This is a genomic window from Fulvivirga sp. M361 (assembly GCF_007097395.1).
Taxonomy (GTDB): Bacteria; Bacteroidota; Bacteroidia; order Cytophagales; family Cyclobacteriaceae; genus Fulvivirga.
In genome coordinates this window covers 115,343-161,788 of record NZ_VKDC01000012.1, presented here as the reverse complement: position 1 = coordinate 161,788, position 46,446 = coordinate 115,343, and the positions used below count along the sequence as shown (strand labels likewise).

The 46,446-nt window shown below is 39.0% G+C and carries 46 protein-coding genes (1 of these 46 running past the window's edge); 20 read left to right on the top strand and 26 right to left on the bottom strand.

Annotated features, from left to right (window positions below):
* Positions 1 to 170 (bottom strand): nucleotidyltransferase domain-containing protein (locus tag FNH22_RS32930; protein WP_143399308.1); only part of this gene is annotated, 170 nt, incomplete at its 3' end.
* Between the two features lie 242 nt (positions 171 to 412).
* Here FNH22_RS32930 and FNH22_RS15430 point away from each other — a divergent pair.
* From FNH22_RS15430 to FNH22_RS15405, 6 genes are all read left to right on the top strand, one after another.
* On the top strand, positions 413 to 604 hold the full coding sequence (locus FNH22_RS15430; RefSeq protein ID WP_143399307.1) for a hypothetical protein: 192 nt from the start codon (positions 413 to 415) through the stop codon (positions 602 to 604).
* A 113-nt stretch (positions 605 to 717) separates the two neighbouring features.
* A complete protein-coding gene (locus FNH22_RS15425) occupies positions 718 to 861 on the top strand; it encodes a hypothetical protein (RefSeq protein ID WP_185154245.1) in 144 nt (47 codons plus the stop codon).
* Positions 862 to 1,878 carry a hypothetical protein gene (locus FNH22_RS15420; RefSeq protein WP_143399305.1) on the top strand — a complete coding sequence of 339 codons (1,017 nt, stop codon included), beginning with the start codon at positions 862 to 864 and terminating at the stop codon, positions 1,876 to 1,878.
* 815 nt (positions 1,879 to 2,693) lie between these two features.
* On the top strand, positions 2,694 to 3,632 hold the full coding sequence (locus tag FNH22_RS15415; RefSeq protein WP_143399304.1) for a GNAT family N-acetyltransferase: 939 nt from the start codon (positions 2,694 to 2,696) through the stop codon (positions 3,630 to 3,632).
* 25 nt (positions 3,633 to 3,657) lie between these two features.
* A complete protein-coding gene (locus FNH22_RS15410) occupies positions 3,658 to 5,109 on the top strand; it encodes a hypothetical protein (RefSeq protein WP_143399303.1) in 1,452 nt (483 codons plus the stop codon).
* A gap of 30 nt (positions 5,110 to 5,139) precedes the next feature.
* Positions 5,140 to 5,433 carry a hypothetical protein gene (locus FNH22_RS15405; protein ID WP_143399302.1) on the top strand — a complete coding sequence of 98 codons (294 nt, stop codon included), beginning with the start codon at positions 5,140 to 5,142 and terminating at the stop codon, positions 5,431 to 5,433.
* A gap of 213 nt (positions 5,434 to 5,646) precedes the next feature.
* Here FNH22_RS15405 and FNH22_RS15400 read toward each other — a convergent pair whose 3' ends face one another.
* From FNH22_RS15400 to FNH22_RS15390, 3 genes are all read right to left on the bottom strand, one after another.
* Complete coding sequence (locus tag FNH22_RS15400) at positions 5,647 to 6,228, bottom strand: 3'-5' exonuclease (RefSeq protein ID WP_185154244.1); 582 nt, start codon at positions 6,226 to 6,228, stop codon at positions 5,647 to 5,649.
* Position 6,229: 1 nt separating this feature from the next.
* The gene (gene nhaC / locus FNH22_RS15395) at positions 6,230 to 7,675 is read right to left on the bottom strand and encodes a Na+/H+ antiporter NhaC (RefSeq protein WP_143399314.1); all 1,446 of its coding nucleotides are present in this window, start codon (positions 7,673 to 7,675) and stop codon (positions 6,230 to 6,232) included.
* A gap of 112 nt (positions 7,676 to 7,787) precedes the next feature.
* Positions 7,788 to 8,927 carry an FAD-binding oxidoreductase gene (locus tag FNH22_RS15390; RefSeq protein ID WP_143399300.1) on the bottom strand — a complete coding sequence of 380 codons (1,140 nt, stop codon included), beginning with the start codon at positions 8,925 to 8,927 and terminating at the stop codon, positions 7,788 to 7,790.
* An 85-nt stretch (positions 8,928 to 9,012) separates the two neighbouring features.
* Here FNH22_RS15390 and FNH22_RS15385 point away from each other — a divergent pair, with 85 nt between their 5' ends.
* Both FNH22_RS15385 and FNH22_RS15380 read left to right on the top strand, forming a co-directional pair.
* Positions 9,013 to 9,522, top strand: a complete 510-nt coding sequence (locus FNH22_RS15385; RefSeq protein WP_143399299.1) for a DUF4442 domain-containing protein — start codon at positions 9,013 to 9,015, stop codon at positions 9,520 to 9,522.
* An 18-nt stretch (positions 9,523 to 9,540) separates the two neighbouring features.
* Positions 9,541 to 9,930, top strand: a complete 390-nt coding sequence (locus FNH22_RS15380) for an FdtA/QdtA family cupin domain-containing protein (RefSeq protein ID WP_143399298.1) — start codon at positions 9,541 to 9,543, stop codon at positions 9,928 to 9,930.
* A 34-nt stretch (positions 9,931 to 9,964) separates the two neighbouring features.
* Here FNH22_RS15380 and FNH22_RS15375 read toward each other — a convergent pair whose 3' ends face one another.
* Positions 9,965 to 11,440, bottom strand: a complete 1,476-nt coding sequence (locus FNH22_RS15375; RefSeq protein ID WP_143399297.1) for an oligosaccharide flippase family protein — start codon at positions 11,438 to 11,440, stop codon at positions 9,965 to 9,967.
* 218 nt (positions 11,441 to 11,658) lie between these two features.
* The gene (locus FNH22_RS15370) at positions 11,659 to 12,609 is read right to left on the bottom strand and encodes a hypothetical protein (RefSeq protein WP_143399296.1); all 951 of its coding nucleotides are present in this window, start codon (positions 12,607 to 12,609) and stop codon (positions 11,659 to 11,661) included.
* Positions 12,610 to 12,620: 11 nt separating this feature from the next.
* On the opposite strand from FNH22_RS15370, the gene FNH22_RS15365 reads away from it, so the two are divergent.
* Both FNH22_RS15365 and FNH22_RS15360 read left to right on the top strand, forming a co-directional pair.
* A complete protein-coding gene (locus FNH22_RS15365) occupies positions 12,621 to 13,499 on the top strand; it encodes a glycosyltransferase family A protein (protein WP_143399295.1) in 879 nt (292 codons plus the stop codon).
* Positions 13,483 to 14,298, top strand: coding sequence for an FkbM family methyltransferase (locus tag FNH22_RS15360; RefSeq protein ID WP_143399294.1), 816 nt, complete (start codon positions 13,483 to 13,485; stop codon positions 14,296 to 14,298). The genes FNH22_RS15365 and FNH22_RS15360 overlap by 17 nt, the downstream gene beginning before the upstream one ends.
* Here FNH22_RS15360 and rsgA read toward each other — a convergent pair whose 3' ends face one another.
* From rsgA to FNH22_RS15340, 4 genes are all read right to left on the bottom strand, one after another.
* Positions 14,299 to 15,222, bottom strand: coding sequence for a ribosome small subunit-dependent GTPase A (gene rsgA, locus FNH22_RS15355; RefSeq protein ID WP_143399293.1), 924 nt, complete (start codon positions 15,220 to 15,222; stop codon positions 14,299 to 14,301). It lies immediately after the preceding gene.
* On the bottom strand, positions 15,219 to 16,457 hold the full coding sequence (locus FNH22_RS15350) for a 3-deoxy-D-manno-octulosonic acid transferase (RefSeq protein ID WP_143399292.1): 1,239 nt from the start codon (positions 16,455 to 16,457) through the stop codon (positions 15,219 to 15,221). Before FNH22_RS15350 ends, rsgA begins: the two co-directional genes overlap by 4 nt.
* A gap of 63 nt (positions 16,458 to 16,520) precedes the next feature.
* Complete coding sequence (locus FNH22_RS15345; RefSeq protein ID WP_143399291.1) at positions 16,521 to 17,150, bottom strand: peroxiredoxin; 630 nt, start codon at positions 17,148 to 17,150, stop codon at positions 16,521 to 16,523.
* A gap of 30 nt (positions 17,151 to 17,180) precedes the next feature.
* Positions 17,181 to 17,624, bottom strand: coding sequence for a Fur family transcriptional regulator (locus tag FNH22_RS15340; RefSeq protein ID WP_255518064.1), 444 nt, complete (start codon positions 17,622 to 17,624; stop codon positions 17,181 to 17,183).
* Positions 17,625 to 17,823: 199 nt separating this feature from the next.
* Here FNH22_RS15340 and FNH22_RS15335 point away from each other — a divergent pair, with 199 nt between their 5' ends.
* Both FNH22_RS15335 and FNH22_RS15330 read left to right on the top strand, forming a co-directional pair.
* Positions 17,824 to 18,855: a DUF6588 family protein gene (locus FNH22_RS15335; protein ID WP_143399289.1), complete on the top strand. Its 1,032-nt coding sequence runs from the start codon at positions 17,824 to 17,826 to the stop codon at positions 18,853 to 18,855.
* A gap of 227 nt (positions 18,856 to 19,082) precedes the next feature.
* Positions 19,083 to 19,553 (top strand): low molecular weight protein-tyrosine-phosphatase, encoded by a 471-nt coding sequence (locus FNH22_RS15330; RefSeq protein ID WP_143399288.1) that lies wholly within the window; start codon positions 19,083 to 19,085, stop codon positions 19,551 to 19,553.
* An 8-nt stretch (positions 19,554 to 19,561) separates the two neighbouring features.
* On the opposite strand, the gene FNH22_RS15325 is transcribed toward FNH22_RS15330, so the two are convergent.
* The gene (locus FNH22_RS15325) at positions 19,562 to 20,809 is read right to left on the bottom strand and encodes an aspartate kinase (protein WP_143399287.1); all 1,248 of its coding nucleotides are present in this window, start codon (positions 20,807 to 20,809) and stop codon (positions 19,562 to 19,564) included.
* 80 nt (positions 20,810 to 20,889) lie between these two features.
* Between FNH22_RS15325 and fbp the strand changes: the two genes are divergently transcribed.
* Positions 20,890 to 21,879: a class 1 fructose-bisphosphatase gene (fbp, locus tag FNH22_RS15320; RefSeq protein WP_143399286.1), complete on the top strand. Its 990-nt coding sequence runs from the start codon at positions 20,890 to 20,892 to the stop codon at positions 21,877 to 21,879.
* A gap of 2 nt (positions 21,880 to 21,881) precedes the next feature.
* Here the strand turns inward: fbp and FNH22_RS15315 are convergent, their stop codons facing one another.
* From FNH22_RS15315 to yihA, 3 genes are read right to left on the bottom strand one after another with little or no spacing between them, the layout of a single operon-like run.
* A complete protein-coding gene (locus tag FNH22_RS15315) occupies positions 21,882 to 22,133 on the bottom strand; it encodes a hypothetical protein (RefSeq protein WP_143399285.1) in 252 nt (83 codons plus the stop codon).
* Positions 22,134 to 22,182: 49 nt separating this feature from the next.
* Positions 22,183 to 22,629, bottom strand: a complete 447-nt coding sequence (locus tag FNH22_RS15310; RefSeq protein ID WP_143399284.1) for a DUF5606 domain-containing protein — start codon at positions 22,627 to 22,629, stop codon at positions 22,183 to 22,185.
* Between the two features lie 49 nt (positions 22,630 to 22,678).
* Positions 22,679 to 23,266: a ribosome biogenesis GTP-binding protein YihA/YsxC gene (yihA, locus tag FNH22_RS15305; protein ID WP_143399283.1), complete on the bottom strand. Its 588-nt coding sequence runs from the start codon at positions 23,264 to 23,266 to the stop codon at positions 22,679 to 22,681.
* Between the two features lie 201 nt (positions 23,267 to 23,467).
* Here yihA and FNH22_RS15300 point away from each other — a divergent pair, with 201 nt between their 5' ends.
* Positions 23,468 to 25,540 (top strand): OmpA family protein, encoded by a 2,073-nt coding sequence (locus FNH22_RS15300; protein WP_143399282.1) that lies wholly within the window; start codon positions 23,468 to 23,470, stop codon positions 25,538 to 25,540.
* A 486-nt stretch (positions 25,541 to 26,026) separates the two neighbouring features.
* On the opposite strand, the gene FNH22_RS15295 is transcribed toward FNH22_RS15300, so the two are convergent.
* Entirely contained in the window at positions 26,027 to 27,253 is a 1,227-nt protein-coding gene (locus FNH22_RS15295) for an IS110 family transposase (protein WP_143399281.1), read from the bottom strand.
* Positions 27,254 to 27,560: 307 nt separating this feature from the next.
* Between FNH22_RS15295 and FNH22_RS15290 the strand changes: the two genes are divergently transcribed.
* From FNH22_RS15290 to FNH22_RS15265, 6 genes are all read left to right on the top strand, one after another.
* Positions 27,561 to 29,090 carry a GAF domain-containing protein gene (locus FNH22_RS15290; protein WP_143399280.1) on the top strand — a complete coding sequence of 510 codons (1,530 nt, stop codon included), beginning with the start codon at positions 27,561 to 27,563 and terminating at the stop codon, positions 29,088 to 29,090.
* Between the two features lie 60 nt (positions 29,091 to 29,150).
* A complete protein-coding gene (locus FNH22_RS15285) occupies positions 29,151 to 29,534 on the top strand; it encodes a hypothetical protein (RefSeq protein WP_143399279.1) in 384 nt (127 codons plus the stop codon).
* A gap of 98 nt (positions 29,535 to 29,632) precedes the next feature.
* Positions 29,633 to 30,211, top strand: a complete 579-nt coding sequence (locus FNH22_RS15280; protein WP_143399278.1) for a carboxymuconolactone decarboxylase family protein — start codon at positions 29,633 to 29,635, stop codon at positions 30,209 to 30,211.
* A gap of 295 nt (positions 30,212 to 30,506) precedes the next feature.
* A complete protein-coding gene (gene ubiE, locus FNH22_RS15275) occupies positions 30,507 to 31,229 on the top strand; it encodes a bifunctional demethylmenaquinone methyltransferase/2-methoxy-6-polyprenyl-1,4-benzoquinol methylase UbiE (RefSeq protein ID WP_143399277.1) in 723 nt (240 codons plus the stop codon).
* Complete coding sequence (locus tag FNH22_RS15270) at positions 31,178 to 31,921, top strand: porin family protein (RefSeq protein WP_143399276.1); 744 nt, start codon at positions 31,178 to 31,180, stop codon at positions 31,919 to 31,921. Before ubiE ends, FNH22_RS15270 begins: the two co-directional genes overlap by 52 nt.
* Positions 31,921 to 32,676 (top strand): SDR family NAD(P)-dependent oxidoreductase, encoded by a 756-nt coding sequence (locus tag FNH22_RS15265; RefSeq protein WP_143399275.1) that lies wholly within the window; start codon positions 31,921 to 31,923, stop codon positions 32,674 to 32,676. Before FNH22_RS15270 ends, FNH22_RS15265 begins: the two co-directional genes overlap by 1 nt.
* Here FNH22_RS15265 and FNH22_RS15260 read toward each other — a convergent pair.
* The 11 genes from FNH22_RS15260 to FNH22_RS15210 all read right to left on the bottom strand — a co-directional run.
* Positions 32,668 to 33,315 carry an alpha/beta hydrolase gene (locus FNH22_RS15260; RefSeq protein ID WP_143399274.1) on the bottom strand — a complete coding sequence of 216 codons (648 nt, stop codon included), beginning with the start codon at positions 33,313 to 33,315 and terminating at the stop codon, positions 32,668 to 32,670. The two genes, FNH22_RS15265 and FNH22_RS15260, sit on opposite strands and share 9 nt — an antisense overlap.
* 66 nt (positions 33,316 to 33,381) lie before the next feature.
* A complete protein-coding gene (locus FNH22_RS15255; RefSeq protein ID WP_143399273.1) occupies positions 33,382 to 33,813 on the bottom strand; it encodes a hypothetical protein in 432 nt (143 codons plus the stop codon).
* A 19-nt stretch (positions 33,814 to 33,832) separates the two neighbouring features.
* Positions 33,833 to 34,732, bottom strand: coding sequence for a hypothetical protein (locus tag FNH22_RS15250; protein ID WP_143399272.1), 900 nt, complete (start codon positions 34,730 to 34,732; stop codon positions 33,833 to 33,835).
* A gap of 91 nt (positions 34,733 to 34,823) precedes the next feature.
* On the bottom strand, positions 34,824 to 37,919 hold the full coding sequence (locus FNH22_RS15245) for an ATP-binding cassette domain-containing protein (RefSeq protein WP_143399271.1): 3,096 nt from the start codon (positions 37,917 to 37,919) through the stop codon (positions 34,824 to 34,826).
* A 60-nt stretch (positions 37,920 to 37,979) separates the two neighbouring features.
* Positions 37,980 to 38,342, bottom strand: coding sequence for a DUF1987 domain-containing protein (locus tag FNH22_RS15240; RefSeq protein WP_143399270.1), 363 nt, complete (start codon positions 38,340 to 38,342; stop codon positions 37,980 to 37,982).
* Between the two features lie 37 nt (positions 38,343 to 38,379).
* On the bottom strand, positions 38,380 to 38,910 hold the full coding sequence (locus FNH22_RS15235) for a SiaB family protein kinase (protein ID WP_143399269.1): 531 nt from the start codon (positions 38,908 to 38,910) through the stop codon (positions 38,380 to 38,382).
* Positions 38,911 to 39,007: 97 nt separating this feature from the next.
* Positions 39,008 to 42,541: a PAS domain S-box protein gene (locus tag FNH22_RS15230; RefSeq protein ID WP_143399268.1), complete on the bottom strand. Its 3,534-nt coding sequence runs from the start codon at positions 42,539 to 42,541 to the stop codon at positions 39,008 to 39,010.
* Between the two features lie 15 nt (positions 42,542 to 42,556).
* The gene (locus tag FNH22_RS15225; protein WP_143399267.1) at positions 42,557 to 43,396 is read right to left on the bottom strand and encodes a GAF domain-containing protein; all 840 of its coding nucleotides are present in this window, start codon (positions 43,394 to 43,396) and stop codon (positions 42,557 to 42,559) included.
* Complete coding sequence (locus tag FNH22_RS15220; protein ID WP_143399266.1) at positions 43,393 to 43,989, bottom strand: chemotaxis protein CheB; 597 nt, start codon at positions 43,987 to 43,989, stop codon at positions 43,393 to 43,395. The genes FNH22_RS15225 and FNH22_RS15220 overlap by 4 nt, the downstream gene beginning before the upstream one ends.
* A gap of 21 nt (positions 43,990 to 44,010) precedes the next feature.
* The gene (locus FNH22_RS15215; protein WP_143399265.1) at positions 44,011 to 44,829 is read right to left on the bottom strand and encodes a protein-glutamate O-methyltransferase CheR; all 819 of its coding nucleotides are present in this window, start codon (positions 44,827 to 44,829) and stop codon (positions 44,011 to 44,013) included.
* 65 nt (positions 44,830 to 44,894) lie between these two features.
* Positions 44,895 to 46,446: the 3' portion of a GAF domain-containing protein gene (locus FNH22_RS15210; RefSeq protein WP_143399264.1), read on the bottom strand. Its footprint extends 728 nt past the window's final position; 1,552 of the gene's 2,280 nt are visible here — the last part of the coding sequence; its start codon lies beyond the right edge, outside the window — the gene reads right to left on this strand; its stop codon occupies positions 44,895 to 44,897.

Below are 46,446 nucleotides of genomic sequence, written 5' to 3'. Positions count from 1 at the left end.
TATTCGTAGAGGATGCCTTTTTCCACGTAGGTGTCTTCCACATACTCGCCCCGGGCATAGCTGCCGAACAGGATCACCATTTCTACTTTTTTCATGCTGCTGAGCAGCTTGGTGATGTTCTGTAGTTCTTCCTGTTTGGTAAAGGGTAGTTGGTGTAATGCTTCGTTCACGGGAGTAAGATAAAAGTGTCCTTTCCTGGCACTAAATATAGGTCAATATTTCGTGGATTTAAAAACCCTTAAGGATGAAGGAAGTAGGTGCCGGGCGCGCCCTGGAACACATTTAGTGGAAAATAATTTGTTCCAATTTTCCTTTTAAGATCAAAATATTTTTCAGGACGCCACAAACTTTTTTCAGGACGCCACACGGAATGACAAAAAGCCTCCGAGGAAGGGTAATAAACCTCCCCGGAATGACAAAAAAACTCCCCGGAAGGGGTATAAGGTCCCCCGGAATGACAAAAAACCTCCCCGGAAGGGGTATAAGGTCCCCCGGAATGACAAAAAACCTCCCCGGAAGGGGTATAGAGCTCCCCGGAAAAAATTTTATTTCACCGGAAAGGGACATAAATCCCGCGGACGGAATATTATTTGGCGCGGATTGATATAAATATTGTTCTGTGGCGTCCTGAAATGTGATCAATATATAAGACGAGATAACCATCGGAAAAGTATTGAATTAATGCTTAAACTTGACCTTTATAAACCTGACATCCATTTGATAAAGTTAGTCTTACTTTGGTTTGTAGTGGTAGCCTGCGTTTTCTTAAGAGTTATATCACAACCGGATCGTTATACCAGCCCCGATTCCTATGCCTATTTGCATAAAGCCGAGAAGATAAGTGATCACCAGGAAGGGTAAGTGCCCTTTGGCCCTCCCGGACCAAATCAGCATAAAGTGGCTTCTGCCAACTGGCCGATAGGGTATTCATTCCTGATCCATATAACCTCCAGGACGACCGGACTATCATCGCTTTGGGCTTCGAAACTGGTCAACGTGATATTCCTGACGCTGATATTCCTGCTGCTCTACCTTTGGTATAACGATAATGCCTGGTTTGTGGCGCTGACGTTTGTTTCTTATAGTTCTTTTGAAATTTTTTCACATACCTGGTCCGAAGGGCCATTTTTGTTTTTTGTGATATTACTTGCCTACCTTATTTATAAGCAATATGATCTGCCTGATTCCTCTCGAAATTGGGTTTATTTATGTAGCTGCCTTCTGGCTCTTTTTCTACTCAGGTATGCAGGGTTAGTATTTCTCCTGTTGATCGGTGGGCTGGCGATATATTGTTTCTGGAAAAAGGATCTAAAAGGGGTGAAGCAATATTTGATGGCCTTGTCTGTAGCCACGATTTTGATAGGCACGTATCTTATCTATAATTATAATGTTTCAGGCGCTATTTTCGGCGCTCATAATGTGCGAATGTCCGCCTTAGGTCAGGTGGATTTCTTTATGACTTATCTTAATGCCATTGGCTTCGCCCGCATCTATGTGGAAAGTAAGGACATAGTATATTATGGGATTACGGCATTTCAATTTGTTTTGATCGTATTGTTTTTTGTTCTTTTATATCATGAGGGGCGACGGAGTCTATCCCATAAGTCCAGACTTCTGTTGAATATGGCATTTTTTTACTTATTGACCATTTCAACGTTAAAATTGCTTATCCATGCGATCGACTTTGATTATCGGATGATGGCGCCGTTCTCAATCCTTTTGTTCTTAGGTGTTTTGACTGTTATTCAGAAGAACGAGAGTACGTCACGGATCAATTGGGTATTAAAGAGTGGTTTTATAGTATTCGCTGTTTTTTCTATCATCATTAATCTGCCCAACCGGTATATTTTAAGTGTTTTACAAAACCTGATTTACTGAGTGTCCGTTGTGAAATAGGATTTGTATCTTATCTTGATCGAAGCGGGGTTGTAGCCCAAACTAAGTTGAGTATGAGAAAGTAGGATAATGATCCTAATTAAACCTCTGTTTACCCCACAAATAAAAGTCTATGACCCTTTTCGGAATGTACTTTAATATCCTCGGCTTTAGAAGTTTCTTTTTAGAGTATATTTTTTGACTCCATGGATTCCAGGCTCTATTACATTCTTCTTCATTCACTATCTTTTCTAAATGTGAGAAGTCTTTTGTCCTACCATGAAAGATCTTCACCTTGGCATCAGGAATAGAAACAAAAAGAGGCACCCGGAAATTGTAAATAGATTTTAAAACATATAAGCGGGCAGGGGTAGACATAAGCGCTCTATCAATCGCTCATGTATCCAAAAGATAAAAACAGTTGCTATGCCTTTGGTAAGTGACGGCTATTAGAAAGGCTTCCCCATTTTATCTTATGAGGCAAATGCTTTTTAGTCATGACATTCCTCAATCTAGTTTTATGAACACAGTAGTACCACCCTCTAAAACTGTATAGGATGTCCATCCGGTTTGGATATATAGCATTGTCTTCATGCTTTGGGTTTACACTTGTATGATATCAATTGAGTTAAAAATTATGCATTGAGGGTTGAGTGTACGCTCAACCGGAGCAAGGGCGGGGTAGAAATCACGACCAGGTTGAAGTGATCTAAAAAGGTCAAAGACAATAAATCCACTGATATCAAACATACCAGCCACCCAATAATAGTTTGCATAAAATAAGAGACTATCTTTAAAAACACAGAATAGCCTAGATTATGAGAATTGTCAGGTATGCTGATGAGCATAAAAGTATGTGGGATGGCTTTGTAAGGAAGGCAAAAAACGCACATTTCTTTTTTTATCGGGATTACATGGAGTATCATTCGGAGAGATTCAAGGATTTTTCGCTGTTGTTTTTTAATGAAAAAAATAGATTAATAGCTCTGCTGCCTGCTAATGAAGAAGGTGGTATACTTTATTCACACCAAGGATTGACGTTTGGTGGTTTTGTTGTAGATGACAGAATTACTACACAACTGATTTTGAGTACATTTGATGTCCTCAAACTTTATTTAAAAGCAAATGATATTCAGAAGCTCGTTTATAAATGCATGCCCTACATCTATCACATTAAACCTGCCGAAGAAGATCGGTATGCTTTATTTATGAATAACGCGGAACTCATTCGACGGGATGTAACTTCAACGATAGATCTGGTTGAAAGAGTCCGATATTCAAAAGGTAGGAAATGGATGGTCAATAAAGCCAAAAGAGATACTATTGAAGTGACCGAATCTTCCGATTACACCGGTTTCTGGCGGTTATTGACAGATGTGTTGGCGTCAAATGATATTGCCAAACCTGTACATAGTTTAGAAGAAATAGAAAGGTTAGCGTACCTTTTTCCTAATAACATAAAGCTTTACCTGGCAAAGAAAAAAGAAGATATTCTCGCCGGCGCTGTAATTTATCAAAATAGAAATGTTGTGCATACGCAGTATTTAGCAAATAGCAAACCCGGAAGAGAAATCGGTGCACTGGACTTATTACTGGATCATTTAATAGAGAAGGTATTTGATGACCAGGGCTATTTTAACTTTGGTATATCGAATGAAAATGAAGGCAGGTATTTAAATACAGGACTAATTGCGTATAAAGAAGGATTTGGTGCCGGTGCCATTGTTCAGGATTTTTATGAATTAGAGATCAAATGACTTTTCATAATACTTCAGAAAAGTAATGACAAAAATATCTCACGTCCCCGATGCAAAGGGATCAGCATTGGTAGCATTGAAGTCGACTTTTAATAATCTGTTATTTCAACGTAGTATATTACTGCTGATAATGTTTGCAGTAGGTGTTTTTAGCTTGCTTTGTATCCATGACGGACATGTCTGGGGAGGTGATTTTGCCCTTTACGTATCCCAGGCTAAAGCTATTTTGAATGGAACTGCTCATGAGCTTTATAAAGAAAACCTATTTACCACACTACATTCGGTGGGTGTTATTGGCCCTTATCTTTATCCTTATGGTTTTCCTGTTCTAATATCAGTTCTTTACTATTTTGTCGGGATGGACTTTGTGTTGCTGAAATGCTATTGCACGTTATTTTTCATCTTATCAGTGCCATTGTTTTATAAATTAATAGGTCAAAGTACAGAGAATAAGCTTTTGGCGTTGCTGGTCATATTTGGAGTGGCCTTTCATCCGGTTTATTTACAATTTTCCGATAGTATTTTTTCCGAGTTCCCTTACTTGTTTTTCAGCTTACTTAGCCTTATATCCATAACAAGAGATAATCATTTTCGAGGTCAGGTACTTACTGGAGTATTTATTTTTTTCTCATTTTGGATTAGAGATGTTGGTATTTTCTTGCTTCCCGCTTTATTAACGCATCAACTTCAACACCAGGCCAGAGGTTGGAAGTCCTTTACGCTGCGTCAGTGGTTATTTCTGTTATGCCCTTACATTATTTTTGTCGTATTGCTGGCAATGAATTATCTGCTATTGCCCCAGGGGGGAAGCAATAATATTGATATGCTCTCCACATTAACATGGCAGAGCATATTTAACAATTTTGATTATTACCTAAGCATGGGGCTATATTACATTAATCTGCACAGGAGCTGGGGGACACTATTTCCGGTTTCTTTGCTTACCCTTATGGGCTTATATGTAGTGGCGCGAGGACAAGCTTCGTTGATTACTTACTTCAGTCTTATTTGCCTGGTTCTTATGTGCTGGCCCTTTTTTCCTGGATATCGTTATTTATTACCGATCATTCCATTTTATCTATATTTTTTAGGTAAAGGTTTCGTAACGGTTTTCAAGTTGAGTCGTATCGAAAAATGGTCATATGTAGTATTGTGTATGATGATGATAGCTCACACCTATATCGGTATCAATCAAACCGTTGGTTACTTTGATAAAAACAGCAATGAAGTTTATACTGCTGAATTAAGAAATGCCTATGCATTTATAAAAGCAAATTTGAATGATAGCGATGTTGTGGCCTTCAGGGATCCCAGGGTATTAAGATTATTCACTGGTAGAACCACTATCAAAACGGACCTTGATCATTTTGAGCATTCTAAGGCAGATTACTGGTTAGCGCCAAAAACTGCTGTTGGTGATATAAGTTATCCGGTAGTGTACGAAACTCAAAACTTTGTTTTATTGGCGAAGAATTGATTTCTAGCTGAAGGTTTATCAAAGTTTGTTATGTTCTGTATTCAATTGTCGGCATTATATACCATCTGTCGTGCTAATGAGAGGCTGATCGAAGTAGGCTTCGTTAAATTCTTCCGGCGTCCTACATTTACAGACATAAAGCCAACTATAGACAACGAATTATCCCCTGGAGCCAGGTCTTCAGGGGATTTTTTGCTTCTGATGATCCTGGATCGCATGATCTCCAATTTTAAGGAACTATCGCTCTTCACAAAAAAGCTTACACTACCTATGACAGGGATCGTCATTACTAAACCCAGCGTAGGGCTGCGCGCGGAGAGGTGAAGTAATCTCCTGATCGCTGAACGTGGACCAGCTCATTTTTCTTCACACGATAAGGAGACAGCCGCACCTTTCCCGACCCAAAGGCCTATTGAAAGGTACGCCGAGACGATAAATAGTGGCTTGTAATAATAATTATCCTGAACTCACATTACGATATTGCCGCTGTAGTGACTTCTTCTAACTTTAATTCCTTCTTTTCAGTAAGTAATGCAGTCAAGAGATATACCCCTGATCTACCAGTTTTTTATACATTTCATAACACACCCATGCATCTGTGGCGGCGTATTGCAGTTGCTTGGGGGTTAATTCAGCGTTCTCCCAGTTAGAAGTTTGTGCGGCTTTGGAGATCCTGAAATCGAGGAGTATAGCGGTCAATTTTCTTAAGCCGTTACTTTCAATGCCGATATCTTTTACAATTTGGTTTAACTCAAGGAATCCTTGTGGCTTGTAGTGCCGTAGTCGTTGCAGATCCTTGATATCATCACGTAGCGCAACGCCCACTTTCAAGACGTCTGATGCCAGGAAATCTTTCAACTGGTCGGTAATTCCGGTGTAGTTTAACCGGATAAGAAAAACTTCATCGGCACCGGCCAGTTGTAATAAAGAAACTTTGTTTGATTCCCCTTTTCTGAAGGAAGGCTTTGTTTCCGTGTCAAAACCTACAAATGTTTCTTTTTTAAGTTTCCTGAAAACAGGGGCTAAATCTGAAGTATTATCCACCACGGTGATTTTTCCCTCATAACCTTTGAGATCCAGTTCATTGATCTCTTCATTTGAAATAGTTTCTGCGAACACCTCAGTTTTTAGTATCTAGCCGTCTTATCTTGATATTAAGATAAGCAAAAAGGATGGTCATAAACGGGCTGATAATATTGAAAAAACAATAAGGGAGGTAAGCAAAAGTAGCTACGCCTAATACGGAGGATTGATAGGCGCCACAAGTATTCCAGGGGATAAGAACGGAAGTAACCGTTCCTGAATCTTCCAGTGTTCTACTCAGGTTTTCAGGTGCCAGCCCACGTTCTTTGAATGTATTGGAAAACATTCTTCCGGGGACTACAATGGCAATGTATTGATCAGAAGCAGTAACATTAAACGTGAAACAGGTAGTTGCCGTGGCAGCCACCAAAGATCCGGTAGAGTTGGCAAACTTTATAATCTCCCGAGCAATTCTTCGCAGCATGCCGGTGCCTTCCATTACACCGCCAAAAATCATAGCGGTAAGTATCAGCCAAACCGTGTTTAACATGCCATACATCCCTCCTGAGCTTAATAATTCATCTACTATCCCATTTCCGGTGGCAATGCTAACGTCCGCAAACATCGCCTGCATTACCGCTGCATAGGACGATCTTAAAGGGTCATTAGTGATGCCTGAAATGGTTGAGATGAGCTGGGGCTGGAAAATCAGGGCAAATATGCCACCTAGCAGTGTGCCGATCAATAAGGCCGGTAAAGCAGGCATTTTTTTTATGATCAGAAATATGACGATTGCCGGGACCAGGAATAAGGCAAGGTTAATGTTAAATTTATCGGTAATGGCATGCTGCACGGCATTCACATTGCCCAGGTCAGCATTGGGTTCAAGCGTAAAGCCCCAAATCAGAAATATGATCAGTGATATAATTATTGATGGCCCTGTAGTGAACGACATGTACCGTATATGGGTAAACAGGTCTGTGCCTGCCATAGCCGGGGCAAGATTGGTAGTGTCTGAAAGTGGAGACATTTTATCTCCAAAATAAGCGCCTGAAATAATGGACCCGGCTACTACTCCATCATTTATTCCCATAGCCTTGCCAATGCCAATAAGCGCTATTCCTACGGTAGCCGCGGTTGACCAGCTACTACCTGTAGCAACAGAGACAATGGCGCTGACGATGCATGCGGCAAACAGGAAAATGGTGGGGTTTAATATTTCAAGACCATAATAGATCATGGCAGGGACAATCCCGCTTATCAACCAGGTGCCGGAGAGTGAGCCTATCATTAAAAGAATGAGAATGGCAGCCATGGCCGAACTGATACTTTTAACAATGGCTTTTTCTATTTCAGGCCAGGTAAATCCCAGGCGAAGTGACAATACCCCAGCGAAACCGGCCGTTAGTAATAGTGCAATCTGGTTAGGTCCGTAGGAAGAATCTCCCCCATAGATGATTACATTAACCGCAAGAAGTGAGATGAGAAAAAATACTGGCAATAAAGATAGTACTAAGGAAGGTTCTTTTCTTTCTGACATCACGCGCTTGTAGCCCATGAAGATATAAAAAGATTTTTAAAATAGAGGATTTAAAGAAGTGATTTCAATATAACCGGAGACAAAGTCCTACATGCCTGGCTTCATAGCACAATGCCTAAGGAGTACACGGACACATCATACTTGCTAATTCTTCTCCGATATTGGACCCAATGGCCACACCCATGCCTCCTAACCTGACTCCTGTAAAAATACTGTCTGTATGCTGTTTTAGAATAGGCTGCTTATCCCTCCCAAAAGCCATGATCCCGGTCCAGGTATGGTCGACCTCGTACTTAACTTCTGGCAAGATCACATTATCCAATTGTTGCTTAAGTGCATCGAGGACCTTTTCATTTATATCAAAGTCTGTGGTCTGCTCTTCTTTCAGAAACAGGTTTCGGGCACCACCAAAAATGACCCGGTCTTTAAAATTCCTAAAATAATAATACCCTTGGTCCATATGAAAGGTGCCCTTAAGCCGTAAACCGGTAATGGGTCTGGTTACCAGCACTACACCTCTTCCGGGATTAAGGTTTATGGCAGGTAGAAGTTCTTTCGTAAAAGCATTTGTACAAAGGCCTACTTTATTGGCATATAGTGTGGTACGTGTTTTATAGATAGATTGCACAGTAACCTCTGCGCCGTAAGATGATTGCTCCAGTGATACCACTTCAGTTCCTGTCAGAATATTTATTCCATTTTTTTGCGCTAATGAGATCAGCGCCTGCATCATCTTTCCCGTGTCGATCTGGCCTTCATACGGGTTGAAGACTAATGCTTTTACTGTTGTCGTATTGAAGTTGAAATCCTTTATCCGATCATTGTCAATTTCAAATACAGGACCCTGAAATAAAGGTGATAGCCAGTTATTGACCTCATTCAGTTTATCCAGTGCTGCCAGGTCCGACGCGCTTAGCAACTCATACCCGCCATAATTCCGATAATCTATAGCATCATCACCAAGCCTGCCTCTTAGCTTTTTAAGCCCATGCAGACGGGACCGGACTAGCTCCAATGCCTTATTTTCTCCAATGGTTTGTATATCTGACAACAGTTCGGTAAGGCTTCCAAAACATGCAAATCCAGCGTTTTTGGTACTTGCCCCGGTCGGAAATACCCCTCTTTCAAGGACAACGATGCTGGCAGAAGGATCTCTTTCACGCAGGGATAATGCCGTGGATAAGCCTACAATACCACCACCCACGATGAGGTAGTCATAATGAACAAAAGACTCTTTTTCCCAAAAACTTAACATAGTCAGGTGAAGTAACGTTTTTTGGCAATGTCAAACCAGTGTGGGAGATAAAATTACTATCTTTCGCATGACATAAGTGAGCAGTATGAATACGACAGAAATTACCAGGAAAGCGCAACATTCCAAGTTCTACCTCTGGTTACTAAATCAGGGACTTTTCAAAATGATCCCTTTCAACAAGCCACATGGGTTTAAGATAGCAGAGATATCAGATACCCGAATAAAAACTTTTTTACCTTATCGCAGAAGTAATTTTAATCATATTAAAGGGATACATGCTTGTGCTCTGGCTACGGTTTCTGAGTTCACTACCGGGTTTTTGTTAGTATCACGATTAGACCCAAAAAAATATAGAATTATCATGCAGACCTTGCAAATGGACTACCATTACCAGGGGAAAATGGATGCTTATGGGGTTTTTGAAATAGATGATCACTGGTTGGACGAACAGGTCTACCAACCGTTGACGAATTCGGAAAGTACCGTGGTAAAATGTGAAGTTAAAATTTATGATAAACAGGAAAACCATCTTTCTACTGGAAACGTTCATTGGCAGGTTAAGCCGTGGGATAAAGTGAAGACAAAAATCAGCTAGTTTATAATTTTAATATTTATGCATCCATTTATTCTGGACCTTGATACTGTTCAAAGCAAGGGAGGAAAGTTGAATTACCTGCAACACCCCAGGCTGCCGTTCGAGGTGAAAAGGATGTACTGGATATACGACTTTCAGGAAGCGACCTGGCGGGGAGGACATAGTCACACCAGGACGGAACGGGTATTAATATGTATGCATGGCGTGATTGAGGTCAAATTAGAGAACAGAGAGGGGAAGAATTTTAATTTCCATTTGGACAGCCCGGCAAGAGCGCTTTACTTTCCCAAAAATCATTGGATAGACATTAAGTGTGGTAAGGGTGCTGTTTTGTTAACACTTGCGTCTACTTCTTTCGAAGACGATGACCAGGAAAATAATTACAAAACTTTTCTGACGAGTGCATGAAACATATATCTGTTTTGTACAATTCCTGGCTGCTTCAACGACGGATTCCCAAACAGTATGACCACGCTTTTTGAATAAAGGTATTGATTTCAGGAGATATTTTTCCGAAATAGGCAATGCCTAAAAAAAACATCACTGTAAAAATACTTTTTATTATGCTATCCAGAAATAATGAATGAAATGCAGGAATAAAACTATGGAGAATGTAAGAAGCTAATATAAGGATGAACAATTTGAGATAATTCCGCGAAAAGGGGGACAGCCTGAACTTAATGTAGACAAATAAGAGTTTTACAACACTAAATGCCAAAAATGATAAGAAAGTGGCAAGAGCCGCACCTGTAATGCCCAGCCGGGGTATGAAGTAATAGTTTGTAAGCATGGTCATGATCAATAACAGCAAGGAAAAATAGGTATCCCATCTATAATATTTGCTATTAACTATTATTAGCCCATTGGCTCCAAGACCTATGTAAATGACTTTAGCTAGTCCAAGGAAAAGAAAAGCATTTTCACTTTGCCTATAGTCAGTAGGTAGGAATGTTAACAACCACGGATAATTGATACTAATAAGAACAAATAGCAACGACCCTGCAAAAAACTGATTGAGTGCACTTTTCTTATATAATTCTCTTGCCGGTTCGATATTGCTTTTATCAAAGGCTTTGGCAATAAGGACAGTAATGATACGAGATATACCTTCCGAGGGTATCACCAAAATGGTTCCCAGGCTAAAAGCTACAGAATAGATCGCGACGGAGTCTAATTCCATGAACTTACCAAGCATCAATATATCAAGCCTTTCAATTAGAATAAGTGATAGTTTACTCAAAACAGTTAGCAGTCCGAATGAACTGAAACTCATTGTAGTAGTTAAATAACCAAAGTTAGCTTTACTTAATCTTGGCATTTGACCTATGTAGATGATATAACCAAGTGCAAGAAAGGTAATGATCAGCTGAGCGCAGATGTAAACCTGAATAAACGTGTCGAAAGTAATATAGCCATAGGAATAAGCTACAATAGCTATTAGATGGAACAGTTTTAAAAGAATGAACTTGAGAAAAGCCGTAAATGTATTCTTAAACAGGGTGGACAAGAAAGCATCCAGCAGATGGTAGAAAATAATGGAAAAGATAAATAGGAGCAGCCAATAGAAATAGTCACCCAATAAATTCGATTTGGAATTATAAAATGTTATAATTTGGTTTTTGAATGTTAAAAGAATTAAGCTGGTGATTAGCAGTCCGATAGTCGAGAAAACAGCGCCTATCAGTAGTGTGGTACTATTATCCCTGATTTGAGCGTGAAATCTTATGATTACATTGTCCCCCCCAAACTGGGCAATATGTGCAAGTACGAACGCAAAAGCGAATAATAACCTTACTAATCCTAATTCCTCTGTGGTTAGAAATCTCGGGAAAAGGAAAATTGCATTGATCAGGCTAATGAAAACCCCTGCGTATTGAAGGGTAGTGTACTTTAGACTGCCTTTGGTGATTACTCCCAAATCGTTGTCAATTTTATAATTTTATTACCCCGAAACTTTTGTGCGGCCCTCATCTGCAGGATTTTAAAATTTACTGTTTTCATTTGCAAAATGCACTTCTCCGTAATTACCAATGTTTGTTTTGTTATTACAAAGCTTAAATTATCAATTTATAATCGTAAGAATCAGATAATTTTTTTGCAAAACTTCATTCAGCATGTATGATTGGCAGATAAACTTTACCTTCCCAAAGAAAGTTGCATTCTTCTGAATTTCAGAAAGGTTGAAGCTAATGCAGATTCGTAAATTAGTTTATAGTAATACTCCCTCTTCGCTCCAAAACCCACATAAAAATCGGCGATCCCCTTAACAGATGAGCCTTCAAAGTCAAGTATAATAGGTGATGATGAATAATTATTAATGACCGAGTCAAGAAGCAGCGTATTAGCATTTTTATGCTTTCCTTCTTTGTTATTAGCAGCAAAAAGGTATGTTAAACGATTTTTGTACTTTATAAAAAACGCGGCACTTAATGGGTTGTTTTTTTCGTTGGTGACCATAGCTACAAAACCCGTTTTTTGTTGCACGCTCTCAGAAATTAGTTGATTAATTTGTGACAAGGTCCGGCTGCCTATTCCGCCGGAAATATTGGCTGCTACATTTTCCTTTAATAACTTCAGCAATATGTCAGGTCGACCAGTGAATTCAACGTGTAATTCAAAAGATTTGGCCTTTTTTAACCTGGCTTTTCTATCTCTTCGATAAGCCGCAAAGAGGTCTGAGTAACTGCTATTAAGGTCTAAAAAATAATTAGGAAGTTTTTCCAGGTGCATTTGTTTATCTTTCAGTACCATTTTCAAATCCAGAGGGTAGTGAAATACGCTGTATTTTTTTTTAACATATACCAGGAATGCATATATATAATCCGCTATTTCCAGGTTGTAAGCAAATATGCCTAAGCGTTGTGCCAATATAGGGGTGCGATGTAGGTTGAAAGCCCCTCGTCTGGTATGGAGTAATGGAATAGCTAGCTTATACTTTTTGTCCTGCTCAAAAATAAGGGCCTCCCAATCAGGATGAATAATACTTAAATACCAATAGGTACAGAAGATGTTACCAAATGCTGATTCATTTATACACTGATCCCATTTCTCAGAATCAATTTGATTATGTTTATGGTGTTTAATCACAAGTAGTATTTATGTTCGGTCAGCCATTGGTTTCAGTCATCTGTTTGTGTTTCAACCATGCACGTTTTGTAGAAGAGGCGATCACATCTGTTTTGCAACAAACATATCAAAATATTGAGTTAATAGTAGTGGATGATTGTAGTATGGATAACAGCCCGGAAATCATAAAGGAGAAATTAAAAGAGTTTCCTGAAATACAATTCATAAAACTTAAGTCTAATATGGGCAACTGTGCAGCATTCAATCTGGCTTACAGACGTTCAAAAGGAAAGTATATTGTAGATCTGGCGGCTGATGATGTACTTATGCCTGAGAGAGTGGAGTTTGGTGTGCAAAGCCTGGAAAAAAGTGACGGGGAATATGGAGTCAATTTTACCAACGCGGAAATTATTTCCGAATGTGGCAAGGTCATCCGTAATCATTATGTGGTTAATGAGGACGGTGGTGCCATTGAGGAGGTCTGTGATGGAGATGTTTTTAAGGAAGTTCTTCAACGCTACTATATTTGTCCGCCAACGATGATGTTTAAGCGAGAGGTGTTGGACAAATTGAACGGATATGATCCACACCTTACATTTGAAGATTTTGATTTTTGGGTGAGATCTTCCCGATATTTTAAATACTGTTATACAGATCTTATCCTGGTAAAAAAGAGAAAAACCACAAATTCAAAGTCAGGTAAACAATATCGCTTGGGTAGTAAGGATATACATTCAATTTTTTTGGTGTTGCAAAAGGCAAAAGGGCTCATACGTACACACGAGGAACGTGAGGTGCTGGTAAAAAGGGTTATCTATGAATGGAAGAAAGCCGCTCAGTTTTTAGCCATAAGGACCATTGGTCGTTACTTTCGCCTGCTTTTCAGAATTTATCGTGAAAAACTGGTTTAACAAAGTTTTATATCAACAGGCTTCAACCAGAGCGTTTTTTACACTCTGGGGAGTCATTCTCAATGAAATAAAAGTGTCGGTCAGGCAGTTTTACACTTGGAAAAATCCATTCACTGTATTACAGGTAGTGAAATACATTTTTCAGTCTTTGTTAAGGATGGTATTAGGCAGGAGCGTCAAGTTGTCTTATGGGTTTTCGGGTGAAGACAGGTTAATTGAATCCCTGTTAAAACCTAAAATTACAGATAGAGGGTATTATGTAGAAGTAGGCTGTAATCACCCGACACTTTTTTCCAATACTTTTTTATTTTACCGAAGAGGCTGGTCAGGTATTTGTATTGATGGGAATAAAAAGCTGATCAAGAAATATAAATTTTCAAGACCAAAGGATACGGCAATATGTGCTATTGTGTCAGATTCGACGAAACCCTTAGAATATCTCAGTTTGACTAACGATGTATTATCTACAGTTGAAAGGACAGGGGTTGAACAGTTTTTGGAGCAAGGCCAAAAAATAACGTCAAGAGAAGTAGTCAAACCAAGGTCTTTGACTTCAATTCTGGATGTCCACGAGGTTCCTAAACATTTTAACTTCTTGTCCATTGATGCAGAGGGGCATGACATGAATGTTCTTCGATCACTTGACCTGAACCGATATCAACCGAAGTTGATACTACTTGAATTAGAAAACTTTGATGCAAAGGCTTTAGTCGATAACGAAGTCTACCAGGTGTTGAAAGACTTCGGATATATTTTTGCAGGGATAATATTGAAGAATGTATATTTTATAAAGGACTAACTATCTCCGATTATCCTCTCCGTATAGCATGCTGACATAGCTATGGTATCTGCTTTCTTCAATTTCACCCTTTTCTAATGCCTTTTTGATGGCACAGCCCGGTTCTTGTACGTGTTGACAGTTGTTGAACTTACAGTCATTACGTAGCTCACGCATTTCCGGGAAGTAGTCAGCCAGTTCAAACGACTCGATTTCTACTAACCCAAGTTCTTTGATGCCAGGAGTATCAATAAGAAATGTAGTAGCATCCAGCTGGAACATTTCCGCGAAGGTGGTGGTATGGACTCCCTTTTCTGCAAAGTCAGAGATTTCGGACGTCTTTTGGGTGATATGAGGCGCTATAAGATTGGCTATGGTAGATTTACCAACTCCTGAGTGACCTGAAAAAAGGGTCTTTTTATTGGAGAGTAAATTTTTCACATCGTTAATATTTTTCCCGGTGAGCGCTGAAGTTTCCAGGCATTGAATACCAATATTTTCATAGATGGCCATAATGTCCTTTTGAAGTGCAACTCCTTCATCGGATAATAGGTCCGTTTTATTGAAAACAAGTACCTGTGGTATTCGAAATGATTCGGCAGTTACCAGGAACCGGTCAATGAAACCCAAGGAAGTTCTCGGATAGACCAGGGTTACTACTAACAACGCCTGGTCAATATTGGCGGCAATAATATGAGCCTGGGCCGATTTTTTCACAGACTGTCGGACGATATAATTTGTACGTGGGGACACTTCCTGGATGACGGCCTGACCTGGATTTTCTTTATCTGCCGATAGGTGGACCTGATCACCCACCGCTACGGGGTTGGTAGTTTTCATTCCTTTGATCCGTAGCTTACCACGGACACGACATTGATAAACACGGTTGTCCTCTGCCAAAACACTATACCATGAACCGGTTGATTTTAACACTAAGCCATTCATCTCTCTATCGCCGTTCTGATATGATCCAAAATATGCATAGTAGCGCCTAAATTCTCTTTGACATAATCCCGGGAAATTTTACCACGTAACTCCAGGCCATCCGTTTTAATAATGTCATTATAGGTGTTTTGTAACGATTCATACGAACCTATCGGGAAAGCTCCACCCTTTTTTTCAAGTGTTACCGCTTCATTAAACTTGATGTAGTTTTTGTTACCAAAGAAAATAGGCAGTGCAAAAGTAGCTGCTTCCAGTATGTTGTGCAGGCCCTTTCCAAAGCTACCTCCTACGTAGGCTGCATGACCGTATTGATAGAGTTTGGAGAGCATACCTATATTGTCAATGATCAAAACATCGGCGTCCTTCCAAGCGCCAATACCTGCTGAATAAAGAGCACAAGCCTTTTTAGAACGGGCAATAATCTCCTGAATAAACCCGGATTCAATTTCATGGGGAGCTACAATGTATTTAAGTGGATTCTTTTGAATGAAAGGGTACAATACTTCCATATCCTGTGGCCAGCAACTTCCAATGACCATCACTTTTTTATCAGCAATAAAATCACTTAAACCGGGTATTTCTGATATGTCCTTGCAAATGTCAAATACCCTGTCAAACCGTGTGTCACCACTTACGGTTGCCTTGTCAATGCCAATACCTGATAGTAATTCCTTACTCCGTTTGTCCTGTACAAAGAAATAGGTGATGTTTTTAAGGATGGCTCTTTGAAATCCCGAAAATCGCCTAAAATAGATTTGATCAGGCCTAAAAATAGAGGATACTGAATAAACCGGTGTCTTGTTCCTTTTCAGTGCTTGTATATAAAAATGCCAGAACTCGTATTTTATCAGGAAGGCAATTTTTGGTTTTACGATCCTAACCCATTCATATGCATTTTCTTTTGTGTCTAAAGGCAGATAACAAATAAAGTCAGCTTTTGGGTAGTTCTTGCGTATTTCATAACCTGAAGGAGAGAAAAAGGTAAGTAATATACGTACCTCAGGAAATTGATCTCTGAAAGATTCAATAATTGGGCGGCCTTGTTCAAATTCTCCCAGTGAGGCGCAATGGAACCAGGCGATGGGCGCAGGGTCAGGCCCAACCCACTTTTCTAACTTTTGAAAAATACCTACTCTACCCTGTGAAAATAGTTTCGCCTTTTGGCTGAATAAAGATGCCAGCCGGATACCAATGCGATAGAAAAAAATAGAAAGACGGTAGATGATCAAACCCATAAACGGCGTAAAAATAAAAACCCTCCGCGAGAGGAGGGCCTTTAATTACGTATTTATGAAATCTTAGTGAGCAGCAAGGTATTCTGCTACACCATCTCTTGTTGCTGTCATAGCTTCTTTTCCCTCTTCCCAGTTAGCAGGGCATACTTCACCGTGAGCTTGTACATGTTGCCATGCATCTACTATTCTGATCATTTCGTCAATGTTTCTTCCTAATGGCAGGTCATTGATCGTTTCATGTCGTACTATACCTTCTTTATCAATGAAGAAAGTACCACGGAAAGCGATAGGAGCGCCTTCAAAAGTAAGGTCACCTTCTTCTGAATAGCTCCAGTCTCCTGCTAAAACACCAAAGTTGGAAGCAACAGTTTTAGAAGAGTCTGCTATCAGCGGGTAGGTCACTCCTTCAATACCACCATTATCTTTTGGAGTCATTAGCCAGGCCAGGTGGGTTTCTTCCGTATCGCAAGAACATCCTACTACCTGTACTCCTCGTGATTCAAACTCAGCTAATTTTTCCTGAAACGCCAGTATTTCCGTAGGGCATACAAACGTGAAGTCTTTTGGATAAAAGAAAAACATTACCTCTTTATTGCCAATGAAATCTTCCAAAGAAAAAGATTCAATGATCTCCTCACCATTAACTACGGCAGGAGCAGTGAAAACAGGCGCTTTTTTTCCTACTAGGGACATAACTTTAATTAGATTTTAATTTATGAAACATTATTTGATTAATACGTTTTTCCGGGGGTCCAGCTTTTCTCCGTTGATCCTGACAGAGATGTTTTTTATTTTTAGGTTGTTTACTTTCTTCTTTTTAAAGAACTCGATGATAAGTTGATCTAACTCATCATCATAGAAATCCACCAGCTCCTTTGTATTTATACAATAGATATGACCGTGGCTGTCCAATCGGGCGTCATATCGCATCAACCCTTCCGGAGTCGATACCTTTGCAAGCAACCCTTTTTCTACTAAAGCTTCGGTAGTTTTATATACTGTTGCCAACGAAATACTCGGATTATCTTCAGAAACCTGATTATAAATTTGATCAATAGTGGGATGATTATCCATTTTTCGTAAGGCTTCAAGGATCACCAAACGTTGATGAGTGGCCTTTAACCCAACGGATGTCAACAGTTCTTTTATTTGAGAAAGAGTATTCAAAGTAATTATTACTAAATAATAATTTTTATTAACTACGAATTTATATCGTAAAGATAAACTTCGTTTTTTACATTGACAACATAAAAAGCGGTTTTTTGTGAGGTTACCTTAAGGTTGGATTTGATATCCAAGATTCAGAGTATCAGACACATTTTTTAAATCTAATTGCTATATTGTAGCTGAAAATCAACTTTTTACTATGAAGACTAATTTTTACCAGAAAAGCATTTTTATTTTGGGGATGATAACATTGTGCTATACCCCGTTTTTGAGTGCACAAAATGATTTTGATGTTCTTTTAAAGGGTGGTATTGAAGATGCGAATCAGTTAATAGAAGGTTATGTTAATCCTATGATGACCGGTTTTGGGACCGCCCTTAGTAACGGGTGGTACAATACGGCTGCACCACATAAACCCTTTGGAATGGACCTGACAGTCACTGCGAATGTAGCATTTATACCAGATGATGACCTGTTTTATAACCCTGGTGAACTGCGAACAATTACGTTAGACGCTGGTGCGAATAGCACCTTACCTGATGGTCAGGTGCCCACTTTTTTTGGCCCTGATATAGATCCTCAATATAGAGAGAATTCTACCGGTGAAACCTTTCAGGGACCTCCCGGACTGGATCTGGAAGATGAAATTGGGCTCAGTGCTGTCCCATTACCTATGGCACAACTGGGAATAGGTATTATAAAAAATACCGACATCAAAATACGATGGACTCCGGAGGTCGATATTGAAGATGGCGATGGTTCGGTGAAACTGCTTGGATTTGGTGTTATGCACGATGTGAAGCAACATATTCCCGGGATGAAAAATTTACCTTTTGACCTGTCTGCTTTTGTTGGTTATACAAACTTTAAGGCAGATGTTGATCTTTCGGACGGTAACCCCAATGAAGACCAAACAGGAGAATTCAGAATGAGGACGTTAACGATTCAAGGCCTTATTTCAAAAAAGTTCAGTGTACTTACGCTGTATGGAGGGCTAGGTTTCAACAGGGTAAGATCGGACCTGGCGATGAAAGGAGAATATACGGTGGAGATCGATAATACATCGGAAACCTTTGTTGATCCGGTAAATCTTGATTTTAAAGCAGGTGGGCCAAGGGCTACTGCCGGTTTCAGGCTAAAACTTGCTATTCTGACATTGCATGCAGATTATACACTTCAGGAATATAAGACACTCACGGTTGGACTGGGCTTCAGCTTCAGGGAAAACTAATAAACATTGAATGGGGGCATAGGTCCCCTTTTTTATTTCAGCTTGTTTTTTCTGGAAGGTATATAATAAGAAAAGCCGCCTTTACAAGTAAAGACGGCTTAACTAACCTTAATAAACAGGTGAGTAAAAAGTGCTATGTAAACGTTTATACAAGAAGGTAAGCGTAGGTAACCACCTTTTTTTAAAAAAATTAATTTTCTTTTTAAGTTGTCTTTATAACATAAAAAATGATCAAAGTTTTGTTTGTGTGCCTGGGTAATATTTGCAGGTCGCCATTAGCTGAGGGTATCCTTAAATCAAAGTTGGAAGAATATAATCTGACTGAAAAGATGGAAGTTGATTCTTGTGGTACGAGCCAGTATCATATCGGAGAGCAACCAGACCCGCGTACCAGGGCCAATGCACTTGAAAACGGGATTCGACTCAATCACAGGGCCAGGCAATTCAAAAGAGAGGATTTTGAAAACTTTGATCATATTATCGTGATGGACCGTGCCAACCTCAGTAATGTGAAAGCGTTGGATGAAACGGGTATTTATGCCAATAAAGTGAGATTAATGAGAGAATACGACCTTGTTAATCGTCATGCCAATGTACCAGACCCTTACTTTGGAGGAGGGAAAGGATTTCAGGAAGTATTTGATATACTGAGCCGGTCGATAGACAGCTTTTTAATGATTTTGCACAAAAAGGCATGACCAGGTCCTTATTCGGCCATTACCGCCCGGTAATTGTTACGGGAGATTTGCTCTAATAAGATCTGATTATTACTTCTGTGATTATCTACCAGATCGGAAGTGTAGTTTTTAATAGTGACCAGTTGAAGACCGGTATTGTATCTTATTTGGAATCTACCTTTCAGGCGATCGATCATTTGCTCAATTCTTTCATGGTCAACATCCAGAACGATCGAAAAAGAAATAGCTGAGTTTTGCATTATATTTATACTCAGACCTGCTGAAGCAACCTCTTTGAAAATAACACTTAACTGTTCTTCATGAACGAAAGAGTAATCAACTACTCTAAAAGACACAAGACATTGGTTTTTTTTGATGATTATAGCTGGTATAGCAGGAGAGGTGTTACAGTCGAATATCTTGGTGCCGGGTTTTTCATGATCATAAAAACTTCTTACGTATAGAGGTATACGTTTATTGGCTAATGGTTTTATGGTTTTGGGGTGAATAACACTGGCGCCGTAATATGTCATTTCGGCTGCTTCTTTGTAGGCAAGTTGTGAAAGTAATTTTGCGTCCTTTATTAGTTTCGGGTCGCCATTTAATATTCCGGGTACATCTTTCCATACGGTGACTGAACTGGCATTCAGACAAGATGCAAAAACTGCAGCGCTAAAATCCGATCCTTCCCTACCCAATGTAGTAGTAGTATTATCCCACGTGCTGCCAATGAAACCCTGTGTTATGATCACATACTTATTTAATATGGCAGGAATAGCACTTTTAATGCAACTGGTGGTGATTGACCAGTCTACCTTTGCTTTCCTGTAAGTATGGTCCGTTTTGATGCATTCTCTTGCATCCACCCATTTTGTCGAAATGCCCGCCTCATATAAGTATGCTGAAATTATGGTGGAAGATAGCAGTTCCCCAATCGATACGGTTTGGTCATATAGCTGATCATAATTTATATCAGCAGGAGTTTTGATATTTAACTGCTCCAGGATAAGTTTTACTTTTTCTTTTATCAGCCCGGGTTTGTCAAATAATTTTTCTACAATGTTAAAATGAAACTGCTCCAGCGAGGATAATTCATCACGAATGGCTTTTCCCGATAAACGATGAATAGCAATTTTTTCAAGTGCATTAGTCGTTTTACCCATGGCAGACACTACTACCAACAGCTGATCTCCTTTGTGTAAACGAATAATGTTGGATATGTTTTTTATGGCTTCAGCAGACCGAATGGACGCTCCTCCAAATTTGAACACCTTCATACTTGCACACGTTTGTATGATAGTTAAATTTGCTCCAAAGAAGCAGTTATTATTTCACAATTTAAAGTGTTGGTTTAAATATGGAAGATTCGCGTATTGCCCTTCCCATTGGTATTACTCTGGACAGGTTCATAAAGAGAAAACAAGAAGAGTTTCAGTATGCTACAGGAGAATTGTCCCAACTACTACGGGATATAGCTCTTGCCGGAAAGGTGGTGAACAGAGAGATCAATAAAGCCGGGCTGATTAACATATCAGGTGCTATTGGTACTCAAAATGTTCAGGGAGAAGACCAACAGAAGCTGGACGTACTGGCAAATATTCGTTTTATCAGAGCGCTTACAAAAGGAGGTGAGGCCTGTGCAATTGTGTCTGAAGAAGATGAAGAAATTACGGACCTGAAAAACCAGGGACGATATGTTATTGCAATAGACCCGTTGGACGGATCTTCTAATATAGATGTCAATGTTTCCATAGGTACCATATTCTCAGTGTACAGGAGAATTACTCCCGTAGGTTCTCCGGTAAAAAAAGAAGATGTACTTCAGAAAGGAATTGAACAGGTGGCCGCAGGTTATCTTTTGTATGGTTCATCTACTATGCTTGTATACACTACAGGGCATGGTGTCTATGGCTTTACTTATGAACCTTCTTTAGGAGAGTATTTTCTATCTCATTCTGATATGATCATACCTGCTACTGGTAAAACATATTCAATAAATGAGGGCTCGTACAATGGTTTTCCTGAGTCTGTAAAATCATACATCCAGTTTTGTAAAGACAATAATTATTCTGCCAGATATATCGGATCACTGGTGGCAGACTTTCACCGTAATTTATTGAAAGGAGGTATTTATATCTACCCGCCTACTACTAAAATACCCAATGGTAAATTACGATTATTATATGAATGTAATGCATTGGCCTTTATAGCTGAGCAGGCAGGTGGAATTGCTACCACTGGTACACAACGTATTCTGGAAGTAGAGCCACAGGAATTTCATCAGCGTGTACCGTTGTTTATAGGTTCTAAAGAAATGGTAGAAAAGGCACAGTCTTTTCATACATAGGTCTACAGAGTATTTTGATCATACTCCGTTCTTAGCTTTATTTTCAATAATTCCCGGGCTATGATCATGTCGGAAAGTTTTGGCGCTATATCTGACAGGTTTTCCTCTGCCAATACTTGTGTTACTAATGTTTCACCAATGTCGATCCTATATAATGCATTAAGAAGACTTCCTAAGTCTTCGTCAAGCATACGATTGATTTCAGCCGTCAATATTGTTTTAAGCGGTTGTAAATCGTTTGATGGTTCTGGCAACAGATCTGGCTTAATGGCCAAATCTTTTATGATCAGGGAAGTTAACTCATTAAGATGATTTTGGCTCGGCATCTTCCTTTTCCTTAGGTGCCTCACCGGTTTTCTTTAATAAATCCGGCACCTGTTTCAGAATATGAGCGTACCAGTTGACTAATTTTTTTATGTCGCTTACATATACTCTATCCGAATCGTATTCAGGAAGCACATGTTTCAGAAAAGCCTTTAATTCGTCTGGTGCTGAAGTGGAAGTTACGCCTGGATCATCTCCAAATTCTTCAAAGACCCTTTGAAAGACTTCGCCAAGTGGTGTAGACCCTTCTTGTGTAGTTGTGTATATACTAATATCGCTGAGCACTGATATTCTTTGCGTAGCGCCTGCTACTAACTTTTTTTTCTGTTCATCGAGCGATTCTAATATTACTCCTGTGCGGGTGGGCTTTACTACTTTATATAAGCCTCCTTTTCCCGATACTGAGGCTATTTCACTATAATCCATACCTTCAATTAAGTTGGCACAAAACTAGATAATTCTTCCCTCTTGTACATCAGATAAGTTCTTCAATGTGATCAAGTACATCATCTCGTCCGGCTTGACTCACTGATGATGTGACAAAATTAGCGGGTAAGGCCTCCCAATATTGCAAAAGCTGCTTTTTATACTTAGCGATATTTGATTGGGTTTTATTCTTGGATTGCTTATCTGCTTTGGTAAATACTATACCAAAAGGGATCTGCTTTTCTCCTAACCAATTAATGAATTCAACATCAATAGGCTGAGGGGGGAGCCTTGAATCCACCAACACAAACAAAAAAGCCAAATTCTTTCGTCCTAAAATATAGTCATGGATCATCTCTCCCCATTTCTGTTTTTCGGTTTGCGATACTTTGGCCCAGCCATAACCTGGCAGGTCTACCAGGTACCATTCATCATTGATCAGAAAATGGTTAATAAGCTGTGTTTTGCCAGGCTTACCTGATACTTTTGCCAGGCTTTTACGCTCGGTTAACATATTGACCAGTGATGATTTACCTACATTTGACCTGCCAATGAATGCAAATTCCTTACAATTAGTAGAGGGGCATTGTTCTATTTGACTACTGCTAGTTATAAATTCCGACTTTTTTATCTTCATTCTTTAAAAAGGCTAATTGTGATAATGCAAAACAATAGCTATATTTAACAACTTAACTACAAGCTTGTAATTTTTTAGACTTAAAGTAATACTTCAAATCAACGATTAATTTTATAATTGCTGAAATATTGTGATATTGATATTTTTAGATGGTGAGTCCATATTTTTTGATTTGATTAGATACAACAAATATCATTGAAAATGCATAGAAGGTATAGGAGTATATTTTTTACCTTGATTTTTCTAGGCTTTTCGTCCTCTTTATTTTCGCAAGGGGATGAAGGTAAAAAACTGGCTCAGGAATTAGTAGAACAGGCAGAATTAGTAATGGAAGCCACACAGGCCATGGATGTAGCACGTGACCTTTATGTTCAGGCCGTTCAGGCGGATCCGGAGAACATAGTTGCTAACTATCGTGCCGGTGACTTTCATATGCGTACGGTGGGGAAAGACAGGGCTGTGGATTATTTCCTTAAAGTTTTAGAGATAGATTCAGAATACCGTTTTGATATTACCTATTGGATAGGCAGGAGTTATCATTACGGGATGGAGTTTGAGAAGGCATTGGCCTATTATAATCGCTACAAGACAAAGCTTACTGAACGCGATGGTTACAGAGGAAGGGACCGAACAGAATTGGGCGACGTGGAAAGACGAATTTATGAGTGTCAGAATGCTATAGAATTTGTGGCGAATCCGGCACACTTTTCCATTGTGAATGTAGGTAGTGCTATAAACTCAGAATATGATGATTTTGCCCCTGTGGTAAACAAAGATGAGACGTTGATGATCTTTACCACCCGTCGACGTGATGGTAACTTAAACGAAAATGTGTTTTCTGATAATAAACCCTACGAAGATATTTTCATAAGTGAGAAAAAGAATGGTGTATGGCAACCCGCTACCAATATCGGTGATGTAATTAACACGGAATTTCATGATTCTAACCTTGCGCTTTCGGCAGAAGGTGATCAGCTTTTTATGTACAAGGATGATAACAACGGTGATATATATGAAGCTTTCAGAAAAGAAGATGGCACTTGGACCTATCCACAACCTATGGATGAGAACATAAACTCTGAAGGATTTAAAGAAAGCTCTATTTCCATATCTCCGGATGAAAGCATCTTGTATTTTGCCAGCGACCGACCCGGAGGACAAGGTGGGATTGATATTTATTATAGTATTAAAGATGAAAACGGTGAATGGACACGTTCCCGGAATCTGGGGCCGGTAATCAATACAGAATATGATGACGACGGGCCATTCATTGATTATGATGGTAAGACACTCTATTTCAGTACTCAAGGTAGAAAAGGAATGGGAGGCTATGATATATTTAAATCCGAATATGACAGTGCCGAAGGGAAATGGAGCGAGCCCGTTAATCTTGGGTTTCCTATTAATACGCCTGATGATGATGTCTTTTTCGTAAGTACTGAGGATGGTAAAAGAGGTTATTACGCTTCTGTTCGTGAAGATGGACAAGGTTTCACGGACATTTACATGGTTACGATTCTTCAGGAAGATGAAATTGGTGATGAGATAGCCTCAAAAAATATCACTCCGAAAGATACGGAAGTTGAAGAACCTGAAAATACTACTCCAATAGAAAAAGTAGAGTTGCCTGAAGCCTCTATAGACTATCAGCCTGTAACTATTACCGTTAGCGTTGTTGATCAAAACAACCAGCCACTAGACGCTAAGGTTAATTTTAAGGGGAAAGAAAATGGAAGAGCTGCCGGAAAATCAAAAGCAGGTAGAGGCACTTATGAATTTAAGGTTACTTCACCTGAAAGCGTACAATATAGATTATCAGTCGAAAAATCAGGATATGTATTCCAGAATATTGACGTCAACGTTCCTGCTGCTACCGATAAACCACAATCTGTTACACGCAGGATACGTATGCGCACTTTAACAGTAGGTACTCGTAAAGTACTTCGTAATATTTATTTCGACTTCGGTAAGGCCACGTTCAAGGACGAGTCGTACAATGAATTGAATAAGCTGGAAGCTATGATGGCACAAAATTCTGGCATTCAGATCGAAATATCTGGTCATACGGATAATATTGGTACCACAGCCTACAATAAATCGCTTTCTCAAAGAAGAGCAAATGCTGTGAAAAATTATTTGTTGGGTAAAGGTATTGATGCGAGAAGAGTAATATCTGCCGGGTATGGTGAAGAAAGACCTCTGGCCAGTAATGATGATGAAAAAGAAGGTAGGGAGTTAAATAGGAGAGTGGAATTTAAAGTCATCGGTAAATAAAGTTACCTCATTAATTTCAGAAAAATAAAAGTAAACTCTTTTGTACCTGTAATAGGTCATTCTATAACCATTCTTAGGTTTAATAGGGATTCTCTACCCTTAGATATTTTTCCTAACCCGTTATTAATAAGAGGTTAGAGGAACCTTAGTTCACTCTATGTGTCAGAGGAGATCAACATTATCTATAAATCTTTAGTAAGGTAGTTGCCATTTTTTTGCACGGATAATTTTTTCATTCAAAATAGATTTGGTGTGAGTGATCTGTTTTGTAAGTTGGCAAGCGAATTTTTATGGAATGTAATTCGAGAAGAACGTATTCTGATGCTTTTTTTTCTGAAAGTCTATGCTGCTTCATTGAATTAATGAGTTTTTGAAAAACAAGAGTATAATTTTTTCTACGAGCTCTATGGCATCAACTGTTGGTTCTTCACGTCTGTTGTCAGTTTTATTTCCGGGGGAGTCAAACCACCAAAAAAAGCACGACCTTTAGTTATAAGACGTATTTTTGAGACTACTCAATTGCTTTTCTAACCTTTCGATTCTTTTTAATCTTCTTTTCTCCAGAACAGCACAATCTTGTGTATGAGGCTGATAAGGTTCTTGATCTCTCATCACATGATATGCAGCTATGAGTATTTTGTGTGCAATGGCGATGGTAGCTTTTCTCTGTCCTCTTCTGATGGCGATTTTTCGGTGTTTATCGGCCAGTACAGGATTAACTTTTGAGCGACTAGCAGCCCATGCGGCTTCCACCAGCGTGGTTTTCAGATATTTATTACCATTGGTGGTGCGGGAAGAATACTTTTTGCCTGCACTTTCATTGTTTCCAGGACATATTCCAGCCCATGAAGCCAGATTAGCGTGTGATGGAAAGGCTTCCATCTCTACACCGATTTCAGCGATAATACCCGTAGCGATCTGCCTGGATACCCCTGGAATGGACTGTAGCAACTGCATCTGTTCCCTGTACTGCAAGGTGTATTGGTCCATCCGAGCTTCTAATTGAGCTATTTGATCATCGATATGGTTGATGGATTGCAATACAAATTGTAGCATAAACTGGTGATGCTCGGTAAGTTTCCCTGTGAGTGATTTGATGAGTAATGCTTTTTTTCTGCTCAGCGATCCTTTGGCTAAAGCAGCTAGCACTAATGGGTCTGTCTGTCCTTGTGCCATCGATTCTACCATTGCCATACCCGAGACACCAAACACATCACTCACTACACTGGCCAATTTAATATTGGCATCTTCTAATATATTCTGTAACCGATTCTTCTCGGCAGTACGCATACCCATCAGCTTTCTTCTATGACGATGAAGAAAGCGGAGTTCTCTGATGGATTGGTCAGGCACAAAACTGCCTTTGAGTAAACCACTTAACAGCAGCTTGGTAATCCATTCACTATCTTTCTTATCCGTCTTCTGACCGGGAACATTTTTGATATGGCGAGCATTGACCAGCATGATTTCGAAAAATTCTTCCAGAATATGGTAGACAGGTTTCCAATAAACACCCGTACTCTCCATGGCGATATGGGAGATGCCATAGCCTTGAAGCCATCCAACAAGTGAATAAAGATCATCTGTGAATGTGGCAAATGTCTTCGTTTGTGATGGGATATCGGTACCTTTGATCGAAGCAACTACCGTGTCTTTGTGGACATCTAAGCCACATCCACACGATAAAATAATGGGAAGTTCATTAGCAGCCATCTTGAAAGTCGTTAAGTTTTATTGGTACTAAGATACCGTTTGGCTAAAAGCCTCGACTTTCATGGCTGTTGGTGTTCCTTAGTGCATGAACGTTTTATTTATATTGAACCTGCGAAATGAAAAATAAGAGAGTGAAATATATGATTTTAATCATGTATTAAAAGTAAAATTATACACATATATTTGGTATGCCCTGATAATCATGGTATTGGTCCTTTTAGAGGTGGTAGGAACCATTGGTTTAATAAAAGGATCAGGATCAATGCTTAGGTTTCAGTTGGATTAATTTTCTGATTAAAACACATAAATGAAACTCAATCGATCCATTCTGTTTTACTGGAATTTCAGCTTCCTCGTTTTAATTTCTGTTAATGTAATTATTTACCTTTTTAATTATAACGCTACTACCTGGCAAGATGAATTGATCCTGGTAGCGCTGCCTGTTTTACTTCTCTTATATATCCTGGGAAAGAAGCATGTGATTCAGGCCATCATTCAAATCAGACATGGTCTCTCAGATATTGATGGAGATAGTTTTTCAAAAACTGTGGAGATAAAGAAGGTCGAAGAACTCAGAGAAACATCTCAGGCCATTAATTCAATCAAAAGAATTGTTGTCAATGCCACCCACTTTGTCAAGAGTATTGAAGATGGTGACCTTGATGTAAGTTATTCCCAGGAAGAGAACCGTGAGGAACAGGTAACTATTCATGACCCTTTGGAAAATGCCCTTATGAGCATGAGAGCTAAAATGCAGGAAATTGCAGTTAAGGACAAAGAGAGAAATTGGATTTCAGAAGGCCTTACAAGCTTTATCGATCTGTTAAGAGCGGATAATGAGGACCTGAAGAGTTTGAGTAGTAAAATAATCTCCAGTCTGGTAAAATATACCGGAGTCAACCAGGGAGGGTTATTCATAGTAAATAGAGAAGGAGAAGATGAATCACAAAATAATACGTGGATCGAATTAGTTGCCTGCTACGCTTACGATCGAGAAAAATTCCTTAAGAAAAGAATTAACATCGGCGAAGGGATGATTGGGCAAACATTCCTGGAAAAGCAAACGGTACACCTTAAAGCAGTCCCCAGTGATTATGTCAATATTACTTCTGGCCTGGGAGAGGCGCCACCGTCAAACCTGCTTATAGTACCTCTTAAGATGAATGATGAGGTATACGGTCTTATTGAATTAGCTTCTTTTAAAGAACTTCCCGCTTATAAAATCGAGCTGATAGAAAAGTTGTGCGAAAATATTGCATCTACCGTTTCGAATGTTGAGATAAATGACAAGACCAGTAAATTATTAAGAGATTCTCAGCAACAGACGGAAGAACTTCGGGCCCAGGAGGAAGAAATGCGTCAGAATCAGGAAGAAATGCAAGCTACTCAAGAAGCCATTCAGCGAAAACAGCAGGAATTAGAAGTAAGTGAGCAAAGAAGCAAAGCTATTTTTGAAAATTCTAATGATGCTATAGTAGTGAGCGACGAGAATGGTAAGATCAGTTCCTTGAATAGCTCAGCGAAGGAATTATTTAAGATCACCGATTTCGATATGCAAGGAAAGAACCTGCAGGTCCAGCAGTTTGTAAAAAAATTCGACGTAGCAAATCCGGACTTTTTCTTCAAAAAAAGAAGAAGGACCAAAGCTACTAATAGCGAGAATCAGCCAGTCAATGTGGAAGTGTATATGAATAAGGAAGACCTGGGAGGAGTAACGAACTATCTCATTTACATAAGGGACATCTCCAAGGAAATGGAAAAAGAACACCAGATAGCCGAGAACTTAATGTATATGGATGAATTGAAGGCTGAACTACAGGAATTGAAAAAATCTTAGTATTAAACCGAGAAGAATAACCATAAACGTAACATATTATTCAGTAATAAATAGAACACCATGGAAAAGAAAGCTCATATCACTAAAATCGTTGACGATCATATTCTTTATTTCAGATTTTTGAAAGGCAATGCTTTGGAAAACTACCAGGTAGGCCTTCAAGAGTGTAAAGACAATATGGCACTGCCTAACGTGGATGTCATTGTAGTAGTAGTGGAAGATGATAACACAATGTTTAATAAAGAAATGCAGGATATCTGGATCATGACCGGTGACCTGGCTGACCAGAATGGTCTTGTAAAATGGGGTGTAGTTGTGCCTAGTCTCGCCAAAGAAATTACGATCCAATACCTGGTGCAGGGTGGACAGGATGGTGATCGAAACTATGAACATTTTATATCTACAGATGAAGAAGAGGTAATTGCATGGGCAAAGTCAAAATAAAGACATAATGGTATATATCTGGCCTTCTAATTGATTATAGCGTTGAACTGATATATATTTTATTATTAAACTAATGTATAACTTAAATAATCACCCCAATGAAAGAGATCAGTAGTATTGTAGATGATGCTTCGTTGACTCAGGAACTGAATGAGGTTTTTGATAAGATTCGAAAGGCATTAAATGCTCCCTTTACGCCTAACTTTTTTAAAGTTTGGGCGGTATCACCTGTATCTTTGGAAGGTATTTGGCCCGTAATGGATCGTATTCTGACAGATGGAAAGGTTAGCCGGAAATTAAAAGAAATGATTTTTGTAGCGATCTCCTCTCTTAAAGAATGTCACTATTGTGAGGCGGCCCACCATGCATTTTGTTTAAGTATAGGTGTTACACCTGAACAAATTGATTCTTTGATCAAATCGTATACCTGTGAGACTGCAGATGCCAAAGAGAAAATGGCCATTGATTATGCAGTTAAATTGGCAAAGGATTCTAATTCTTCTTCTCAAGAGGACTTTGATGCCTTAAAGCAAGCAGGATATAGTGATGAAGAAGTAATGGAAATAATCGCAATGTCTGGTATGGCAGTTTTTTATAACCACCTGGCAAATGCTACCAAGATAAATATTGATAAAGGATTCTTGGATAAGTTAGCGCAGAGTAAAGAGGTGGCATAAGAAATATCACTTCATAAAAGATTTGTAATACACAGAAAGTATTTCAAATTTATATAATCCTTAAAAGCTCACCTGATCGTTCAGGTGAGCTTTTATAATATGAGAGTATATTATTTTGATAGTTTAACCCGGATTAAAGACCTGAGGTATTTTGTAGTTTGAAATACTATAACTAAAATTCCATTCCATAGTATACTCCAAATAATGGATTAGGATTTTGCCATTGATAGTAAGATATTTGAACCGATCTTAGAACACCGTGCGGAGTTGTGGGTTAAATAGTTAAAAGTATAGCATGACGGTAGTACCTTATAAAGAGCAGAGAGCAACGAAAAAAGAACAGGTTGCCGAGATGTTTAATAACATCAGCGCGAATTATGATTTTCTTAATCACTTTTTAAGTTTAGGGATAGATATACTCTGGAGAAAGAAGGCCGTAAAGCTTTTACGCAAGGATAACCCTAACTATATACTTGATATTGCTACAGGTACCGGTGACTTTGCTATTGAAGCATTAGCCTTAAATCCGGAGAAAGTGATAGGGGTAGATATCTCTGAGGGGATGCTTCAGGTGGGGAGAGAAAAAATGAAACGTAAAAAATTAGATCATGTTATTGATCTGCAACTTGGAGACTCTGAGAAGTTGCTGTTTGACAACAATAAATTCGATGCGGTCATCGTTTCATTTGGAGTTAGGAATTTTGAAAACCTTGAAAAGGGATTAGCTGACATGTACCGGGTGTTAAAACCGGGAGGAAAAACAGTCATTGTTGAATTTTCACGACCGTCAAAGTTTCCTTTCAAAAACATTTACAATTTTTACTTTAAATCAATTTTACCTAAAATTGGTAAAGTAGTCTCAAAAGACCAGGCAGCATATACATACCTGCCGGAATCCGTTCAGGCGTTTCCTGATGGGAATGATTTTTTGAGAGTTTTGGAGAAAGCGGGATTTAACAATACTCAATGCAAGCCACTAACATTTGGGATAAGCTCCATTTACACAGGGGAAAAGTAGTCATAGTACTCTTTCTTCTATTTTCACTTATCACCCGTACTGCTTTCAGCCAACGAAATGTGGATGTTAACAATCCGAACTATGACAACCGATTTCTGAGCTATGGCTTTTTGATAGGGCTTCATACCTCTACGTTTCAGTTAAAATACTCGGATGCATTTCTTTCACGTGACCTGGATAATATCTATTCAATAGATACAAGGTGGGGTCCGGGGTTTTCATTGGGTTTCATCGTTAATATGAAACTGGCTGATTTTCTGGATATAAGAGTATTGCCTAAGATAGCTTTTTATGAACATGAAGTAATATATACCTTCTTAGATCAACCGGAACAATTGACGCAAGCAGTAGAAACTTCTGTGGTTGAACTGCCTTTAGTGTTAAAGTATAAGTCAGAGCGCAGGGGAAATACTCGGATGTATCTCATCGGGGGTGTCAAACCTGGCTTTGAGGCCTCAGGTAAAAATGATTTACAGGGTCAGAGTGAAGATAATCTTCCCATCAATGAGTTTAACCTTTCCGTTGAGTTAGGCTTTGGGTTAGATGTTTATTATCCACTATTCAAATTTTCTCCGGAATTACGTTTCTCTAAAGGTGTGAGTAATATGTTAGGCGATAAAATAAACCCACTCAGTGCAGGGATTGATCGCTTAAATACGAATACAGTAACTTTGTACTTACTTTTTCAATAATGGATCGCATTGCATTAATTACAGGAGCCACATCAGGAATCGGTTTGGCTACAGCGCGTCTTTTTTCTAAAAAGGGTTACAATATTATCATTTGCGGTCGGCGTCAAGACAGGCTGGATGAACTAAAAAGAGAACTTTCGGCCCATACTAAAGTAGGTTTATTGTCATTCGATGTAAGGAGCAGAAACGAGGTCAATGAGGCCATAGGTTCTTTAGATTCTGAGTGGGAGGGCATTGATGTACTTGTGAATAACGCCGGAAATGCCCATGGCCTGTCTTCTTTTGAAGATGGGGATCTTGATGATTGGGATGCCATGATGGACATTAATGTTAAGGGATTGCTTTATGTATCAAAGGCTGTCATTCCCGGAATGGTGGTGCGTAAATCAGGGCATGTAGTGAACATTGGCTCTATAGCAGGCAAAGAAGTTTACGCTAATGGTAATGTGTACTGTGCTTCCAAATTTGCTGTAGATGCACTGAACCAGGGGATGAGACTTGACCTTAATAAATATGGTATAAAAGTATCAGCAGTTAATCCAGGTCTGGTAGAAACGGAATTTTCAGAAGTACGTTTCAAAGGAGATAGGGAAAGAGCTGCCAATGTGTATAAAGGTTTTAATGCATTGCAAGCCGACGACATCGCTGATGTTATACATTTTATTGTTAGCAGACCGGCACATGTGAATATTTCAGATTTATTGGTACTTCCTACTGCCCAGGCCAGCGCTACCACTGTTAATAGATCAATGTAGATCAAAGACGCTGGGAAATATTTCCGGTGCAATCTCATGTGCTCCATTGAACGTAAGCACATCAGGTTGAATGTTTAATTGTTGAGAAATTTTATGCATCTCTTCCAGTTTGTCAGCGGTGAGAAGCGGATCTTTTTCCCCGTAGACATATTTTACCACTTTATTCTTCAACTTTTGAGAAGCAAAGTCAATGTTCATGTCAGGAGGAAAAATGCCAGCCCATAGTACCAGGCTATCAAATCGGATAGGTGAGGAAGTGACCCAGCGAGAAGCAGTTGCCGCACCTTGTGAAAAACCAACAATTATAATATTGACATTATCATGAAGGGCCGCCTCATATTTTAGGAAAAGGGCGTCGAGATAACTAAGGTAGTTATCTATGTCCCGTAAGCGATCTTCTTTCGTCATCCAGGTAGCGCCTACACGACCTGAATATCCTTCCAGGTAGTACCTGGAGAGCCCCTCAGGAGCGATAATGCAGTTTGTGCCATTGTCAAGTGAAGAGAATTTCCGTATGAAATATTTACTTAGTTGACCATGACCATGAAACACGAAAAAAATATTTTTCGTCGTTTTATTCAGCTCACCAAGTTGAAAATAACGAGCAGTAAATCCAAAATTGAGACTGTGTTGTTTCATTTTGGGAAAAATAAAAGCAGGCTCTGTGAGAAAAGCCTGCTTAACAAAAAATAATTTTTTTTTAGTTTATCTCTTAAACCCTAAGGCACTACCTCCACAAAATTGGTTCGATTCATCGAAGGTGTATTGTATGTAATATATGCCTGTAGTATTACAAGGGTAAGCAATTGCCGAAATATACTGGTCGTTGATTTTACTGCTTACCAGCTTATTCCTGTTGCTGTCATACAAACTAATAACGATGCCATCTGTAGTTTCACCCGTAGCACATACATTGATCATATATTGCGTCCCTTTTGTGAATACATATGAGTACTCTACTTTGGTCTTAGCGCCTCCCTGGCCATCTATTTTGTAGCTTTTGAGAAAATTAAACCCCGATGCTAACTTGGGTATACAACCTGACGTGAACGGTTCAGGATTACACTGTGCTTGAGTAGTATTAGCGAACATTACCAACATACTTACTATTAATACTGAATGTAGTAAACTCTTCATATGATGTATAAATTTCTCCTTAGCTAATGATTTTGTTTCTAATTGATCCGATCAGATTTTTAATATTATTAATATTTTCATCTGTAATCTTCACTTCACTGGTACTATTGTCCTTAATTACCATCACACCATCAATGACTTCAAACGTCGACTCCTTATAGGTTGTAACGATCTCTATCGACTCGTATTCTTTTTGGAGTTCCTGTATATCTGACAAAAGTGATGCCATATTTTGATCTACTTCCTGATAGAAAGATAATAGTAATACAATATTCTCCAGGATGATCTTTTGAGAACCTATGGTTTCCTGCAATTCCTTATTTCCAGGGGAAAGTGCTGATACCTGACAGGTAATGTGCATGGCCTCAAGCCAACCACCTGTTAGTAGTAGTACGCTGAGGTTTGCTCTGCTTTGTTCTTGAAGGTAATGATTGATATTATTAAAATTCTGAGTAGTGATCAAGAGCAGAGAATCCAGGTTTGCACTGTTGGTAGCCAGGCGACCTATGGTTTCGATATCAAAGAATTGGCCGATGTTAAGTCCGTCTGCGAGCTCTTTGATGCTACCCATATAGTCCAGGCCGTCTTGATTTTGTTCATAGATATTGGTGTAGCCAAGATCGGTTCCATAAATACCCAGATTAAGCGCCTTGCGATAGTTACTGTTATACTTAGATAAGTTATCAGGACTGTTTAACAAAGCCTTATTATACTTTGTCCCGGATTCCTTTAGCAAAACGGATATCTCCAGAGGAGAAGGTATTTGCTGAAGGACACTGCTGATCACTTCTTCTGAAATTGCCGGCCCTTCGACGGCCGTTGAATCAAGAGCTTCGAGGAAGGCTTGCTCATCAGGTTTATTCCCTGAACTACAGGCACCAGCAAAAACAATTAACGATCCAAAAATTAGTTTCCTCATTTTAAAAAATATTGATGACCTTAACAAAAATATGAATTCGTAAATGTATTACAAATATAAATCTTTGTAATACGTGTTTGTCTTTTGTCTATTATGAGTTGGATTTTCCGCCGAATTTAATTTTTCCAAGTGCAAATAACCCATTTTTTAATAACTCATAATATAATGCAACATATAACATAATGGTCATCAACCAGATAATCAGAATGTTAAAATAAAATGTATCAAACCAGTAGCCTAAAAAATGTTTTTGTGGAGCGAAGAAATGTGCCCTATAATCCAGCGCGTGTGTTGGCTCAGGGTCATCGAAAATAGAGTTAAATTGTTGTACAAGCCTTCCTTCAAATTCTATAATCCGATCGGTTTCCGATATATTCTTCACCAGGTCCGCTAAACTTTCATTAAAGTACCTGTTCTTATATTCATTTAAGTCGTAATCGTAATCTTTACTACTTTGGAAAAAAACAATCATCTTGTCTTTTTTAGCCACTGCTTCATTATAGCTTTTTTGGAAGGACTTCTTGGCGTTGATCAGATAAGCTTCAAGAGCTTTATCCATAGTTTCGTTATATGTGGTGGCTGACAGTTTTTTAAGATCTATGTCATCTAATCCTTCTGTAAGCATTGTCCTTTTCAGCTCATTTTTTATGAGGTTTAGGTCTTTGTCCACCAATCTAAGGATAGAGTCATTATCACTTTTATAATTATCACTGATATACTGCCTCTTTTTCTTTAATTCTTCTATCCAATAGGCAGAATTGAAGTCTGCCTGTGCTTCTTGCTTTTCCAGGTTGTAGTAGGGGGCTTCGAAAGTGTTATATCTGAATTGATGTACTGCCATGGCTTCATATGCCCATCGAGAGGCCATTATATCAGCTACTAAAGGTACTTTTCCCTTGGTACTTAAAAGGTTATTGAGCTTGTCAAAATTAAAAAGCAAACCACTTAAAATCATTTGTGGAATAAGAAGCAACGGGATCATTACATAAACGGTCACCGCACTTTTAAAAGCACTTGAAATATTAAGCCCTAGTACATTTGAAAAGCATGAACTTGTGAAGAGTACGAGCCAAAAAGCAAAGGTCATACCTCTTATTTCCAGTATTAAATGTCCTATTATGACAAAGGTAATGGTCTGAATGGCAGACATCAGAAAAAGAATAAAGAGCTTTGAGATGAGGTATGAATTCCAACTCAGGTTCAGGAATGACTCCCTTTTTAAAATTTTTCTGTCCCGTATTATTTCTTCTGCACTTACGGTTAACCCCATAAATAGAGCTACAATAATACTCATCAGCATAAAGGCAGGTATATTTTCGTTAAAGCGGAAAATATACTCATCACCATATGGTGAACTTTTATAGCGAATAATAAATGCCAGAATAATAGCCAGAAGCGGTGCTTCCAGCAGATTTATTAATAAATACTGGCGGTTACTTATCTTGCTCAATAAGTCGCGCGTAGTAAAAATTACGGACTGCTTGAGCCTGTTGGGAATATTAAGTGAGTGTGGAGGCTCTTCATTTACATCCTCTACATTTTCTATAACGAAATTGGTTTTGAAACTTTCATTCCAACCTTTAGGGTTAACCTTCCTTTTGTTCGTTAACTGACCATACTCATCAACTACTTTGGCTTCAATGATATTAAAAATCTGCTCAGGGTTTACATTACCGCATGTTTCACATTGGCCACGTTCGCTGTCCACCTGATTAGTAGCTCGTTTAAAGTAGGTGACGGCCTCTACGGGATTTCCGTAAAAAACAGGATAACCACCAGTGTCCATCATGTACATTTTGTCAAACATTTTATAGATGTCTGAAGACGGTTGATGGATTACCACAAATATGAGTTTACCTTTTAAGGATAACTCTTTTAAAAGGTCAATCACATTTTCCGAGTCTCTGGAAGATAGTCCTGATGTAGGTTCATCCACAAACATCACCGCAGGCTCTCGAATTAATTCTAATGCAATATTCAACCTTTTCCGCTGCCCGCCACTAATGGTTTTATCCAGGACACTTCCTACTCTGAGATCCTTGCGTTGTTCCAAACCAAGACTCTCCAATACTGTCATTACGCGTTTGTCGAGCTCTTCATTAGAATAGCCGGCAAAACATAATTTAGCATTATAATATAAGTTCTCGTATACCGTGAGTTCTTCTATCAAAAGATCATCCTGGGAAACATAACCAATGACCCCATGGATATTATCCTTCTGAGTGTTGATATCAAAACCATTGATCTTAATATCTCCAATGGATGGTTGCTCAATACCCGCCAGTACATTGAGCAAAGTAGTTTTTCCCGCTCCGCTGGCCCCCATTATACCAATTAGCTTTCCCGGACCTTCAGAAATCTTAACGCCTCTCAACCCAAGCCCCCCGTTAGGGAAACGAAACTCTTCTATATCAGCGTTGAATGAAAGTTTTGTGGTGCGAAGTTCCTCACTAAAGGAACTGATAAGATCACTGTAATATATGGCGGCGCCAAGTGGCGTTTTAATAGTACTACCGTGGGAAAACAAGTAAATACGGTTGGTGAGCATTATGAATCCATTGAGAACAATTTCATCTTCACCCAGGTACTTTGTAAAGTACATGTCTACACTGTTAACCCTTAGAAAAACAATGTTGCCACGAATTTCACTTTGATAGTGCTTTGCGTTTTCAACAGAGGTTTCCTTTGGATCACCGGAAGCGTTTACCAATAATATGTCACCAAAGTTCAGATTTTTGACATCATCTTGAATAGCGAAACTTTCGATCAGTTCATATTCGTCCTTTACAATGTTAAATACCGTACTTATGGTATTTATGATCTCCATTCGCTGAGATGTGAAATTCTTATCAGAACCCACCAATTCCAGGATTTTGATCAGTACTACTACTTTTTGTTTTTGAGTAAGGGTCTTATTGATCTTTTTGCAAAGACCTAAAGTTTTAACTGAGTCCCTTACAGAGGTTAGTTTACTATTCCTTTTAGGTTTTTCCGTTTCTTCTCCCTCATCACTGGCGTAACCGGAAAACTTGTCATAAAGCTCCAGGTATTCGCTCACCGATTCCTGGTCCAGTTCCTGTTTGAAGAAACTGATAACAAATTTTCTCTCCTTTTCGGTAACACCGCCATCCTGTTTGGTGATGATGGCAAAAAGTTGAGTTAACGCTTTAAGGATTTCCTCACTCATGTATTAGCGGGTGCTCTGTAAAGAGCGTTGTTCAGTTCAAAAAATCTGGTAAAACCAGCTTTAATATGTTTTGAATTCGAAGGGGATCTCAACCAACTCCGAAAATTCTTCACCAGCTTCTTCCATATCTTCATCATCTTCATGAAAGTACCACATGATAGACATACCATCGATATCTTCTAATGCAGATAAAACATCTAAAATTAGTTTTGATGAAGCAGTATTGAAGTATTCCAGTTTAAAGGTAAATTCAGTTGAAGGGTTAGGAGAATTAGAATACTCTGATATCCAATCCAATACAGGCTGATAAAACTCTGCAGAATCTTCTGGTAAGGACCTTCCGGAAATCTCAAAGATTCCATTACCCTGATCAAGAATGATTTTTGGGGTATCCTCTGTTCCTTCTAAATTTAATATTTCCATTTGAATGTTGTTTAAAAAATCTAAGCCGTTGTAGTAGTTAGACCCTTGAAATAGATGATTTAAGGCAGAAAAAAGAAGTTTTGTCGTCAATGGGAGAAAACTCGTACTCCAATGCATTGCCGGATTTACGAGCCATATCTACAAAACCAAGACCAGCTCCGCCTTTGTCTGATATTTCAGTATTTTTTATAATGTCTTTGTAAAGAGTTTTTAATCCATCCCTGTCAAGACTATTGATCTGATCAAGCTTTTCTTTAAGATCATCGATACCCGCTTTTTCAATTGAATTGCCCGATACCACAAGATATTCATCTTCCTGCTTGCCTACCATGAAAATGGCAGAGTGATTGTTCTGAACGTCGTTCGCATGTTTAACAATGTTTTGAAGACATTCAACCATAACGTTGAATACCTTTCTTTTGATGCTAGACTCTTCACCAGATGAATCCATGTTTCTTTCAGCCATTGCCAATACAGACTTGGTTATTTCCTGTGTGAATTCGCCCTCGTAAACCAATATTAGATGGTTGTCCAACATGGTTTTGTGCAAATCGAAAATATACTTCATAAGGTCTTATTTAATTTATTCGTAATTCCTTGAGTTCTTTGATGATAAATGAAGGATTTCGCTTGATTCCTCCAAAATACGCATTTAATCAATATGTCTAAAATTTTATACCTATTAATAAAACATCGTCAGTTTGTTTTTCTTCACCTTTCCAATTTTCCCACTCTTTATCGAAGATCTTGTAAGCTTGCTTCATTGTTTTTTGATGTATCTTGGTAATTAATTCTCGTGTTCGTTTTGGTCCGAATTTTCTGTTCTCAGGGCCCCCGAATTGATCAGGGAAGCCATCAGAGCAGAAATAAATAGAATCACCCTTTTCCAGACTGATCGTACTATTAGTGAAGTTGGTCTGGTTTTTATATATCCCTCCGCCTATGGCAAACTTATTACCCTTTATTTCTTCCATCTCACCTTTTTTCATGATGTACAAGGGCCTATGTGCACCTGCATATTCGACTTTCCGATTTTTGGTATTGATCTTACAAAGAGCAATGTCCATACCATCCTTCGTTTTCGAATCATCCTGATCTTGTCGTAGCGTAGAGGTCACTCCTTCATCCAGCTGATCTAGGATCAGTCCCGGGTCAGATACTTTTCTACTACGTACGATGTCATTGAGTAGAAAATATCCAATCAATGATAACAACGCTCCGGGAACACCGTGTCCGGTACAATCTACTGCAGCCATATAGATATCTTCCCCCATTTGGACATACCATGGAAAATCACCGCTCACCACGTCTTTGGGTTTATACAAGATAAATGAATCTGGTAATATACGATTGATGACAGTATTATTGGGCAGTATAGCATTTTGAATACGCTTTGCATAATTAATACTATCTGCGATCTTTTTGTTTTTATTTTGTATCTCTAATTCGATCACCTTACGGTCGGTAATGTCATGAGATACGACTAAAACAGATTCTAACAGCTCATTTTCATCGAATTCCGGGATGGCATTCACCTGCATGATCCTATCCCCCATTTCAGAAGGAAAATCCATTTCCGTGGCCACCTTGTCATTCGTAGAATTGACCTCTTCCACTATTTCAAGCCATTTGTCTAACACGGCTGAGTTGAGGTCCAGTTCATCAAACTTGTGGTGCAGGTAATTATCCGGAGCTTGCCCGGTATATTCTTCTATGACCGGATTAATATAAGAAATGGCTTCTTTTTCCAATCGAGTGATCAAATCAGGAGAGTTTTCAGAGAGTGCCTGCATTTTACTCCTCATACGTTGCTCTTGTTCAGCACGTCGGCGTTGAGTAATATCCTGTGAGTTGACAATCATACCATGGATGGCAGGGTTTGACATGAAATTAGTACCTGTAGATTCAATCCAGATGTAAGTGCCTTCTTTCGTTTTATACTCGTATTGAATAGTTACCTGCTCTTCAGGATAATCTATTAAATGCTTGAACATGTTTTTAAATGCATCTTTGAACTCATCGCCAACTTTGTCCACATCACTTACCCCCATCATCTCTTTTTGAGTATACCCCATAATAGGTTCTACAGATGGACTAATATATCGTATGGTTTCATCTTCTTCATAGATCGTGATCACCTCAGAAGCATTTTCCAGCAGAAGCTGCATTCTTTTTTGGGTTCTGTTAACCTCTTCAATCTGTTCTTCGAGCTTAGCGTTTGATTTTTGCAATTCCTCTTGAGTGGCTTGCATTTCCTCTGCATTTTGGCGTAAGATCTCCTGCTTTTCCTGGAGCTCGGAACTCATCGCTTGTGATTCAGCCAGCAGTTTACGTGTACGTTCATTGATTTTTATATTGAATACCGTTCTTGCCAGTATAACACTGAGCTCTTCCACGAATTTGACGTTGCTGCTATCAAATTTGATGAAACCGGCAAATTCCAGTACACCATATACTTTTTCTTCCGCTATAAGCGGTACGATAAGGATAGCGCTTGGCTTTTGATCACCCAATATACCTGAAGTGATAGATACATAGTCATCAGGGATCTCCGTTCTTAAAACGGTGTCCATTTCTGCCGCTGCCTGACCTACCAGCCCCTCGGCAAACTTGAAATTCGCTTTAAGGTGCTTCTTTCGGTTATAAGCAAAGCTAGATTTCATCTCCAGGTAATTTTCATCATCGTCATCATCATTGACGACATAAAATGCCCCTTGAACGGCATTTATTTTACCTATTATATATTGAATGACTTCGTCCCCTAGTTGTTCAAGTTCATCATGGGCACGAAGTATCTCGCCAATTTCTGCTACACCTGTCACGATCCAGGTACGTTCTTTATCCTTTTTTTCGCCTTCAATCAGGTTGTCCCTCATACCTACAAGCGCATTCCCCAATGCATCGTCATTACTAATAGGCTTAAAATTGGCGTCGAAGTTGCCTTCGCCGATCTGCTGTGCAAAACGAGCGGTTTTTTTGAGTGTTTGTACCAGATAATTAACACTTTGTGCCATCAGGCCAATTTCATCTTTAGATTTTTGAGTTACATTTTCAGGTAGTACTCCGTTTCCTACCAGCTCCAATGTGGTCTTTAATGAATTTAGTGGATTGGTTACGTGACGTGAAAAAAGTAATGAACCAAGCACGGCCAATACCAATAACATGGCTCCGGCTATGAGGTATTGCATACTTAATGTATTGATCTCCCTTGAGATTTCGTAGTCGTCAATTTTGGTTAAAATGCCCCAGTTCACGGTTGGTATTTGAGACCAGGCTGCCTGTACCCGTTGATTTCTGTAATCAGTACCCATACCTGAGCCAGCTTCTTCCATGATACTTTTAGCCGCTAGTGAAACTTCTGCTTCGCCGAGGTCTTTCCAAAAGAGCGTACTACTTTCACGGTTTCTTAAAGGATTTAAAAAGCTAACCTTTTTACTGGAGGGATCCAGCTTGGACAAGATTACCTCTCCGGTAGCGCCCAGTCCAACAGTATCTTCCACCATATCGTAAATCTGCGCCACGTCAATTCGAACAAGAAATAAAGGGCTTTGGGTATCATCTTTCGAAATAGGAAGACCCGCGTACATAAAGTACTTGTCTTCAACCTTGACAATTTGACTGAAATGCAGTCCTTTTTTTACCTCAGTGATCGTTTGTCCTGTTGGGTCTGTAAAATTATCTCCGCTTTTTATGCTACTATTGGTGCTATGTGTGATCTTTCCATTAGGTTCTGTAATAAGTATATCTGCATATCCCTGTGCGGCTTTTATATCACTCAGAAACCCATTGACATCGTAACTGACCTCTGGTTCTGCAGGAACAGTATCGAAACCGGGATCTTCTCCGGAGTTACTTTGATCCTCGGCAACAAAGGAGTCGTCGCCTACGGCAAAGGGGTCGTCTGTGGGGGCAGAAAAGAAGTTCAATGAGGCGGTCTGAGTTTGCGGTTGAGATTTTGCTCCATCTTTTATGGTTTTAGTTTTAATGACAAATTCAAGGTTAGCCTTGATCTGACCAAAGTACCTATCCAGCCTGTCTGCGTTGTGATTTGTCAAAACGATCAGGCTTTCATCATACCTTTCACGTATAGCCTGTTTGCTCAGTGTGAAAGATATATAGCTGATGGCTATGAGCGTCATAACCACCATGATGAGAACAAGGCCTGTTATTTTTGTGCTTATTTTCAATCTTCTGAACATGCGCAATCGATGTTTTTATGATTCTTTACTTCCTTTATTTGTAGCAGCACCTTTACTTTTCTTAGGCGCTTTTGGTTCAGTCAATAACTGTTCCATGGCTACTTTAAATGCTTTTTCTACACTGGATACTATTCCTTTATCAAACTGAGTGAATGAGGCAATTTCTGCCACTCCATAGAGTGTTTTCTCCAATTTAACAGGAATGATCAATAAATATCTGGGCGTAGACTGACCCAGTCCGGATACTATCTTAATATAACCTTCCGGAATATCATCTATGTTAATTACTTTCTCTTCCGAAGCTACTTGGCCGACAAGCCCCTCACCGAATTCAAAAGATGGCTTTTGTGATTCTCCAAGAGCAAGTGCATAAGTAGCGGTCATGTCCAGTTGTCTATTGCCGTTCTCTTTACGAGCGACGTAAAATGCGCCCAAGCCAGCTTCTAACTCCTTACAAACAGCATTTAATATATCCTGAATCAACTGACTCTGGTCCGACTTGCCCTTCTCAGCGATTTCCCTGATCTGACCTATGTCCAGATCATGATAATCGTCGTCGTTATCTTCATCATTGGATTGAGTCGATTTCTCTTTTTTCTTTTCAACATAAATAACATCCTCTGTTCTGTTATTCAACAGATATACAAGGCTGCCCAGCCCAATCAATAATGTAAGACTTGTTGCCAAATACATTTTTAAGAAAAAATCTTCTCCGGCAGACAGGTCTGACAAATTTAGTACGCCTGACGTCACAAGTTCATCTGACAGACTGAAAGAAACATATGCTGCGAATATGGCACAAACAATGTATATCAATACAAGTGATAAGCCTAATTTTCTGTTATCAAACCTCATGAAATGTAATGTTTATGTAATTCCTTTAAAAACTGTACGATCTGATCAATCTTGAGCACATGATCGATATTAGTGGCATTCATCGCTGCCCTGGGCATGGTATCTATCATGCACTCGGAGGGTTCCTGTACAATGGTGATGCCTCCGCGGTCCTTAATATATTTCATACCAAGGCCTCCGTCTTTATTGGCCCCTGATAGTAGAATGCCTACTAATTTGTCACGATATACATAAGCCGCTGTTCCCAGTGTAATATCTATCGCTGGTCTCGAGTTGTTGATCATCTCTTCTGTTGACAGGCTAAAATAATGACCTAATTCCACACTCATATGGTAGTTTGCCGGAGCCAGGTATATTTTTCCTTTTTTTATGTTTTCTTTATCAAAAGGTTCAGTTACTTCAACGATACTTTTAAGCGAAAGGGCTTCAACAAAACCATTTCTAACATGTTTCAGACGATGTAAGCACATGATAATGGGTAGCGGGAAGTTGGGGGGTAAGTTAGAAAGTATTTTTACAATTCCCTGAAAACTTCCGGCAGAACCTCCAATAACTACAGCCTTGTATTTGCTATTTAGTTTAAATTTATTCATCCCCTAAGTATGCTGTTGCGCTTAGTCTTTGATCTTCTTATAAACTTTTTCTTCATTGTTTACAACAATAAACTTATTGGCTATGTCACACCAAATAAGAGATTCCTTAGATCCTATTGCCAGGTATCCGTACTTGAAAAGGCTTTCATGAAATTTCTTTAGGACATTGTTCTGTAAGGTTTGATTAAAATATATCATGACATTTCTGCACAAGATGAGGTCAAACTTATTGAAGATATCACCTTTTACCAGGTCATGCTTTCTAAATGATACGTCCATGAGTAGTGATTCATCCATAATCGCCTTACCATTTACTTCCTTGTAATAATCTTTGAGAGACCCGGTTCCCTGAAATCGGATGTAATTCTTCTCATTGAGGTCCATACTTTTGATGTTATATGAACCTGATTTAGCTTTTTCAAGAATATTGGTATCCAAATCAGTAGCGATGATCTGTACATTGTGGAGAATACCCATTTCTTTTAACAAAATTGCAATTGAAAAAACTTCTTCTCCGGATGAGCATCCTGCATGCCATATCCGGATCTTATTATGATTTAATAGTATGCCTGGAATAATGTCGTCCCTCAAAACTCTCCAAAAAGAAGGGTCACGAAACATTTCGGTCACGTTAACTGTGATTTCATTGAGGAATTCTTCTACAAAAGAAGGTTCTTGCAGCTTACGGATTAATGCTTCAATACTAAGGTTGTATAGCTCTAATATTCTGACAAGTCGTCTTTTAAAAGACGACATGGCGTAATTAGTGAAATCATACCCATGCTTTAGTTTTACGAGCTCTGTTATCTTCCTTAGATCAGCTATGTCAATATCTTTCATTATATCATACAGAAATTCTGATGTGCTTGATAAATAGTATAATAATGAATTTTTTTTATACTAAATTAATTTAAGTCCCAAAGTACTAAAAAGGTTTTAACTCCTTCTTTTTCTTCTAATACTTTTACAATTACCTCCACAGGTACCTGATTATTTTTCAAAGAAGCTGTTTTTATACCTTCATCGAGTTCTATTTGTTCGAAAATGATGTCTAAGTTGAATTCTGACCCGATTTGACCTTCAATATTGAAGGTGTTTTTGATCCTGGTATTCACCTCAATTACGGCACCACTATGATCACAAATAAGATAGAAGAGGTTGTTATCAAAAACCTGGAACTTACTTTCAACGGCCCTCATTTGTTCATCCATCTGTTCCTGAGTGATGTTGAGCTCTTCAAGTTGTTGACGTAACAGATCATCTATTTCGCTTTCATTACTTTTCTCTACAGTAACATTTTCTAAGTCGAACTCTGTGATTAATTCTACTACTCTGCTATCTGATTCAGTTTTAACCAATACAAACGTAGATTGCATTTTGACCTGTTCGCCTGTTCTTTTGGCTTTTTCATACCACCCTTTTGCTTCATGTCCTTTAATTACTTTGTCCCATAATTCGGCATTAGGTGTGATCTGAGAAAAGTACATGCCTGAAAGTTCATCTTTAACGTATCCCAGGTTTTGAATGTAAGTAGCATTGGCTGTAGTTAACCTTCCGTCCAAACCAAATTCTGCAATACCCACATTGGCATTAATAGCAGTTTGCTGTGAATATAATTCTAATTCTGTGCGTTGCATTTCTTCCTGAGTCGCGGTTAACTCCTCCATATTTTGCCTCATTTCTTCTTCCTGGGCCTGCATCTGTTCCGTAAGCTGTTGAGATTCTTCGAGAAGTTGTTTCGTGCGCTGATTAACTTTTACACTGGAAATGGTAGAGGCTATGTTTTCTCCCAATTTTTCTACAAACTGTATTTCAAAAGGCTCAAACTTTTTAAAAGAGCCTAGTTCTACTATACCGAAGATTTCTTCATTGACCATCAACGGAACAATAATGATCGATTTAGGTTCGGCATATCCTAATCCGGAACCTATACGAATATAATCCTCTGGTATTTCAAGCAATAAGGTGGTTTTCTTTTCAAGAAAAGTCTGTCCTATAAGTCCTTCTCCCAAACGAATTACTTTTTCATCGTATTTATGCCGGTCGTAAGCATAAAGAGCGATCAATTCTAATTTTTTTTCACTTTCTTCATTCAGCAGGTACAACCCACCCTGATTAGCACCGGAATACTCAACGAGTTTGGCAATTATTATTCTGCCAAGTTCATGTAAATCAACGTCTGTAGAACGTAATATGTCTGAGAACAGCGCCAACCCTTCTGTGGACCACTTCCTTTTTTGCTCTTCCTCCCTGACCTCTTTCATTTGCTCACGCATGGTAATGAGCGCTTTTATCAGGCTGTTTTTACTCAGCTCATCTTCATTTGCTCCTTCAAATTGCTCATCAAGATTTCCGTCTCCGATTTTTTCAACAAAAGCCGTCGCACTTCTTAAGCTTTTGGCCATCTCGTTAAGCGTATTGGAAATATAGCCTACCTCGTTTGTATAGGCATATTGA

Excerpts from the sequence above, each read along its gene's own strand:
- FNH22_RS15430 (WP_143399307.1), top strand. The coding sequence starts at position 413 with ATGACAAAAAAACTCCCCGGAAGGGGTATAAGGTCCCCCGGAATGACA.
- FNH22_RS15415 (WP_143399304.1), top strand. The coding sequence starts at position 2,694 with ATGAGAATTGTCAGGTATGCTGATGAGCATAAAAGTATGTGGGATGGC.
- FNH22_RS15410 (WP_143399303.1), top strand. The coding sequence starts at position 3,658 with ATGACAAAAATATCTCACGTCCCCGATGCAAAGGGATCAGCATTGGTA.
- FNH22_RS15405 (WP_143399302.1), top strand. The coding sequence starts at position 5,140 with ATGTTCTGTATTCAATTGTCGGCATTATATACCATCTGTCGTGCTAAT.
- FNH22_RS15390 (WP_143399300.1), bottom strand. The coding sequence starts at position 8,927 with ATGTTAAGTTTTTGGGAAAAAGAGTCTTTTGTTCATTATGACTACCTC.
- FNH22_RS15385 (WP_143399299.1), top strand. The coding sequence starts at position 9,013 with ATGAATACGACAGAAATTACCAGGAAAGCGCAACATTCCAAGTTCTAC.
- FNH22_RS15380 (WP_143399298.1), top strand. The coding sequence starts at position 9,541 with ATGCATCCATTTATTCTGGACCTTGATACTGTTCAAAGCAAGGGAGGA.
- FNH22_RS15365 (WP_143399295.1), top strand. The coding sequence starts at position 12,621 with ATGTTCGGTCAGCCATTGGTTTCAGTCATCTGTTTGTGTTTCAACCAT.
- rsgA (WP_143399293.1), bottom strand. The coding sequence starts at position 15,222 with ATGAATGGCTTAGTGTTAAAATCAACCGGTTCATGGTATAGTGTTTTG.
- FNH22_RS15350 (WP_143399292.1), bottom strand. The coding sequence starts at position 16,457 with ATGGGTTTGATCATCTACCGTCTTTCTATTTTTTTCTATCGCATTGGT.
- FNH22_RS15345 (WP_143399291.1), bottom strand. The coding sequence starts at position 17,150 with ATGTCCCTAGTAGGAAAAAAAGCGCCTGTTTTCACTGCTCCTGCCGTA.
- FNH22_RS15335 (WP_143399289.1), top strand. The coding sequence starts at position 17,824 with ATGAAGACTAATTTTTACCAGAAAAGCATTTTTATTTTGGGGATGATA.
- FNH22_RS15330 (WP_143399288.1), top strand. The coding sequence starts at position 19,083 with ATGATCAAAGTTTTGTTTGTGTGCCTGGGTAATATTTGCAGGTCGCCA.
- FNH22_RS15325 (WP_143399287.1), bottom strand. The coding sequence starts at position 20,809 with ATGAAGGTGTTCAAATTTGGAGGAGCGTCCATTCGGTCTGCTGAAGCC.
- fbp (WP_143399286.1), top strand. The coding sequence starts at position 20,890 with ATGGAAGATTCGCGTATTGCCCTTCCCATTGGTATTACTCTGGACAGG.
- FNH22_RS15310 (WP_143399284.1), bottom strand. The coding sequence starts at position 22,629 with ATGGATTATAGTGAAATAGCCTCAGTATCGGGAAAAGGAGGCTTATAT.
- yihA (WP_143399283.1), bottom strand. The coding sequence starts at position 23,266 with ATGAAGATAAAAAAGTCGGAATTTATAACTAGCAGTAGTCAAATAGAA.
- FNH22_RS15300 (WP_143399282.1), top strand. The coding sequence starts at position 23,468 with ATGCATAGAAGGTATAGGAGTATATTTTTTACCTTGATTTTTCTAGGC.
- FNH22_RS15295 (WP_143399281.1), bottom strand. The coding sequence starts at position 27,253 with ATGGCTGCTAATGAACTTCCCATTATTTTATCGTGTGGATGTGGCTTA.
- FNH22_RS15290 (WP_143399280.1), top strand. The coding sequence starts at position 27,561 with ATGAAACTCAATCGATCCATTCTGTTTTACTGGAATTTCAGCTTCCTC.
- FNH22_RS15285 (WP_143399279.1), top strand. The coding sequence starts at position 29,151 with ATGGAAAAGAAAGCTCATATCACTAAAATCGTTGACGATCATATTCTT.
- FNH22_RS15280 (WP_143399278.1), top strand. The coding sequence starts at position 29,633 with ATGAAAGAGATCAGTAGTATTGTAGATGATGCTTCGTTGACTCAGGAA.
- ubiE (WP_143399277.1), top strand. The coding sequence starts at position 30,507 with ATGACGGTAGTACCTTATAAAGAGCAGAGAGCAACGAAAAAAGAACAG.
- FNH22_RS15270 (WP_143399276.1), top strand. The coding sequence starts at position 31,178 with ATGCAAGCCACTAACATTTGGGATAAGCTCCATTTACACAGGGGAAAA.
- FNH22_RS15265 (WP_143399275.1), top strand. The coding sequence starts at position 31,921 with ATGGATCGCATTGCATTAATTACAGGAGCCACATCAGGAATCGGTTTG.
- FNH22_RS15260 (WP_143399274.1), bottom strand. The coding sequence starts at position 33,315 with ATGAAACAACACAGTCTCAATTTTGGATTTACTGCTCGTTATTTTCAA.
- FNH22_RS15255 (WP_143399273.1), bottom strand. The coding sequence starts at position 33,813 with ATGAAGAGTTTACTACATTCAGTATTAATAGTAAGTATGTTGGTAATG.
- FNH22_RS15250 (WP_143399272.1), bottom strand. The coding sequence starts at position 34,732 with ATGAGGAAACTAATTTTTGGATCGTTAATTGTTTTTGCTGGTGCCTGT.
- FNH22_RS15245 (WP_143399271.1), bottom strand. The coding sequence starts at position 37,919 with ATGAGTGAGGAAATCCTTAAAGCGTTAACTCAACTTTTTGCCATCATC.
- FNH22_RS15240 (WP_143399270.1), bottom strand. The coding sequence starts at position 38,342 with ATGGAAATATTAAATTTAGAAGGAACAGAGGATACCCCAAAAATCATT.
- FNH22_RS15235 (WP_143399269.1), bottom strand. The coding sequence starts at position 38,910 with ATGAAGTATATTTTCGATTTGCACAAAACCATGTTGGACAACCATCTA.
- FNH22_RS15230 (WP_143399268.1), bottom strand. The coding sequence starts at position 42,541 with ATGTTCAGAAGATTGAAAATAAGCACAAAAATAACAGGCCTTGTTCTC.
- FNH22_RS15225 (WP_143399267.1), bottom strand. The coding sequence starts at position 43,396 with ATGAGGTTTGATAACAGAAAATTAGGCTTATCACTTGTATTGATATAC.
- FNH22_RS15220 (WP_143399266.1), bottom strand. The coding sequence starts at position 43,989 with ATGAATAAATTTAAACTAAATAGCAAATACAAGGCTGTAGTTATTGGA.
- FNH22_RS15215 (WP_143399265.1), bottom strand. The coding sequence starts at position 44,829 with ATGAAAGATATTGACATAGCTGATCTAAGGAAGATAACAGAGCTCGTA.